Source organism: Nocardioides sp. (assembly GCF_014360585.1).
In the GTDB taxonomy this organism is placed as follows: Bacteria; Actinomycetota; Actinomycetes; order Propionibacteriales; family Nocardioidaceae; genus Nocardioides.
Window position 1 is genome coordinate 57672 of the sequence record NZ_JACIXG010000006.1, and the last position, 57205, is coordinate 114876.

The window sequence follows — 57205 nt, forward strand, 5'->3', positions numbered from 1 at the left end:
CGCCGCCGGCCTATCCGCCCTCGGCCCGCCTGCGCGCCAACGCCCCCGAGCCCGACGCGGGTTCTTTCGACGGCCCGGGCAAGAACAAGAAGGGCCCGACCGGTCGCCCCTGGCCGAACCTCCCCGAGCCCGGACCCGCCACCGGCGGCCCCGCGCGCACGGTCGCGATGGTCAACCAGAAGGGTGGCGTCGGCAAAACCACGACCACCATCAACCTCGGGGCGGCGCTGGCTGAGCACGGCCGCAAGGTCCTGATGGTCGACTTCGACCCGCAGGGGTCGCTCTCGGTCGGTCTCGGGCTCCAGCCCAACGAGATCGAGCTGACCGTCTACAACCTGTTGATGGAGCGTGACATCACGCTCGCGGACGTGGTCGTCCCCTCCGGGATCGACGGCGTCGACCTGCTCCCGGCCAACATCGACCTCTCCGCCGCTGAGGTGCAACTCGTCCAGGAGGTCGCTCGCGAGCAGACCCTGGCCCGCGCCCTCGCTCCCGCGGTGGCCAACTACGACGTGATCCTCATCGACTGCCAGCCGAGCCTGGGGCTGCTGACGGTCAACGCGCTGACCGCCTCCGACTCGGTGGTCGTGCCGCTGGAGTGCGAGTATTTCGCGCTGCGCGGCGTCGCCCTGCTCAAGGACACCATCGACAAGGTTCAGGAGCGGCTCAACCCGCGCCTGAGGATCGACGGAATACTGGGCACGATGTACGACGGCCGCACCATGCACAGCCGAGAGGTCATGGAGACCCTCGTCAACGGGTGGGGCGACCGCGTCTTCCACAGCGTCATCCGGCGGACCGTGAAGTTCGCCGACTCCACCGTGGTCGGCGAGCCGATCACCGAGTACGCCTCCAGCTCGACCGGCGCCGACTCCTACCGGATGCTCGCCAAGGAGGTGCTGGCCCGATGGCAACGCGACGCGTGAGGGTCCCGGCCGCCGACGACCTCTTCCGGCGTACCGCCGATGCCGCGGCGGCCGAGGCGAAGGCACGCCCGGTCCACGCCGTGCCCGAGCCGGCCGAGGAGACCCCGGCTGCCAAGAAGCGCTCCAGCGGCCGCGTACGTCATGACGAGAAGATGACGGTCTACATCACCTCCGAGGAGCTGCTCGAGCTCGAGCACGCTCGGCTCAACCTCCGGGCCAAGCACGGCATCGCGGTCGACCGTGGCCGGCTGGTGCGCGAGGCGCTGGCGATCGTGCTGGCCGACCTGGAGGAGCACGGGGACGACAGCGCCCTCGTGCACCGGCTCGCCGAGTGACGGTGCTCGATGGTCGGACGGCCGCACAGATGATGGATGGCCCGGACGGGGCCGACGAGCAGGAGTCGAGCGGCGCCGGGGGCTTCGAGGTCCACCTCGGCAACTTCGAGGGCCCCTTCGACCTGCTGCTCAGTCTGATCGCCAAGCACAAGCTCGACATCACCGAGGTCTCCCTGGCCACGGTGACCGACGAGTTCATCGCGTACGTCAAGAAGGGCGCCGCGGACAGGTCCGAGGATGGCGGCAAGGGCATCTGGGACCTGGAGCAGACCTCCAACTTCCTGCTGGTGGCGAGCACGCTGCTCGACCTGAAGGCGGCTCGGCTGCTTCCGCAGGGCGATGTCGAGGACGAGGAGGACCTGGCGCTGCTCGAGGCGCGCGACCTCCTCTTCGCGCGGCTGCTGCAGTACAAGGCGTTCAAGCAGGTCGCGGCCGTCTTCGCCGATCGGCTCGCGAAGGAGTCCAAGCGCCACCCTCGCTCGGTCCAGCTCGAACCGCGCTACGCCGGCCTGCTGCCGGAGGTGCTGATCGGGATCGGGCTGGAGCAGTTCGCCCAGCTCGCGGCTGCCGCGATGGCGCCCAAGCCCGGACCGCCGGAGATCGGGCTGTCCCACATCCACGGGTCGAAGGTCTCGGTCAAGGAGCAGGCGGCCCTGGTCATCGAGCGGCTGCGCGCCGGGGGACAGGTCACCTTTCGCAGCCTGTGCTTCGACTCGCCGGACACACTGACCACGGTCGCCCGGTTCCTCTCGCTGCTGGAGCTCTTCCGCGAGGGTGCGGTCGCGTTCGACCAGGTCACCGCCCTGGGCGAGCTGACCGTACGTTGGACCGGGGACGAGGCGCTCGATGTCGACGAGCTGATCCAGGACGAGTTCGAAGGGCAGCCGCCTGCGGAGGGCGGCGCCGATGACGGAGAGAAGGACGATGACTGAGGCTGCGGCAGCGGAGACCGAGGAGACGCTGGCGATCGACTTCGCCGACCTGCGCCCGGCGCTCGAGGCGGTGCTGATGGTCGCCGACGAGCCGCTCGTGGCGGCGTCGCTGGCGTCTGCGGTCGGCCATCCCACCGCAGAGGTGGTCGCCGCGCTCGAGGGCCTCGCCGCCGAGTACACCGAGCAGGGGCGCGGCTTCGATCTGCGCAACGTCGCAGGTGGATGGCGGTTCTACACGCGTGCGGAGTACGCCGGTGTGGTCGAGGGCTTCGTGCTCGAGGGCCAGCAGGCCCGGCTGACGCAGGCGGCCTTGGAGACCCTGGCCGTGGTCGCCTACAAGCAGCCGGTCTCCCGGGCCCGGGTCTCCGCGATCCGTGGTGTCAACGTCGACGGCGTGATGCGCACGCTGCTCACCCGAGGCCTCGTCGAGGAGGCCGGTCAGGACCACGAGACCGGCGCCAACCTCTACCGCACCACCGGCTATTTCCTGGAGCGGATCGGCATCACCGACCTGGGCGAGCTGCCCGAGCTGGCGCCCTACCTGCCCGACCTCGCCGACATGGAGGAGGAGCTGACCGAGCAGGTCGGCCCCGCGGCGCTGGCGGCGCAGCCCGAGGAGTCGGCGAATGGGGATGCCCCCTCGGATGCGGCAGAATCGCAGGCGTGAGTAGCCTTCCTGAGCGAGACGATCTGCCGCTGGACGACGAGGGCCTGATCCGGCTCCAGAAGCTGCTGGCCCTGGCCGGCGTCGCGTCACGGCGCGGCAGCGAGATCCTGATGCTCAACGGCGAGGTCGAGGTCAACGGCGAGGTCGTCACCAGGCTGGGCACCAAGGTGGACCCCGGCAAGGATGTCGTTCGCTTCGGCGGCAAGCGTCTCCCGCCGATCTCCGGCAAGGTCTACCTGGCGCTCAACAAGCCGCGCGGCGTGGTCTCGACGATGAGCGACCCGGAGGGTCGCCGCAACCTGTCGGACGTGGTCGCCGACCGCCCGGAGCGGCTCTTCCACGTCGGCCGCCTCGACACCGACACCGAGGGCCTGATCATCCTCACCAACGACGGTGACTTCGCCCACCGGCTGGCCCACCCCAGCTACGAGGTCGACAAGACCTACGTGGCCGAGGTCGAGGGCGAGATCTTCCCCAACGTACGCAAGCAGCTGCTCGCAGGCGTCACCCTCGAGGACGGCCCGGTCACCGTGACCAAGGCCCGGATCATGGAGACCCGCAAGGACAAGTCGATCATCGAGCTGGTCATCCACGAGGGCCGCAACCGGATCGTCCGCCGTCTCCTCGATCACCTCGGCCACCCGGTCACCCGCCTCACCCGTACGCGGATTGGCCCGGTCCGCCTCGGCAGCATGAAGCCCGGCGAGATGCGTGACCTCTCCCGCGAGGAGCTCGGCGAGCTCCTCGACACCACCGAGCTCTGAGGGCCGGAAACCCCGATGCGTACGCCGTCGGGAGCCGTTAAGGTGAACGGTATGCAGCAGCGCGCGATGAGCACGACGACGCCGGACCCACTCCGGCGCTGACCTGCTGTCCACTTTCGCAGACCGCCCCGGAGCAGTGCTCCGGGGCGGTTCTCGTCTCTGGTGGTGGTGCTCCGGGGCCTGACCCAGGAGCACGTACCCATGAACCCCGACCCGGCCGACCGTCTCGACCATCGCGAGCTCAACCGTGACCTCGCCATCTTCGCCACCGACCCCCTCGCCGGTTCCGGGCTGCCGCTGTGGCTGCCCGACGGGGCGGTGATCTTCGGCGAGCTGGAGCGGCTGGCCGCCGACCTGGCCAAGGCTGACGGCTGCGTACCGGTGAAGACCCCGGTGCTCGGCAAGCGCGCGCTCTTCGAGCGCTCGGGTCACTGGGCGAAGTTCGCCGAGGACATGTTCCCGCCGATGTCGATGGGGGCTGGGCCGGCGGGATCGGAGGGATCGGCGGGTTCGGCGGGTTCGGCGGGGGAGAGTGGCGACGAGCTGGTGCTCCGTCCCGCCAACTGTCCGCACCACGCGCTGGTCTACAAGGCCCGGCAGCACTCCTACCGCGAGCTCCCGATCCGGCTGCACGAGCTCGCCCCGATGTTCCGTGCGGAGCGCTCCGGGGTGCTCTCCGGGCTGAGCCGGGTGCGCCAGATCAACCTCGACGACACCCATGTCTTCTGCCGCCCCGACCAGGTGGCCGACGAGGCCGGGAAGGCGCTGGTCTCGGCCCTGAGAGCCCAGGAGATCCTCGGCCTGCGGGTCGACTACGTACGTCTCTCGCTCCGCGACGACTCACCGTCCTACCTCGGCTCCGCCGAGCAGTGGGACGGCGCCGAGGTGGCGCTGCAGAAGGCAGCGTCCGCCGCCGGTGTCGCGACCGTCGAGGCGCCGGGCGAGGCCGCCTTCTACGGTCCCAAGCTCGACCTGCAGGTGATCGATTCAGCAGGCCGCGAGGAGACCATCGCCACCGTTCAGATCGACTTCAACCAGCCCGAGCGCTTCGACCTGAGCTACGACGCCGCTGACGGCTCCCGGCGGCGGGTCGTGATGGTCCATCGCGGCACCGTCGGCTCCATGGAACGTGTCACCGCGGCGGTGCTGGAGCGTTACCAGGGCCGCCTCCCGCTGTGGCTGGCGCCCACCCAGGTCGCCGTCCTCCCGGTCTCCCCGGCTCAGGACCAGGCTGCCCGAGGCCTCGTCGACGCTCTCCTGGCCGAAGGCCTCCGTCCGCGTCTGGACCCCGACGGCTCCCTCGGCGCGCGGATCCGTGAGTCCCGGCGCCGCCGTGAGCCGCTCATCGCGGTCATCGGATCTGCCGAGGCGGATGCGGGCGAGGTTCAGGTACGCGATGTTGCGGCGGGGGTCGAGGGGCGGATTCTGGTTGCTGATCTCGTGGCGGCGATGAAGGGTGCGTACGTTTCGCGGGCGGCTGGGGTCGCGTGGTGAGGTTTCGGCTCCTGGTGGTCGAGCTTGTCGAGACCCCGCCCCGCTGGTCGAGCTTGTCGAGACCCCGCCCCGCTGGTCGAGCTTGTCGAGACCATGCCCCGCTGGTCGAGCCGCCGGAGCCGCTAGGCGGAGGCGTGTCGAGACCAACACAGTCGCTTCGGTGGTCGAGCTTGTCGAGACCTCCCTGCCGGAACGTCCCACCCGAAGGCCGGTCAGGGCCGCCGACCCGACTTCGAGGATGTTCTCGACATGCCCCGGAGTCAAGGACGGCCTTCGGCCGCCGGCTTCGCCGGTCGCCTTTGGCGATCCTTGACACCGGACCATGTCGAGAAAAAAGATGGCTGGCTATCGGGGCGGCGGCCCGGGTGTGGCGCAGCGGATTCGTTCCTGGGAACGGTGATGCGCGTGGGGTGTGAGGGTGGCCCTTCGGGCCACTTACCATCCACAGGTATGAGGCCGTTCGCTGACCGAGGAAAGGCGGTTGACCTGCGCATATAAGTAGATTCACGGAGTCGGAAGGAGTAGAATCAGACCCATCACGACACGCCTCTGAACACGCCGGAAAGGAGGGGCGGCGGATGAGCCTCGAACCCGAGATCAACCACTGGGGAACCAACCCCGAGGACCCGATCGACGCAGAGCTCGCCGCCCTGGAGTCCTCCCTCGACACCCTGCTCACCAGGGACCCTGCCTATTGGCGCACCGGTCAGAAGAAGGACCGGTTGAAGCGGCTGGAGATCATTCAGGCCAAGCAAGCCGCGTTGAAGCTGCGGGTCCTTGCTGTCTCGGGTGACATCGCTGAGGAGACCGGTGCGAAGGATGTCTCGGGGTGGATGTGGACCGAGCTGTTGGTCGACAAGAAGGTCGGGCGTGCCGAGGTGAAGCTCGCCACCGGGGTTGCGAGGTACGAGCTCGTCGCCGCCGGCCTTGCTGAGGGTGTGGTGTCCCCCGACAAGGCGAGGGTGATCGTCAAAGCGGGGGGTGTCAGATGGTCTGTGTAAGCGGTCGGTCTCAGCAAAGGAACGATGATGACTGCTGTGACCGAAGGGACCGGGCGACCGGACTACAAGAAGGCGGCCGCTGCTCGGCGTGCTGATCGGGCAGACCTGCCAGGGGCGAGGGCTGCTGCGGAGTTCGCTGCGTCGGGGGCGATGGATGAGTTGTTCGCCAAGATCGATGCCGGTGAGATCGAGCTGACCGGCGATGGAGGGTTCATCCCCGGCTTGATCAAGGCCGCCCTAGAACGCGGGCTGCAGGCTGAGCTCACGAGCCATCTGGGCTATGAGAAGGGCGACCCGGCCGCTTCAGCGGTGTCGAACTCGAGGAACGGCACGAGTCCGAAGAAGGTCGCCACGCAGACCGGTGACGTCGAGCTCGCGGTCCCACGCGACCGCGACGGCACGTTCACGCCCGTGCTGGTCCCGAAGGGCTCACGTCGCCTGTCCGGGCTGGACGAGATGATCATCTCGCTTTACGCCGGCGGCATGACGGTGCGCGACATCGCCCATCACCTCGCTTCCACGATCGGGACCGAGTTGTCGCACGAGACGATCTCGAACATCACCGACGCGATCGCCGAGGAGATCCTCGAGTGGCAGGCCCGGCCGCTGGATGCGTTCTACCCGGTGGTCTACCTCGACGCGATCGTGGTCAAGGTCCGCGACGGCGCGCACGTGATCAACAAGTCTGCCCACATCGCTGTCGGGGTCGACATGGACGGCGTCAAGCACGTCTTGGGGATCTGGATCCAGACGTCCGAGGGCGCGAAGTTCTGGGCCGGTGTGTGTGCCGAGCTCGCGAACCGTGGCGTCCGCGACGTGCTCATCGTGTGCTGCGACGGCCTGAGCGGCCTGCCCGAGGCGATCGAGGCGACCTGGCAGCACGCGACCGTTCAGACGTGCGTGGTGCACCTGATCCGGGCATCGATGCGGTTCGTGAACTACAAGGACCGCAAGGCGGTCGCGAAGGCGTTGAAGCCGATCTACACCGCATCCTCGGACAAGTCCGCCAGGGACGCATTCGCGGCGTTCCAGGACTCGATCTGGGGCAAGAAGTACCCCCACGCCGTCGCAACCTGGCAAGCAGCCTGGGAGCGGTTCATCCCGTTCCTGGCCTTCCCGCCCGAGCTGCGGCGGGTGATCTACACGACCAACAGCATCGAGTCGCTGAACTACCAGCTGCGCAAGGTCACCAAGAACCGCGGGCACTTCCCCAACGACGAGGCCGTGGTGAAGCTGCTGTGGCTGGCGATCTGCAACATCGAGGACAAGCGAGCCCGCGAACGCGCGAAGGAACGCGGCAAGCCAGCCGCCGACCGCAAGGCTCCCGGACGGCTCGTCGAGGGCCAGGTCGTGACGAACTGGAAGCAGGCCCTGGGCCAACTCGCGATCGCCTACCCCGACCGCATCAACCCCTACCTGTAAGGCAAATCAACCAACAAGGGACCGATCGTTTACACAGAAATCTTGACAAGCTCTCAAAGCGCTCGAGGCGGTCGAGGCCGACCCCGAAGCCAGTGCCGAGAACCTGGTGCTCGCGGAGAAGCTGTTGGTGGAGTACGCCACCGAGATGACCGCGAACAAGCTCGAGATCATCGGGAAGCGGATCTTGTTCGAGGTCGATCCCGAACGGTTCGAGGCCGCCGAGGCCAAAGCGTTGCAGCGGGAAGAGGAACGCGCCCAACGCCGCACGTTCTTGACCTCCCGTGCGAACGGTGACGGGACGGTGGACATCCATGCCCGGGTCTCGTACGCGGTCGGTCACCGTCTCCGGACCATCCTGGACTCGTTGGCGCAGCCGAGGAAGCTCTCCGCGGAGGACCGGGGCCGCAAAGCCCCCTATGACCGGCTGCTGGGCCAGGCCTTCACCCGGATCATCGAGACCTACGACGTCGACCAGCTCCCCCGGCACGGTGGTCACGCGACCACGGTGTTCATCACCATGAGCGTCGAGGACCTCCGCAACGACCTCGGCACCGCCGCGTTGGGGTTCGATGGGGAGCAGATCAGCGCCGCTGAGGCCCGCCGGATGGCCTGCAACGCCGACCTCATCCCCGTCGTACTCGGCACAGGCTCCGAGATCCTCGACTTCGGCCGCAGCATCCGCCTGGCCCACCCGGTCCAACACCGGGCGCTGCGGTTACGGGACAAGTGCTGCCAGGCCGAAGACTGTGATGCGCCAGCGGCCTGGACCGAGGCGCATCATCTGAAACCCTGGTCGGCAGGCGGCCTCACAAATCTCGCGAACATGGTGTTGTTGTGTTCGAGCGATCATCGCCGGATCCACGACCCCAACTACGACTATGAACGCCTCCCGGACGGACGGATCCGGTTCACCCGCCGCGTCTGACCGCGCTGCGGCCTGCTCCGGCCCACGGATCCGACCTTGTGAAGGGCTTCACGAACTCGGACCCTCTGTCCTAGCCGACGACCTAGTGGCCTCTGACAAGACACGGGAGCGCCCCTTGTGAACGATTCACAAGGTGTCATCGTCTAGTACAGCGCCCGCGCAGACCTCACCTGCCAGGACCGACCACCCCGGTCCCCAAGCCCGTACGCGACCCAAACTCGCTGCGCCAGACCCCGCCGCCGACCCGATAACCAGCCAAAATTCTCGACGGATCACGGTGTCAAGGATCGCCGCAGGCGACCGGCGAAGCCGGCGGCCGAAGGCCGTCCTTGACTCCGGGGTCCGGCGTGAACACCATCCATAACGGGTCGGCGGCCCCAACCCAACAAAGACGACCAGCCCCAGGCCCTGGCCCCACGCCGAACCTAGTCCCCGTCCAAACCCTGCTCGATCGCGTAGCGCGTGAGCTCGACACGGTTGTGCATCTGGAGCTTGCGCAGGATGTTCTGTACGTGGTTCTGCACCGTGCGGTGGGAGAGGACGAGGCGGTCGGCGATCTGGCGGTAGCTCAGGCCCTTGGCGACGAGCTTGAGGATCTCGGTCTCGCGGTCTGTGAGCGTGGGTTTGTCTCCGCGTACTTCGGTGGCGGCGCTGTGCTGGAACTCGCCCAGGACCAGGCCGGCCAGGCCGGGGGTGAAGACGGGGTCGCCGGCGGCGACGCGGTGTACGGCCTCCAGGAGCTCGTCGCGGGAGGCCGACTTGATCAGGTAGCCGGTGGCTCCGGCCTTGACTGCTGCAAGGACGTCGTTCTGCTCGCCGGAGGCGGAGAGGATGAGGACCTTGGTCGTCGGGTGCAGGGCGATGATCTCGGTGGTGACCTGGACACCGTCGGGCTCGGGGATGTGCAGGTCGAGCACCACGACCTCCGGCCGCGTCGCGGCGAACCTGGTGATCGCTTCCCGGCCGGTGCTGGCGGTGGCGACGACATCGAAGCCCGCGGCGGCGAGGTCGCGCTCGACCGCGTCACGCCACATCGGATGATCGTCGACGACCATCAACCTGACCGCGGTCACCGGTGGTCGAGCTGTCATCGGTGGTCGAGCTGTCATCGGTGGTCGAGCTGTCATCGGTGGTCGAGCCTGTCGAGACCCATGCGAGGAACGACCATTTCCCATTCCGTTCCCGTCCTTCCTGTGATGAGTTCGGCCGTACCCCCGAGATCGAGGATCCGGCCCTTGATCGAGCCGGCGATGCCCAGCCTGCCGTCCTTCTCGGCCGTGGCGACGCGACCATCGGGGATACCCGGGCCCTCGTCGCGCACCGAGATCTCGACATGGTCGGGGAACGCCTGCAGGAGCACCCAGGCGCGGGCGTCCTCACCGACATGGCGGCGTACGTTGTCCAGCGCTGCCCGGGTCGCCGCGACGATCTCCTCGGCGGGGTGTGCGGGCATCTCGACGGCGGTCGCGGGTCCGGACACGGTCACGGTGGCGGTCTCCAGCTCGGCCAGCGCCGCAGCCAGGTCGACCATCCCGGCAGCCGGGCCACGGCCGGGCTGCTCGCCACGGACCAACGCTCGCAGCTCCCGCTCCTGCTCCCCCGCCAGCCTGCCCAGCTCGGCACCGTCGCCACCGAGGTCGCCGCCGCGGCGCTGGACGAGTGCGAGCACCTGGAGCACGCCGTCGTGGACCGCCCGGGCGAGCCGCGCCCGCTCCTCGGCCCGGGCCGCCGCGCGCTCGGCCTCGTCCCGCTCCAGCGCCATCCGCTGCACCGACTCACACATGTAGCCGACCACCGGGCCACCGATGACCAGCAGGAACGCGTTGCCGTAGATCGACTGGTCGATCTCCTGACGCAGTCCGAGGTCGACGGCCGCCAGCGCCACACCGGCCAGCAGACCGCCGATCCAGCGATAGTGGATCGCGCACGCGAGCAGCGCGCCGCTCACCCAGAAGCCCGGCACGCTCGCCTGGAACCCCGGGCCCTTCACCAGCGGCGTCACGAGCAGGAGCCCGAGCGCGATCGCCAGGTCGGCGCCGACGAGCACCGCCGTGCGTCGGCTGGGTGCCGCGTACGCCCAGACGGCGAAGGCGGTCCAGCTCACCATGACGAGCGCGCAGACCAGCGCCGCCGACGGTGGATCGAAGTTGCCTGCCCGGTAGACGGTCAGGCCGACGGCATTGACGAGAACGACCACGCGCAGCACCGCGAGAGCCCGGAAGAGCCGGTTCTCGACCTCGATCGCCGCCGGCGACGTCCACGCACTCACAGTCGGAAGTGTCGCACTACACGATGCGGCGTACGTCCTGGATATGAGTATCCGTGCGGATGCCGGAGCGCTGCACGAGATCCAGAATCGAGGCATGGATCGAGGCGAACTGATGCCACAGCCAAGCTGTTGTACCCCCTACCGGATTCGAACCGGCGCTACCGCCGTGAAAGGGCGGGGTCCTGGGCCGCTAGACGAAGGGGGCCTGCCGGGACATCCTAGAGGCCTGCGTCCTGGGCCGCCAAAGCGAGGGCGTACAGACATGCACGGACCCCGATTCGGAAGGCCGCAGGCATTTCCGGTAATGTTTCACCTCGCTTGGGCAGGTAGCTCAGTTGGTACGAGCGATCGCCTGAAAAGTGATAGGTCGGCGGTTCGACCCCGCCCCTGCCCACAAGCAACAACCGGCTTCGACCCGCAGCTATGGGTCGGAGCCGGTTGCCATTTCGGGACTCGGTCCGGACCCTCTGCGTTTCCCGCACACGCATCGGCGGAACTACGCAAGGATGGTGGGCTGTGAAGTACGCCGATCCTGGTCGCTGCCCCGACTGCCGGGAGGCCCTCGAGCCCGGCACCAGCCCCTGCCCGAACTGCGGGCTGCCCTTGGAGAACGCGGTAGCCCAAGAGCTCTACGGGACGCTGCTGCGAGCCGACGTACTCATGACCCGGTTGCGCTCGATCCGGGACGAGGCCAGCCGAGCCGTGCGGCCGACCCCGCCGCCCGCTGCCGCACCGCCCGCCGCACCGCCTTCGGCACCCCCGCTGATCCAACCCGAACCCGTCGCCGAGCCTGTCTCCGCGACGGCGGCCACACCTGCAGCGGCGACAGCCGTCGCCGGACCGTCGCCGTTCCCCGGCGCCCCGCTCGAGGCCGCCCGCCGCGCGCCGATCACGGTGCCGCTGATCCTGGTCGGCGTCGGCGTTCTCTTCCTGCTGGTCGCGGGGGTCATCTTCCTCGCGGTCGCCTGGGCCGCGATGGGCGTCGGTGGCCGCACGACGATGCTGCTCGTCTTCACCGCCCTCTTCACGATCGGTGGCGCGGTGCTGATGCATCTCGAGCTGCGCGCCGGCACCGAAGGCGTCTGGACCCTCGCGCTGGGACTGCTCGCCCTGGACATAGCCGGGATGGAGTACGCCGGCTGGCTCGGTGGAGCCGACTGGGACCGTGGCTTCCTGGTCATCGTCGGCGTCGCCGTCTTCATAGCCGGCACCGCGATGTCCCTGGTCGGCGAGCGCAGCGAGAAGCTCACCGCGGTGATCGGGCCACAGGTGGCGGCCGCCGCTGGCGTACTCACCGCGCTGATCGGTCTCGAGCTCATCTCCGACCTCATCTGGTTCCCGCTGGTCGCTGCGGTGATCGCTCTCGTCGTGGTGATCGTGGCGAGCAAGCTCGAGCTCCGGGCCCTGACTCTCGGCTCGATGGTCGTGCTGGCGGGCTTCTGGTTGATGCTGCTCGTCCGCGGTCTGGCCGACCCCGCACTGACCGGCTCCGAGCTCCTGACCGGCGGCACCCTGCCCCTGCTGCTCGGCGCGGCCGCGGTGCTGGCGATCGTGGCGCTGCTGTTCCCGCTGCCCAAGGACGCCAAGGTCGCCATGGTCGGGGTGTCGCTGCTGATCGCCGCCTACACCTTCACCCAGCCGGCTCTCGACGACGGCCCGGTCACCCTGACCGTCGTGGCCATCGTGGTCACTCTGGTCGCCGCCGGCGCACTGATGACACTCCCCCGGCCCTGGCGCTGGGCCGCTACCGCGTTGACGCCGTACGCCGCAGCACTGGGCATCACGGTCCTCATCCTGACCGTCTCGGCCGCCGTCCGGCTCGCGGCCGTTCCCTGGACCGAGTCGGCGTTCTCGCCGGTCACCGGCCCGGATCCGCTGCTGCCGGGCTGGCTGGCGCTGCCGGCGCTGCTCGCGATCCTCGCCCTCGGCACCGCCTGGTTCTACCAGTCCAACCCGCCGGCTTTCCGCACCTACCGACCCACGGTCCGTTGGATCGTCTTCTCCGGCGGTCTCTCCGGGTTCGCGGTCACGGCCGCCTGCTACGCCGCCCCGCTGCTGGTCCCGGCGCTGCTGCTGCTCGGCGTCGCCGTCGCGCTGGCCTGGTGGGCACAGCGGCGGCCGCGGCTCGTCGCCGCCGGCATCTTCGGCCTGGTCGCCCTCGCCGCCGCGCTGCCCAGCGACCTGCTCACCGTGGTCGTCGCGCTCGCGCTGGCGGGGGTCGCTGCGTACGCGGTTCGGGGTCTGGCCGGCGCCGACCGCGAGGTCACCGCCAGCTACTCGGTCGTGACGCTCAGCCTCGGCCTGTGGTCGCTCGCCCCGCTGATCGACGTGGAGCGGCAGTGGGCCGCATGCGTGATCGTCACGGTCCTCGGGCTGATCACGCTCTTCCGCTTCCGGGCGTCGGGCTGGTGGGCCGCTATGGCCAGCGCCGCGATCTCGATCGGGATCGGCTCTGTCGACGTCACCTGGGCGGCGGTCCTGCTGACCATCGCCACCATCCTCGCCGCGGCCATCGGCCTGCACCACCGCCAGCCTCCCGCGCTGGCCGTGGCGGGCACCGTCGGGATCGGGGCGGCCACGGCCGCGGTCCTCTCGAACGACGTGCTCGCCCTGGCCGTGACCGTCATCCTCACCGCGCTCGCCTTCACCGTCGACCGCGTCCAGTCCGGCCATGCCAAGGAGGTCGCGACCGCCTACTGGATCCTCGCCCTGACGGCCGCCGTCTGGCAGGCGGCCCGGATGGCCGACGTCGATCGTCCCTACACCGCGGTGGTGGTCGTTGTCGCGATGGGCGCCATCGTGCTGGTACGCCGCAGTCCCGCCACCGAGGCCGCGGCCGCCACCGGCGCGGCCGTGTCGATCGTGCTGGGTGCCTTCGACGAGGGCGGTTCGCTGGACACCGACTGGCTGGCGATCCTGCTGCTCATCGCCGGCGTCATGTGCATCGCGACGATCCTGCGCCACGAGCCGGAGCAGTCCGGAGCGCGCCTCGCGATCGCCGGCGTGCTCGGCCTGGGATCGCTCGGCGCCGCGTTCGGCAACGACCTGCTGGCGCTGGTGGTGGCCGGGGTGCTAACCGCCGCCGCGATCGCGGTCGACCGGCTCACCCGGGAACAGCAGACCAAGGCCGTCACCGCTCCCTACTGGATCATCACGCTGACGGCGTTCTGCTGGATGTTCGCCAACCTCAGCGAGGTCGCGGCACCGCACGCCGCGGCCGGGATCATCGTCGTACTGGCCGTCGTCACCATCTTCCGGCTGCTGCCCTCCGCCGAGATCACCGCCGCGGTGGCCGCTGCGGTCACGATCTTCTTCGGCACGGTCAGCCTCGGTCCCTCGATCGTCCTGACGCCGGACGGCCCGGTCGCGGTCGGATCGAGCGGGGTCGACCTTCCCTGGCTGAGCATCCTGCTGACGGTGGCCGGCGCCGCCGTCTCCGCGCACGCGATCGCTCACGACGAGCGTCGCCGGCTGGGCTGGGCCGGCGCCACGCTGATGACGATCGCCCTGTGGATCCGGTTGGGCGACACCTCGGTCACGACCTGGGAGCATTACACCCTGCCGCCGGCGATCGCGCTGGTCGCCTACGGCGTGATCAAGCTTCGCCTCGACAGGGGGATCGCCTCGCTGCCGGTGCTCGGCCCCGGCGTCTTCCTCGCCCTCGTCCCGTCCATCCCCGCGGCGCTCCAGGACCCGATCTCGATGCGGAGCGTCGTGCTCGGCATCGCCTGTCTCGCCTTCATCATCGGCGGTGCCTGGCTGCGCTGGGCCGCGCCGCTGGTCGGTGGCGCCCTGGTCGCCTCGGTCCTGGCTCTGGCGCAGATGCCGTCGGCGGCGATGCTGCAGCAGTGGTGGGCGCTCGGTGCGGCCGGCCTCCTGCTGCTCTTCCTCGGCATCACCTGGGAGGCGCGCCTCCACGACCTCCGGCGGGCCACCGCCTACGTCCGAGGGCTGCGTTAGCCCGGAGCGGAACGCACGGAAGACTGGAACCGATGTTCCCAGAGTTCGAGATCGTACGTCGCCAGCGCCCCGTCACGATCGCTGTCGATTCCACCAGCTCCTCCCGGCCCGCAGCCAACGCCGCGATCGAGGTCGCTTGCGACGGCCCGGTCTCGCTGACCTTCACCTCGGGCGGCGACGTGCTCACCGGGAGGTACGACGGGCGGCGGGTGTGGCTGGAGACGACCAGCGGGTCGCGGCGTACGACTCACGCGAGCCGGCGCCACGCCAGGGTCCGCCTCGGCGCCGGCCGATTCGCGCTGACGTTGACCGGGACCATGCTGACCGCGCTGACCCAGGAGACGGACGGCGCGTGGGCGGCGCGGGCGCGGGTAGACCTCTCCGAGCTCGGGATCGAGCCGCGTGACGAGGCCTGGCTCGCCGACCTGACCGCGGACCACGAGGGCGCGGCCGGAGACGCGCGCATTGGCGCCTTCGGACAGCTCGGCCTGCGCGACATCCGCGCGGTGACGTACGCCGACGGCTCACCGTTCCGGGATGACGGCGGCACCGTGCTGCTCACCGCCACCAGCGCCGGACCGGGCTTCTTCCCCACCGCGCACACCTCGGTGTGGGCGCTGGACCCGACGACGTACGAGCTCGTCCATCGCGGCGCGCTCTACTTCCGCCGGGAAGGGCTGGTCTACGGCGACCACGCCACCCACCTCATGCGCGATGGGGACGAGTGGGTCGTCACGACGAGCACGTGGGCCGGTTTCAAGGCGCCCGACGAGAAGGACCCAGGCAAGCCGTGGAGCCCGGTCGGAGTCACGATCGCCCGATCACGGGAGGACGTGACCCGAGGCGAGCACGTCCTCGACGCGACCCCGCTCGCCCTGCCGACGGACGGCCTGACGTCAGTCGGCGTCTGGGACCCGCAGCTGGTGCGCCGCGACGACGAATGGCTGGTCGGCTACGTCAGCGCCGAGAAGTACTTCGCCTTCCATCCGGTCATCGCCAGCGGGCCGAGCCTGGACGCGCTCAGCCTGCGGGCAGCACGATCCGACCGGACAGCCACCGAGGGCACCACTCTTGTCCCGCTGGGCGGCACAGTCGTGGTCGGCGCCAGCGACGGACGCGACAACCCGCGTCGCGTCCGTGCTCGCTACCCGATCTTCGACCTGGACCTCAACGAGGTCGCAGAGCTCCGTTCGGCGTACGTCTCGAACCTGCCGTGGCCCACTCTGATCCCGGTCGGGGACGAGTGGCTGCATGTGGCCTTCGACGGCACGCCTCACGGCGGACCGCTACCCGGCTACGGCACCCACGGGGAGGTCGTGATCAGCCGATCGACCCAGAGCCGATCGACCCAGAGCCGATCGGTCTGAGGGGATGCCGACCAAGGCGTTGCCGCTTTGACCGGCCGCCCCTTAAGCGCGTCTCTGAGAGACACGGCCTAAGGGCGCGAGGGCCCCGCGTCGTAGTCCGGCCAGTCGTCATAGTCGTCCGGTATCGGATCGGCCTTCTGACTGGTGTCTTCATCACCATGAAGTTCGCGCGCAAGGGCCCCGAAGTCCGTCTCATAGGTCCGGTACTTCAGGTCGCGTGCGACCTTCGTCTGCTTGGCTTTCGCTCGGCCGCGCCCCATAGGGTCCAGCCCCCTCGTCGCACTTGGCCGGGATAGTCCCGGGCTGTTCACAGGTTTCTCGTAAGGGCAACGCTACCGGTTAATGCCAAGAATCCGCACGCCGGGGTGTCGAAAATCCGTTCGCTAGGAGCGAATGTTACCGAGGTCACATGATTTCCGAGCCTGACGACTCGTCATTCCCCGTTCACCTCGACGACAGACTGAGGGGCCGATAGGTTGTCTCGCCGCGCATAGCCTCCCTTCCGATTCTTGGGATACTGACACAACGCGTCTTGAACGGAAATGCAGTGACCGAACTGAGCAACATCCAGACCGACACCGCCTGTCCCTCGTGCAGCGACCCGGGCGCCCCTGCCACGGACGGCCGCCGCACCATGCTGTCCTTGCTCCCCATGGCGGGCCACACGCGCGGCAAGCGGAGCGCCGTGACCTGCGCACTCAAGTGCGACAGCGCGTGCGCCAAGCCCGCCCCCAACACCTCCGACAACGGCTACTTCCGCGACATCGCCGGCAACGCGCTCAGCCGTCGCCATGCGCTGGGTCTCGCCGGCGCCGGTGCCGTCGCCCTCGCGGTCGGCAGCAGCGGCCTGGCAGCCGCGGCCAGCCCTCAGGCCGGCCTCGCCGCGGGTCGCGGCCACGGTCACGGCGGACGTACCAACCTGCCGTTCAAGCCGATCACCCCGGTCGCGGCGACCGAGGACACCTTCGTGGTGCCGCAGGGCTACACCTGGGAGCCGATCATCCGTTGGGGCGACCCGATCCTTCCCGGCGGCGTCCCCTTCGACGTCAACAACCAGTCCGCCGAGAAGCAGGCGCTCGCCTGGGGCTACAACAACGACTACACCGACGTCATCGTGACCAACAAGGCCGGCACCAAGGCCCTGCTGTGCTGCAACAACGAGTACGTCAACGCCGGCATCATGTTCCCGCCCGACCTCGACGCCAACGAGCAGCTCAGGATCTCCATGGCCGCTCACGGCTTCGGGATCGTGGAGCTCGAGCGCTCCGCACCGGGTGAGAAGTGGAGCTACGTCCCGTCTGCTCCGAAGAACCGCCGCATCACGGCCTCGACACCGTTCGAGATCACCGGCCCCGCGGCCGGCAGCGACCTGCTCAAGACCGCGGCCGACCCGACCGGCACCGTGGCGTTGGGCACGATCGGCAACTGCGCCGGCGGCACCACGCCGTGGGGCACGATCCTGTCGGGCGAGGAGAACTTCAACGGCTACTTCCGCGCCAGCAGCGCCACCCCCGAGAACAAGCGCTACGGCCTGAACGAGAATCCCTCGTCGTACGGCTGGGAGGCCATCGAGCCGCGCTTCGACGCACGCTCGGCCGACTACGCGAACGAGCCCAACCGGTTCGGCTACATCGTCGAGATCGACCCGACCGACCCGACCTCGACCCCGCGCAAGCACACCATGCTCGGCCGCCTCAAGCACGAGGGCGCGAACGTCATCATCGCCAAGAACCGCAAGGTCGTGGCCTACACCGGTGACGACGAGCGGTTCGACTACCTCTACAAGTTCGTCTCCAAGGGGAAGTACAACCCCAACAACCGGAAGAAGAACCTCGACCTGCTGACCGAGGGCAGCCTCTACGTCGCCCGCTTCCACGGCGACTCCCCTGCCACCGAGATCGACGGCACCGGCACGCTGCCCAGCGACGGCAAGTTCGACGGCTACGGCCAGTGGGTCCCGCTCGTGGTCGACGGCCGCAGCAGGGTCGCCGGGATGAGCGTCGACGAGGTGCTCGTCTACACCCGTCTGGCCGCAGACAAGGCCGGCGCCACCAAGATGGACCGCTGCGAGGACGTCGAGCCTTCGCCGAAGACCGGCAAGGTCTACGTCGCCTGCACCAACAACTCCCAGCGCGGCACCACGGGCAAGGCCGGGGTGGACGAGGCCAACCCGCGCAACTCCAACCGCGACGGCCACATCATCGAGATCACCGAGGACGACGGCGACCACACCTCGCGCATCTTCCGGTGGAACATCGTCATCGTCGCCGGCGACCCGTCGGTGAACGAGTCGACCTACTTCGCGGGCTACCCGCAGGACAAGGTCTCGCCGATCTCGTGCCCGGACAACCTGGCCTTCGACTCCGAGGGCAACCTGTGGATCTCCACCGACGGCCAGCCCAGCTCGATCCAGAAGTCCGACGGGCTGTTCAAGGTTCCGCTGGAGGGTCGCGAGCGCGGCCACGTCCAGCAGTTCCTCGCCGTGCCCCGTGACGCCGAGACCTGCGGTCCGGTCATCCACGACCGCGACGGCTCGGTCTTCGTCGCCGTCCAGCACCCGGGCGAGGACGGGACCTGGGAAGCCCAGAACTCCCTCTTCCCCGACTACGTCGACGGCACCGCCGGCGAGGGCGAGTTCGCCGGCCCGCGGCCTTCGGTCGTGCAGGTGCTGAAGGCCTGAGAGACGCCGGAGAGACGGCGAAGGGCGCCGGAGCGATCGCTCCGGCGCCCTTCGGCTGTCGTGGGACCTGGGACGAGGCCTCAGGCGGTCCAGCCCGCGTACGCCCCGCTGAGCTCGACCTTGCCGCCAGGCGTCGCGGTGACCTCACCGGCGGCCCAGGCTCGGATGTCGTAGCCGGCGAGGATGCGTACGGCCTCGTCGACATCCTCGGGGTCGATCAGGGCGACCATCCCGACACCGCAGTTGAGGGTCATCTCCAGGTCCTGCAGGGCGACGGAGCCGGTGCGGCGGACGAGGTCGAAGACCGGTGCGGGTGTCCAGGTGGTGCGGTCGATACGCGCGGAGAGCTCCGGCGGCATGACCCGCTCCAGGTTGGCGGCGAGGCCGCCGCCGGTGACGTGGGACATGGCGTGGGTCTTCGTCCCACGGGCCAGGTCCAGGCAGGCCTTGGCGTAGACGCGGGTCGGGGTGAGCAGTGCCTCGCCGAGCGTGCTGCCGAGCTCGTCGACCTGCTGGTCGAGCGTGTAGGCGCCGGAGTTGAGCAGCACGTGGCGCACCAGGGAGAAGCCGTTGGAGTGCAGGCCCGAGGCCTCCATGGCGAGGACGACGTCGCCCGCCTTCACCAGATTGGCACCGAGGAGGTTGTCGGCCTCGACCACGCCGGTGGCCGCGCCGGCCACGTCGTACTCGTCGGCGGCCAGCAGGCCCGGGTGCTCGGCGGTCTCGCCGCCGACCAGCGCGCAGCCGGCCTCGACACAGGCCTCGGCGATGCCCTTGACGATCGCCGCGACCCGCTCCGGGACGACCTTGCCGGTGGCGATGTAGTCGGTCATGAACAGCGGCTCGGCGCCGCAGACGACCAGGTCGTCGACGACCATGCCGACCAGGTCGAAGCCGATCGTGTCGTGCTTGTCGAGCGCCTGGGCGATCGCGACCTTGGTGCCGACACCGTCGGTGGAGGTGGCCAGCAGCGGGCGCTCGTACGCCTTCAGGGCGCTCGCGTCGAAGAGCCCGGCGAAGCCACCGACGCCACCGAGGACCTCGGGACGCCGGGACTTCTCGATCCAGACCTTCATCAGGTCCACGGCGCGGTCGCCGGCGTGGATGTCGACGCCGGCTGCGGCGTAGGCGTTGGTCGGGGTCTGGCTCACTGGTGGATCTCCGATCACGGGTTGTTCAGGACCGGCAGGGCCTTGCCCTCGGTCGGGGACTGCAGCGAGACCTCGAGGAGGTGCTTGCCGAGCATGCTCTCGTCGGGCAGCTCCACGGGGTATTCGCCGGTGAAGCAGGCGGTGCACAGCGTGGAGGCGTCCTGGCGGGTCGCCGAGACCATCCCGTCGAGCGAGATGTAGCCCAGCGAGTCGGCGCCGACCGAGGAGGCGATCTCGTCGACGTCGAGCCCGTTGGCGATCAGCTCGGCGCGGGTCGCGAAGTCGATGCCGTAGAAGCACGGCCACTTCACCGGCGGGCTCGAGATCCGGACGTGGACCTCCAGCGCACCTGCCTCGCGCAGCATCCGCACCTGGGCGCGCTGGGTGTTGCCGCGCACGATCGAGTCGTCGACGACGACGACCTTCTTGCCGCGAACCATGTGCTCGAGCACGTTGAGCTTGAGCCGGATCCCGAGCTGGCGCAGCGTCTGGGAGGGCTGGATGAAGGTGCGGCCGACGTAGGAGTTCTTCACGAACGCCTGACCGAACGGCAGTCCGCTCTCCAGCGCATAGCCGGTGGCGGCGGGGATGCCGGACTCGGGCACCGGGATGACCAGGTCGGCGTCGACCGGGAACTCGCGGGCCAGCTCGCGGCCCATCTCCACACGCGACTCGTGGACGTTGCGTCCGGCGATGGTGGCGTCGGGGCGGGCCAGGTAGACGTACTCGAAGACGCAGCCCTTGCGGTCGACCTCGGCGAATCGTACGGAGCGGAGACCGGACTCGTCGATGATGATCATCTCGCCCGGCTCGACCTCGCGGACCACGCTCGCGCCGACGGTGGCCAGCGCCGAGTCCTCCGACGCGATCACCCAGCCGCGGTCGAGGCGACCGAGGACCAGCGGGCGGATCCCCTGCGGGTCACGCGCCGCGAACAGGGTGTCCTCGTTCATCCACACCAGCGAGAAGGCGCCGCGGATCGTCGGCAGCACCTCCAGCGCGCGCGCCTCCAGCGAGGAGTCGGGGTGGTAGGCGAGCAGCTCGGTGAGCAGCGAGGTGTCGTTGGTCGACACCGGCGCGTGCCGGCCCTCGGAGTGCTCGGGCAGCGCCTCGACGGACGCACGCATCTCGGCGACGTTGATCAGGTTGCCGTTGTGGCCCAGGGCGACCGAGCCGTCCGGGGTCGGCTTGAAGATCGGCTGCGCGTTCTCCCACACCGAGGCACCGGTGGTGGAGTAACGGGCGTGGCCGATGGCGATGTGTCCCTTGAGGGACTCGAGGGTCGGCTCGTCGAAGACCTGGCTGACCAGACCCATGTCCTTGTAGACCAGGATCTGCCGACCGTTGCTGACCGCGATACCCGCAGACTCCTGGCCCCGGTGCTGCAGGGCGTACAGGCCGAAGTACGTCAGCTTGGCGACGTCCTCGCCCGGCGCCCACACGCCGAAGACTCCGCAGTGGTCCTGAGGACCCTGATCGTGGGGGTCGAGGGCTGCGGTGAGCCGGCCGTCGCCACCCTTGCGTCGGGACACGTGCCTACCTGAGCTGGTGAGGTTGACCACGGCATCGAGTGTAAGGCCGTACTCCGACGATCAGCGAACCCTTGACAGTCCTGTAAGGGTGGTCACATGAACGTCTCGGATTCATGAATGCAAAGAACTGTCCACGTCCGCCCTACCGCCCGGGACCGTCTTCCCGGATAATCGATCCGATGACTTCTTCAGCGCCCAAGCCCGCCGGCGGCCACCGTCTCACGGTGCCCCCGGGATTCGCGCCACCCCCGTTGGGCGGGAACCGCGCCAGAAGCGACCTCACGACGACGATGACGACGATCACCACCGATCTGGCCGAGATCGGTGGTCTGCTCACCCCCGGTGAGGATCTCTCCGACCTCCAGCTGATCGCCGACAGCCTGACCGCTCTGGCCGGTTTCGAGATGGCCACGATCAGTGTCGCGCGCCCTGACGGCGACCTCCACATGGTCCTGGTCTCGGGCCAGGAGTCGGCCCGCGCCGACCTGCTCGGGATCGTCACGCCGATCGAGCGCCTCGAGGCCGAGCTCGCCCGCGCCGACGACTGGGGCATCTTCAAGTTCGTGCCGGCCGAGCGGCTGGATCCCTCCGCCGACGTGTACGGCTGGATCCCGACGATGACGACGGTCGACGCCGCCGGCGCCTGGAACCCGCTGGACCTGCTGGTCGCTCCGCTGCGCGACGACGACGGCAAGCTCCGCGGGACCCTGATCGTCGACATCCCGACCGACGGTCTCCGTCCCAGCCCGGAGAAGCGCGCCGTGCTCAACCGGCACGCGGTGCAGGCGCAGCGCGCGATCCTGCTCGCCCTGGAGCGCGAGGAGCTGTCCGAGCAGGTACGCCTCGCGGAGGCCGCCCGCGACGTCATCCGCCGAGCCGGACGCGAGCTGGACCCCGACGAGATCCTCAACTCGCTGAGCACGGGGCTGGTCGACGTGCTCGACCTGACCGACTTCTGGCTCCACATGTCCAAGCCGGGCGGCCGCGGCATCCGCACCAAGGTCTACCGGGAGGACTTCAAGCTCCCGATCGAGGACCTGACCAGCCCGTTCATGGTCGACTACGGGCAATACCTCTGGGACCAGCGCAGCATCACCGTGCAGACCCCCGACGGCGCCGAGCGGCTGCCCCACCCCGACCCGGAGACGCAGCAGCTGATCACCGAGTGGATCCGCCACTACAAGGTCGGCTCGATCGTCGGGGTCCCGATCGGCTCGGGCCAGACCTGGTACGGCGCGATGCTCCTCGCCCGCGGCCCCGACAAGCCCCACTGGAGCGAGCTCGAGCTGATCACCGCCGCCGACCTCGGCCGCGACTTCGGCCGCGTGGTCCACAACTCCAGGGCCTACCTGCGCCAGCGGGCGGCGGTCGACTCCCTGCGTGAGCTCGAGGCGCACAAGAGCCGGTTGATCGCGACGGTCGCCCACGAGCTGAAGAACCCGCTCTCCGCGTTCCGGTGGAACATCGAGTCGCTGCCCTACGCGGAGTCCGAGGACGAGTACGCCGAGGTGCTGACCGCGCTCACGCGCAACCGCGACCGCACCGAGAAGATCGTGGCGGACCTGGCGATGCTGTCGAAGGTCTCCGACCCCGACCATCTGCCACCCACGGTGCCGATCCAGGTCGCCCAGGTGCTCGAGGAGGTCCACAGCCAGCTCAGCGCCGAGATGCCCACCAGCGACGTCCACGAGCTCGTCTTCGAGATGCCGTCCGACGACGTCTACGTGACCCTGGCCCCCGGCGACCTGGACCGGGTGGTGATCAACCTGGTCACCAACGCGATCAAGTACAGCCCCGAGGGCGGTCAGGTGATCGTGAGCACGCGGACCAGCCCGGGCTGGTTCGAGCTCCGGGTGACCGACCACGGCCTCGGGATCTCGCCGGAGGACCAGGACCGGCTCTTCACCGAGTTCTTCCGTTCGACCAACCCCACCGCCCTCAAACAGCCAGGCACCGGGCTCGGCCTGACCATCGTGTCTCGGATCGTCAGCCGCCGCGGCGGACTCATCTCGGTCGACTCGACCCCTGGCGCAGGAAGCACATTCCGTGTGACGCTGCCCATTGTTTAACCTTACGCACAGGTGACGGGGATGCGGATTTCATCCCGGCGGAGAACTCATGACCAGTACGCCCTCAGAGGGTCCGGACGTGCCAGACGGTGCCTCCGAGGCGTACCCGACCCCGGACCCGGGTCTGCAGCTGATCGCGGAGGGCGTCAGCGAGCTCGTCGGCTTCGGCGCCGCCGTCATCAACATCCGCCGAGGTGACGAGTTCGAGATCGTCGCCGCGTACGGGGACGAGACCGGCCAGACCGTCGACGGCGAGATGACCGTGGCCGAGATGCTGGGCACCCGGTTCCCGGTCTCGGTGGTCACGGACCTGCTGGACATGTCCGTCGACTGGGGCGACATCAAGTTCGTCCCGCACGAGCAGAACACCATCGGGCAGGTGGAGGGCTACTGGGTCCCCGACACCGACGAGAACGTCCTGAAGGACGCTCAGGACTGGCACCGTCTCGACGAGCTCCTGGCGCCCTTCTACGACGAGAACGGCGAGCTCGTCGGCGTACTCTCGATCGATCGCCCGACCAACGGTCGCCGGCCAGGTCGCAGGCAGCAGCGGATCCTCAACCGGTTCGCCCGCCAGGCCAGGCGCGCGGTGCTGCTCACCCTGCAGCGCGAATACCTCGAGGAGCGGGCCAACAACCTGATCGAGGCGCAGAGCTTCCTGCGCGAGGCCAACTCCCAGCTCGGTCTCACCGAGGTGCTCGAGGCCACCCAGGAGGCGATGAGTCGAGGTCTCGACGCCGACGGTCTCTACGTGCAGGCCAAGGACGGCGACGGCGGGACCGTCGCGTACGCCTCCCCCGGCGTCCGATGGAACCGCAAGGAGCACGCGCTCGCGGGCGCGCAGTCCTACCAGAGCACCCGGCTGTGGGACGAGGGCGAGCACGCCATCGTCGACCGCGACCTGCTCCAGCAGCGGATCCGCGGCGGCGACCCGGAGCGGAGGAAATACGCCAAGATCGGTCTCGAGTTCCTGGACGCGGTCGGGGCCGACTCGCTTCTCATCGTACCGATCGGTGTGGAGACCACGGCCCTCGGCCACCTCGTCCTGCTGCGCGGGGCAGGACGCCCCCAGTGGACCAACACCGAGGGACGACTCGCGATGGAGTTCGGCCGCGACTTCGGCCGCATCGTCCTCACCTCAAACGCCTACACCCAGGAGCGTGACCTCGCCCAGCGGCTCGCAACCGCCGACCGGGTCCACAGCCGGCTCATCGAGTCCGTCGCGCAGGAGCTGCACAACCCGCTCATCGCCCTCACCACCGGCATCGACGCCCTGCGTCACGAGGACCGCGGATCGTCGACCTGGTTCCAGCAGGTCGGCAACCTGATCAGCCGATCCGACCAGCTGGTCGCCATGGTGGACGATCTCCTCCTGTTCTCGCGTTTCTCCGACCCCTCGTCCCGGCCGACCCTGACCTACGTCGATCTGGCGCCTCTCCTGCGAGAGATCTTCGAGCAGAGGACGTACGAATCCGAGAAGCGCGGCATCGAGGTGAGCATCGACGTCCCCGCCCACAGCATCCAGGTGCTGGGCGATCGCAGCGAGATAAAGGCGGCGGTCCTCCGCCTGGTCGACAACGCTCTCGTCTACACCCATCGCGGCGGACACGTACGGCTCTACATCGTGGAGAGTGCGAGCGAGGCCGCGATCTCCGTGACCGACAACGGCGTCGGCATCCCGTCCGCCGAGCAGCTCCAGGTCTTCACCGAGTTCTACCGCGGCACGAGCCAGGCGATCGGCGGCCGGAAGGGTGTCGGCCTCGGGCTCAGCATCGTCGACCGGGTCGCACGCCGCCACAACGGCCGCGTCACGCTGCGCTCGGAGCCCGGCACCGGCACCCGCGTCTCGCTGGTCCTTCCGTTGGCCAACGACACCTCGATCTAGAGAGCGCGCACCAGGTGGCCATACCCGCGCCGTCTATTGTTAACCGAACGTCACAATCTGGTCGAGACGTCGCCCTACCCCTGCACAGGATGGGCAATTCATGCAACACTCCGTGGTGCCAAGGTCCTCAGGACTGCCACGCAGTTGCAACACCTGCCCTGACCGACCTACCCGAGAGCAAGGATGCCCCCACCACAGTCAGCCGAAGCCCTCGACGTGCCGCAGCGTACGCCGAGCAGGCAGTCGTCGTCTGTGTCCCTCTCGGCCGTCGACCCTGCTCTGCAGATGATCGCCGAGGGCATCTGCGAGCTGCTCGGCTTCGGCATCGCGGCGATCAACGTCGCCCGGGGTGACGAGCTCGAGGTGGTCGCGGTCCACGGTTTCACCAGCGGCCTGAACGCGCACGGCGAACGGGAGTCGGCCGAGGAGATCCTCGGCACTCGATGGGCCCTGGCCGACCTGCGCGGCAACCTCTCCCGCGGTGAGAACTGGGGCGCGTGGCGGTTCGTCCCGCACGAGCGGGTGAGCCTTCACGAGGGCAGCTGGGTCTCCACCACCAACATGATCGACGCCCCCGACGCGTGGCACCCCCACGACATGCTGATCGCGCCGATCATCGGCGACGACGGCTCCATCCAGGGCTGTCTCTCGGTGGATATGCCGGTCAGCGGACGACGGCCGGACTTCACCCAGCGCCGGGTGCTCAACCGGTTTGCGAAGCGAGCCCAGCGGGTCGTGCTCGGCTACCTCGATCGCGAACGACTCTACGAGCGCGCCGCGAACCTCGAGACCGCCAAGGAGTTCCTGCGCGACGCCAGCTCCAAGCTCAGCCTCGCCGACGTGCTCGACGCCAGCCATGACGCGCTGGTCCGCGGCCTGGGGGCCGACGGGATCTGGATGGCGACCAAGGGTCCTGGCCACCAGATGGTCGTGCACGCGACCCCCGGCCTCGACTGGGAGCCGGAGCCCGACCTGGCCGCGCTCACCGCGAAGAACACGTCTCGCTACTGGGCGGAGGGCAGCTACTCGATCCTGTCCCGTCAGCAGATCAACGGCCCCTCGGACTGGTACGAGGAGGCCGCTGTCGTCGACAGGTTCTTCCGGACCCTGGGAGCGGACAGCGCCCTGGTGGTCCCGGTCGGGGCCGACCACGAGTGGCTGGGCCACATCGTCCTGCTCCGCTCGCCCGGGCGGCCCGTCTGGAGCGATGCCGAGGGTCGGCTGGCGCTGGAGCTGGGCCGCGACTTCGGACGTATCGTTCTCACCGCCGACGCCTACACGCAGGAGCGCGACCTCGCCCGGCGGCTCGCCGAGGCCGACCGCGAACGCAACCTGCTGATCGAGGCCGTCGCCCGCGAGCTCAGGATCCCGGTGAACGCCCTCGGCACGTCGCTGAACGCGCTGCGCGCCGAGAAGGTGAACACCTTGCCGTGGATCGTCCAGGTGGAGACGCTCACCGTACGCAGCGCCCAGATCGAGGGCATCGTCAGCGACCTCCTGCTCCTCTCTCGGATCCGTGACCCAGCCAACGCTCCCGGCGAGACCACGATCGAGGTCTCCGAGATGCTCGACGACGTGCTCGACGAGCTCGATCCCGACGCCGCCCAGAAGGACATCGAGTGCGTTCTGACGACACCGACCGGACCTGCGTACGTCGTCGGTGACCCGCGGGAGCTGCGCGCGGCCTTCCAGCATCTGGTGAAGAACGCGCTGACCTACAGCCATCGGGGCTCGCGGGTGCACGTGATGCTCTACAGCGCCGGCAACGAGGTCACGATCATCGTCGCCGACGCCGGTGTCGGCATCTCCGACGAGGAGCAGTCGAAGGTCTTCGAACCGTTCTACCGAGGCACCAACTCCGCGCTGGGCGGTTCGCGCGGAGCTGGGCTCGGGCTGACGCTGGTCGACCTGATCACCAGGCGTCACCACGGGTTGGTCGAGCTCGACTCGCGCCCCGGTGAGGGCACCCGGGTCGCGCTGACGCTGCCTGGCGTCTAGCAGCACGTGCGGATGTTCACCGAGGTACCTCGGTGAGCACACACTGACTTCGGGGACTCCGCGAAGGCAGTGTCACTGCACCGAGGTGGCTCGGTGAACGATCAGCTCCCCAGCTTCTGGAGCAGCAGCGCCTCGGCGACGACGACGCGTCGGAACTCGGCGAGGTGGAGGCCCTCGTTGGCGCCGTGGGCGCGGGTGTCGGGGTCCTCGACGCCGGTGACCAGCACGCTGGCGTGCGGGAACGCCTCGAGGAACTCCGCGATGAACGGGATCGAGCCGCCCACGCCCATGTCGATCGGAGCGGTGCCGTCCCAGGCCTCGGTGAAGGCGGAACGGGCCGCGTCGTAGGCCGGCCCGGTCGCGTCCAGGGCGATCGGCTCACCGGTGTCGACGACCTTGGTGGTCAGCTCGGCACCCCACGGGACGTGCTTCTCGAGGTGCTTCTGCAGGGCGGCGACGGCACTCTCGCCGGAGTCGCCGGGCGCGATCCGGATGGTGACCTTGGCGCGGGCGCTGGCAGCCAGCGTGTTCGAGGCACCGTCGACCTTGGGAGCGTCCAGACCGGTGATGGTGATCGCCGGCTGCGTCCACATCCGCTCGACGGCGCTGCCCTTGCCGACCCACTGCAGGCCGGCGATGGCGCCGGACTCGGCACGGAGCCGCTCCTCGGGGTAGTCGACGTCCGCAGCCGGGCCGGAGACGAGCCCCTCGACCGCCGGCGCGCCGTCCTCGTCCCAGAGGGTGTTGAGGAGGCGGACGAGAGCCATGATCGCGTCGGGGGCCAGACCGCCCCACATGCCGGAGTGGACCGCGTGTCCCAGAGTCCGGAGCTCGACGTCGACCCGGATGAGGCCACGCAGCGACGTGGTCAGCGCGGGAACCCCGATGTCCCAGTTGCCGGAGTCGGCGATGACGATGACGTCGGCCCGCAGCTTGTCCTGGTACTTCCCGAGCAGCTCGGGCAGGGTCGCGGAGGCCACCTCCTCCTCGCCCTCGATGAAGAGACGAACGGTGACCGGCAGGTCGCCGTTCTCATCGAGGCTGGCCAGAGCACGGACCGCTCCGATGTGGGCGGCGATGCCGGCCTTGTCGTCGGCCGCGCCGCGGCCGTAGAGGCGGTCACCGACCTCGGTGGGCTCGTAGGGCGGGGTGTTCCAGTCGGCGTGGTCGTTCTCCGGCTGGACGTCGTGGTGGGCGTAGAGCAGCACCGTCGGGGCCCCTTCGGGGCCCTTCTTCTCGCCGACGATGGCCGGCGGGGCGCCGTCGAAGGCGCGCACGATCTCCACCTCGAACCCCTCGGCCGCGAAGAGGTCGCGAGTCATCTCCGCGCTCTTCTCGACCTCGCTCAGGCGCGCGGGGTCCGCGCTCACGGACTCGATCCGCACCAGATCCTCGAGGTCCTTGCGGATGCCGGGGAACAGGTCGTCTACCCGGGCCTTGATGTCTTCGGTGGAGTGGGTCATGAGGCGAGGTTATCTGGGAGGGGGCCGGCGGGGTAGTTCGGTAGCGAACTGCCTATTACCGGCGCGTATATGGGCAGTTCGCTACCGGACTAACCCAACGCTCAACCATCACACCGCCCGATTCCCCAAGAACCGCTCCCGTTCTACGGCGCTCAGGGCGCGTCGCTGCTCAACGGTGTGGGTGGGGGTCCACCATCTCGGCGGGTCGATCGTCCAGCGGCGATCGGCCACCGGGGTGCGGTGCGCCCGGGAGCGTGCCTCGACGGTTCGGCGGAGGAAGCCGCTCGGGTCATGGAGATCGCGGGAGACCATGGTGACGTACTCGAGGCCTGCTGCACGGAACAGACCTTCACGTCGGAGGTCGACGGCACGCCGCTTACCTTCCAGATGAAGCTTGCCGTCGTACTCACCAACGACGCCGGCTTCGAGGTCGAGTACGTCCGGAGTGCCGATGTGGCGGCCTTCGAGATCGAAGACCGGACGATTGCACACAAGTGCGGTGAGCCCGAGATCGATCCGCCAGAGGAGCCGCAGGTCGACCTCTGTTGGCGACCAGACATTCTCGTCCGCCAGCGCGATCGCCTCCCGAGCCATCCCGACACCGGTCCAGCCGCTCAGGGTCGCTACGTATGCCGCCACCTCGACCGTACTGACCTGATCGCTCGCCAACGCCAGGTCCAGCCACCGCACCGCCTCGCGCACGTCTGGGGCGTACCGCATCTCGAAGACGATCGACCTGGCGGGGTTCGTGATCGGAAGCCCATCGACCCAGCAGCGTTCTTGAGGCGGCATCCGTTCGGCCGAGATGGCCAGACCGGGCTGGGCGAGAATCTTGTGACCGTACGTCGCCAATGTCACCGGCCGGCCCTCCCCCATCCCCGCGAACCACTTCACACCGACCCACGCGTACGCCGCCCATCCGGTAACGGCACCCAGGTTGGGCAACAGAACAGCCGCCTCCAGCACCCGCTGCTGTGCATCGAATGGGTCGACACTCGCCGGGACGTACAGCCCGCGCCAGACCCGCCTCCATCTGCGACCGCGACTCTGCCTCGTCGTCGGCCCTGCCCTCCCGCTGGGGTCAAGAGCCACCGGCATCACAACGTGTGGCCGCTCGCCTGACCATTGCCGTGGCACGAAATGCTCCGCACGCTTTCCCATGCCCCCAGCATGCGCGGAAGGGGGCCCCAGAGCATCTCGTTATCCACAGCCCTGTGGATAACTTTCGGACGGGTCTGCGGGGTAGTCCGGTAGCGAACTGCCTATTACCCGCGCGTATATGGGCAGTTCGCTACCGGACTACCCAACCAAGGGCAGGTACGCCGACAGGTCGGTGCGTTCTCCCGAGGCCCGGACGCGGGCCTGGTCGACGGCCTCGGGCCAGGTCAGCGCGCCGGTGGCTAGGGCGATCCAGGTGTTCGCGTCGGTCTCGATCACCGCCGGCGGGGTGCCCCGGGTGTGCCTGACACCTTCGACGCACTGCACCGCGGCGTACGGCGGGACTCGGACCTCGACGCTCCTGCCCGGTGCGCGCTGCTCGAGCACGGCGAGGAAGTGCTTGGTGAGAAGTCGTAGATCGGCCTTCTCCGCCGACTGCGCCATGCGCTCCAGCGCTGCGGAGACCTCTGTGGACGAGGCGGGTTTGAGTCGTGCGGGCACAGCGGCGAGCCTACCGCCGCGGCCGTTGGGGACCGGGCGGTAGGCGATCGACATGCTCAGGCGCAGGTGCGCAGCGAAGAACGCCGGAAGTCGCGGACCTTCGTGGTGGATCGGTAGGTGTCGCGGCTGACCGTCCCGACCCAGACGCCGACCTTACGGCTGTCGAAGCTGGCCCTGGTGCTACCGAAGCTGAACCGCTTGACGGTGTTCGTCCGGGTGCCGTTGAGCGTGTGGAAGACGCCGCCGGCGAACCTGTACTCCCAGGCGGCGGTCTTGCCGGTGTTGTTCCACAGCGAGAAGTAGAGGTGGGTCGAGCTCCTCCGGCAGACGTAGAGGGTGGCACCGCGCACCCAGCCGATCGCGGTGCCGAAGCGGTTCAGCTTGGCCCAGGTCTTCCGGCCGACGACGCCGTCGGCCGAGAGCCCGGTGTCAGCCTGGAACGCGCGGACCCGGTTCCGGGTGCCGGCGCCGAAGACACCGTCGGCCTTCAGCCCGCCCAGGCGCTTCTGCAGTTCTTTGACGCAGGTCCCCCTGCTTCCGTACTTCACCGTGGTGGTCGAGCAGCTCGCCGCCTCCGCTTCGGGGGCAGTGGCGACGGTGACGGCGACGGTTGAGGAGACGGCGACGGCCAAGCCGGCCGCGACGACGGCGAGACGCCGGATGATCGACGTGCGCTTGGCAGTGGTCGTGGTGGGTTTCATGTTCGAGCTGCTTCCTGTCCTTGGTGCTTCGGCCGGTCGGCTCTGCGGCTGACCGCAGCACGGTAGCCGCGCCGGGCTTCACGCGACTCCCGTACCTTTCCCGTAGCCGCCCGATAGGGTCCGAGCGTGGGATCGGAGAGACTCGAGTCGATGGACCGTGCGGAGACCGACCGACGGACGGCGTGGTCCGTCCTCGCGGTCGAGACCGGCTCCGGTGAGGTGATCGTCGAGTCGTCCCCGGGTCTGCTGCTGCCGACGGCCAGCGTCGGGAAGCTCTTCCTGCTGCACCACCTCGCCGAGCTGCTAGACGAGGACCCGTCGCTGGGACGGCTGATGCTGCGCAAGGACGGTGTCGCGCCGGTGGCCGACAGCGGACTGTGGCAACACCTCGACGCCTCCGCGCTGACCGTGGCCGACTGCGCTCGCCTGGTCGGCGCGGTCTCGGACAACCTGGCCACCAACGTGCTGCTCGACCACGTCGGTCTCGACCCGCTCCAGGCCGTCGCGGGACGGCTGGCCCCGGGCGGGTCGATGCTGAACGACTCGGTCCGGGACGTACGGACGCCGGCCGACCCACCGGTGCTCTCCGTCGGCTGTGCCGCCGACTGGGTCGCCTACTTCCGTACGCCGCACCCGACCGTCCTGACCTGGCTGGCGCCGTCCGCGGACCTGTCGATGGTCTCCTCCGCATTCGGCCTGGACCCGCTGGCTCACTCCGAGCCGTCCCCCACCGATCTGGCCGACGAGCTCCAGGTGTGGAGCAAGACCGGCACCGATGACGGCGTCCGCGCCGAGGTCGGGCTGCTGGACGTCGGCGGCCGGCAGGCGGCGTATGCGGTCATCTGTCGCTTCGATGGCGAGGTCGTCCCGGTGCTGACCCGGATGCGGGCGTACGGAACGTTCATCCTCGACGCGCTGCGGGACGGCTGAGAGCGTACGATCCAACTCCCGGTCCGGCAGGGTAGGAGACCAGTTGTTCAGCATCGACCTCGGGAGCGGCGCGGAGATCGTCCTGCGTGACCGATCGACCGACTTCGCCATCCACAAGCTCATCAACGCCAACCTCGACCACCTCCGCGAGTGGGAGCCGTGGGCGCACGGCCAGCAGAGCATGCTCAGCGTCGCCGGGTTCGGCACCTACCTGCTCGATCAGTGGGTCAAGGGCGAGGCGATCCCGTGCGTCATCCGCCAGGACGGCCAGGTCGCCGGCGCCACCACCGCGCGGATCAACCTCTACGAGAAGTCGGCCACGATCGGCTATTGGCTGGGCGAGGCCCACGAGGGACGCGGCCTGGTCACCCGAGCCGTCTCGGCGCTGCTGGACATGCTCGTCGACGAGTACGAGATCGCCAGGGCGATCATCGACACCTCGGTCATGAACAAGCGCAGCCGGGCGGTCGCCGAGCGCCTCGGGTTCACCCACGAGGGCACCATGCGTGGCGCCCAGGCCTACCCGGGTGGTCGCCGAGACCTGGTGGTCTACGGGCTGCTGCGCGAGGAGTGGCTAGAAAGACGAGCCGGCTGAGCGGACGAACCGCTCCCCCGCCCGCTTGACCATCTCGGCCAGCTCGGCGGGCTGCTCGACCGTGAAATCGGCGTCGACGCCGGCGAGGATCATCATCGGCCAGCCCAGGTCGTCGGCCTGCATCCGCAGCCGGCAGCCGCCTTCGGCGGCCTCGACCTCGCCCCAGCGCCCCACGTGCCTCGCGACCACGTCGGCCTCGACCTGGAAGTGGACGCAGATGTCGTAGGCAGCTGACCGGGAGCGGATCCCGGCCTGGACGTATGCCGCCGCGTCCCCGCCGGGGATCTCCCGCGGGCGGAAGATCTGACCGGTGGTCGTCGGGTCGCTGATCCGATCGACCCGGAAGGAGCGCCAGTCCTGACGGACCCGGTCATAGGCGAGGAGATACCAGCGGTTGCCGAGCGTCACCAGCCGGTGCGGCTCGACGCGACGCCGGGTCGGCTCGGCCTCGGGCGCCTGGTAGGTGAAGGTAAGCGCCTCGTCGTCGCGGCAGGCCTGCGCCAGGAGACCGAGAACTCCGGCGTCCAGCGAGACCCGGCCACCCCACGGGATGGAGTCCGTCTGCGAGGTGACCGCGTCCATCCGGCGCCGCAGCCGCGGCGGCATCAGTGCGACGACCTTTCCCAGCGCCTGGGCCGAGGTCTCCCCCATCCCGGCCACCGGGCCGGCGGCGGCCGTACGCAGCCCGACCGCGATCGCGACGGCCTCCTCGTCGTCGAGCAGCAGTGGCGGAAGCGCGTTGCCGGCCCGGAGCTGGTATCCCCCAGCCACCCCGCGGGTGGCGTCCACGTCATAACCGAGATCTCGCAGCCGCTCGATGTCGCGGCGCAGCGTGCGCTCGCTGACCTCGAGGCGTACGGACAGGTCCGTACCGGGCCAGAAACGGTGGGTCTGCAGCAGCGAGAGAAGCTGCAGCATCCGGGCGCTCGTGCTCATGACACATGACCCTAGGCGCCAATGCGGTCAACTCATGACCTGATTGTCCGGCGACCCGAACCGAGCGCCGCGCGACGGCCGGCTCGCCCCCTCCTCGAGCCGCCCGCCGCCGCGCTATGTCTCTTACCCACTCGTCGGCCTTCTAAACCGGTTCATGGAAGAATTTTCGAAAGCGGTCAGAAACTGACCGGATGCCTTCAGATGCTTGAGCCATGACGAACCACACCCACCAGCAGCCGGTGATCCGCGCTCAAGGGCTGACGAAGCACTTCTCCAGGAGCAAGAAGACCGTCGAGGCGGTGCGCGGGCTCGACCTCGAGATCCATCGAGGTGAGCTCGTCGCCTTCCTCGGCCCCAACGGAGCCGGCAAGTCGACCACGCTGCGGATGCTGACCACCCTCATCCCTCCCACCGCCGGCACCGCCGAGGTCGCCGGACACGATGTCGTCCGCGACCGGGCCGCCGTCCGGCGCTCGATCGGCTATGTCGGCCAGGGCAACGCCGCCGCGTTCATCCAGCGCGGACGCGACGAGCTGATGTCCCAGGCTCGCGCCCACGGCATCCCGCGCGCTACCGCGAAGGCCCGCGTCGACGAGCTGCTCTCGGCCTTCGATCTGGCGGAGCACGCAGACCGCCAGGTCCAGACGCTCAGCGGGGGCCAGCGTCGCCGTCTCGACATCGCGATCGGCCTGCTCAACCACCCCGAGGTGCTGTTCCTCGACGAGCCGTCGACCGGTCTCGACCCGCAGAACCGCGCAAACCTGCAGGACCAGATCCGCCGGCTCCACGACGACGGCACCACGATCGTGCTCACCACGCACTATCTCGAGGAGGCGGATGCGCTCGCCGGCCGGGTGATCGTCATCGACCACGGCCTGGTGATCGCAGACGACACCGCCCCCAGGCTCAAGGCGAGGCTCGGCGACCTGGTGCTCCTCGCCTTCGGCACCGAGGCGGATGCGTCTGCGGCGGCCACGCGCGCCGAGTCGGGGCTGGCCAGCGCCGTTGTCGAGCGCACCGGCACGCAGGTGTCGATCCGGAGCCCGCGAGGCGCTGACACCGCCCCCGCGCTGGCCATCGACCTCGCTGCCCACGGGACGCCCGCGATCCGGATGGAGGTCCGCACCCCCACCCTCGACGACGTCTTCCTCGACCTGACCGGGCGCAGCCTGCGCGAGTCCACCGAGTCCACCGACACCACCCAGACCGAAGGAGCAGCAGCATGACCACCCTCACCGTCCCGACCGCCCAGGTCCAGCGCACCACTCACACGCTCAGCAGGCCGACGGGGTTCCTCACGGACACCTGGACCGTGCTGGTCCGCGAGCTGACCCCGAAGCTGCGTCAGCCCGCCTCGATGCTCTTCGCGATGATGCAGCCGCTGGTCTTCCTGGCACTCTTCGCACCGCTCCTGCCCGACGTCGAGGGCGGCAGCGCGCTGCAGTGGTTCGTGCCGGGCATCGTCGTCATGACCGCGCTGATGGGCGCCTCGATGACCGGCGCGGACCTGACCGCGGAGATCCGGTCCGGCTCCCACGAGCGACTGCTGGTCTCGCCCCTCTCCCGGCCGTCATTGCTGGTGGGACGGGCCCTGAAGGAGGTCGTGCCCGTGCTGTTCCAGACCGCGGTCATCCTCGCCGTGGTGACCCCGTTCAGCTTCGACCTCCACCTCGGCGGGGCTCTCGTCGGATCGGTCATCGTCTCGCTCTTCGCGATCGGCCTCGGCGCGCTCAGCTTCGCCCTCGCCACCGCCGCGAAGGAGCAGGACTGGGTCTTCTGGACCGTCCAGCAGATGCTGATCTTCCCGCTGCTGCTCCTCTCCGGCGTTCTCCTCCCCCTCGACGGCGCTCCCGGCTGGCTGCGGTTCCTCAGCGACATCAACCCGATGACGTACGTCGTGGAGGCAGCGCGAGCGCTCTTCGCCGGCCAGTTCCCGGCCGATGTCGTCGTCAGCGGCTTCATCGCGGCGACGGCCGTCGCCGCGGTCGGAGTGCTCGTCGGCGTACGGACCATGGAAAGGTCGAACTGAACCGGTCGAGACCCCTTGACCTCAAGTTCACTTTAGCTTCCAGACTGGGGCGCATGACTCCCAGACCCCGCACGGCCCCGAGCCCGACAACGATCGTGCTCACCGTCATCGCCGGCACGGTGATGATCCCGATCGACATCACGATCGTCGCGGTCGCGATCGCCCGTCTCTCCCAGGAGACGGGCGCTTCGCTGCCGGTGATCCAATGGGTGGCCACCGGCTACACGCTCGCCCTGGCCACGGTAATCCCGGCCGCGGCCTGGGCGATCAGCCGGTTCGGCGCCCGCCGCGTGTTCTTGAGCGCGATCGGCGTCTTCACGATCGGCTCCGGCCTGGTCGCGGCGTCCTGGAACGTGGAGTCGCTGATCGCGTTCCGGGTCCTGCAGGGGCTCGGCGGCGGCTTCGTGATGCCGGCCGCGATGACCCTGACCCTACGTTCGTCGCCCCCGGCGGAGCGGGGTCGACTGATGGCCCTGATGGGCCTGCCGGTGCTGATCGGCCCGGTCTTCGGGCCGGTGCTGGGCGGCTGGCTGCTCGACACGATGTCGTGGCGCTGGATGTTCCTCATCAACCTGCCGCTCGGGCTGATCGGCATCATCCTCGGACTGCGCAACCTTCCTCGCCTGGACAGCGGACCGAGCGCCCGCCTGGACGTACGCGGCCTGCTCCTGCTTCCTCCCGCGATGGCGCTCCTCGTGCTGGGCACCTCGTACGCCGAAGGAACGCTGCTCTCCGCAGAGGTGCTGGTCCCGATCGGAGCCGGGATCGTCCTCGTGGCGCTCTTCGTCCGGCACGCACTCCGCACCACGGCACCGCTCCTGGACGTCAGGCTCCTCAAACGTCGCCTCACCGGCGGCAGCGCCGTACTGCTGTTCTGCTTCGCCGGCGGTTACTTCGGCTCGATGATCCTGGTGCCGCTCTACTGGCAGGTCGTCCGCGGCGAGTCCGCCACCACCGCCGGCCTGCTGATGGCTCCCGCCGGCATCGCGGCCGGGATCATGATCCAGGTCGCCGGCCGTCTCGTCGACCGGTTCCCGCCGCTGCCGGTGATCGGCTCGGGCATCGTGGTCTCCACCCTGGGCTTCGCGGCTCTGGCGCTCCAACTGAGCGCGGACGCGTCCATGCTGGCCCTGGCGACGACCCACGCCGTCGCGACCGCGGGCGCCGGGTTCGTGATGCTGCCGACCATGACCATCGCCACCCGCTACCTCGAGGACAGCGCCATCCCCGCCGGCTCGACGATGATCAACGTGATGAACCAGGTCGCCACCGCGTTGTGCACCGCCGGCGTCTCGGTACTCCTGGCCGCCGCGCTCTCCGCGCGCCTGCCCGGACTGGGCAGCGACGGCATCGGAGCGCTCAGCTCCGTGGCGCCCGCCGAGCTCGAGGCTGTCGCCCCGCTGGCCGCCGAGGCCCTGCAGGTCGCGTTCTGGCTCCCGGTCACGATGATGGCGATCTCGGCCGTGGTCGCGTTCGTCGTCTTCCGTCGCGCGCCTTCCGCCGGCTCCATGCCTGTCGACAGCCGTCAGCCCGTTGCCGCGGCCGTCGCCGACTAGTAGCGGGGGTTGCCCGGATACGGCTGGCCGAAGTCCGGGCGACCTGGCCGACGCTGGACGGGACGACCCTGGAGGGGACGGCCGGGGCTGGGTCTGCGGGGGTCGGGTCTGCCGGGGACGGGACGGGCGGCGGGATAGGCCTGGCCTCGTTGGACCGGGCCGCCGGGGTAGGGCCCGGCCGGCCGGACATGTCGAGCAGGGAGGGCGTCCTGCTCGTGCCGGCGTCGGCGTCGCGCCAGGAACAGGGCGGCGAGCAACCCCAGCCCGGAAAGCGCGAGCATTCCGACGGCCATCTCGACAAAACCGATCCCGAACAGCCCGCTCGCACCCGGCCCCGGGCCCTTCGAGACGTCGGTGAACGTCACCGGGCCCGCCGTCTCGGAGTCGCCCAACACCAAGGCGTCGGCCGACTCGGAGGTCGACGCCGAAGGCGACCCGGAGGGCGACGCCGACGACTGCGACGCGGACACCGAAGCCGAAGGCGTACGCGACGGGGCTGGCAACTCAGTCGCCGACTGCTCGGACCTCGGGGTCTGACGAGGAGTCGGCGACTTGGTCGGTGACTTGGTCGGCGCCTGGGCCGGTGCCTTGGTCGATGCCGGCGCGTTCGGCGACTGCGGGGAGGGCTTGGGCTTCGCGGTCGGCCGCACACCCGGCGGGTATTTGGCGAAGACCTGGACGCCCCAGCTGGTGCCGTCGACCACGACGAAGGCGATCCCGATGTGGGTGTAGTCGCCCAGGATGTTGGCCCGGTGCCCCTCGGAGTTCATCCAGCCCCGGTGCATCTGGGCACCGGTCGGGTAGCCCATGGCGACGTTCTCCCCGACCCCCTGCCACCCCTCCGGCACCTGCTCGGAGAGGTCGGGGTTGTGCGAGAGAGACCCGTCGGCGGCCATCTTGTGGGCCCACTTCCTCGCCAGCACGTCGAGGTCGGCGTCGCGCGCGAGCGGGCCGCGACCGGCGTCGGCACGCGCGGCGTTCGCCAGGCGCTTGATCGTGCCACCCTCCCCCGCGGACGCCGGGCCGGCGCCGAGCAGCAGCGCAGCTGCCGCGAGCAGCAGGGCGAGGAGACAGGACACGAGGCGATGCATGTGGGGGAACATCCCCGCCAGGGGATCGACCTTTACTCGGGTCCGCTGCACCCGGCATGGCGCTCGATGTGGGCCTCGATCCCGGCGATCAGCAGCCCCTGGCCGAAGGCCGAGGGGTTGTCCGCCTCGGAGCGCTCTCCGGGCGCGGCCGGGCTCCAGGTCGCCAGGGACGCCATCAGGCTCGGGAAACGCTCCGGATCGGCGTACGTCACGAGCATCTGCTCGAAGGAGGCGAACGGGTTGTCCTCCTCGGACAGCGCAGCCTCGACCTCGATCCTCGCCTCGCCCAGGGTGTACTGGGATAGGATGCCGACGATCGCCAGCTTCTCCTCGGCTGGCAGCGCCACATCGCGCAGGTAGTAGAAGGCCAGGTCGATCCAGGCGAGCCGGTTCGGTCCCGGGAGCGTGACAGCGAGCGGCAGGTCGAGGAACCAAGGCTTCCTCAGCGCCAGGTCGACCTGCGCACGCATCCACGCCGCCAGCCCTTCACGCCACCCCAGATCTCGCGAGGGCTCCGGCAGCTCCGCACAGAGCCGGTCGGAGAGCAGGATGAGCAGCTCGTCCTTGTTCTTCACGTGCCGGTAGAGCGCCATCGGCGAGCAGCCCACCTCCTCGGCGACCCGCGCCATCGAGACGGCGGAGAGGCCGTGCTCGTCTGCGAGGACGTAGGCGGCCTCGACGATCTGGGCGAGGCTCAGCGCCGGCTTGGGGCCGCGTCGGCCGGCCGGGGGCTTGCCCCACAGGCGAGGAATCAGGTCGGAGCTCATCACGCCCATCATGCCCTGATCCTCCACGAAAGCGGTTGACCGCCCGACTAATTTGCGTAACCTATAAACAGTTAACGACATACGCTATTAGATCGGATGGTTCATGAGCACATCGAAAAGACCTCTGGCACGCCAATGGTGGGTCTTCCCGCTCGTGGCCGCGACGGTGATCTTCCTGGTGACGGCCCTGCCTCGGTATGTCGGCCTGGACCCGTCCCAGTCGCTGTCCCCCGCCGACCGCGGGCCGGCTTTCTATCCCGCGCTGGTGACGCACATCTTCTTCGGCTCGGTGATGCTCTGCTGCGGCGTACTCCAGCTGTGGCCATGGCTGCGCAACACCCATCCGAAGGTGCACCGGTGGACCGGGCGGATCTATGTCGCCACCGCGATCCCGACGGGTGTGGCGGCGCTGGTCACCAGCCAGTTCCCCGCCGCCGGACCGTCGCAGCAGGTCGGCAACACGTTCCTCGCCGTGCTGTTCCTGCTGTGCACCGTGCTCGGCTTCCGCGCCGTCCGGCAGCGGCGCTTCAAGGACCACCGCGAATGGATGTACCGCAGCTACGCGTTGGCGTTCTCGATCGTCGCCAACCGCTTCTGGGGCGCCGTGCTGATCATGATCTACGTGCCGGAGGTCATGACCGGTGCCGACATCGGCACCGAGGACCCCACGCTCGCGAGCGCCGCCGCGGCCTCAGCCTGGGTCAGCTGGGTGGTGAACCTGCTTGTCGCCGAGTGGATCATCCACCGCAAGCCGCGCCGGCGAGCCGATCAGGCCGATCAGGCGAGCGCGTCCCGCAGGGTCGCGCGCCAGACGCCGGTGAGCTCCTCGAGCGGGATCTCGACGGTGCCGCCGTCATAGGAGATCGAGTACGCCGCACCGCCCGTCACACCGAGCTGCGTCGCCGCGACCCCGTGGCGCTCGGCCAGCGAGGTGAGCCGCTCGACGTCGGCGGTCTTCACGGTGACGACCGCGCGGGCCACCGACTCCGAGAAGAGGGCGACGAACGGGTCGCCGGCGAGCGTGACCGAGACGCCGATCCCTGAGGACATCGCCGGCTCGGCGAGCGCCTGCATCAGGCCACCGTCGGAGAGATCGTGGGCGGAGGTGATGAAGCGAGCCTCACCCAGCAGCTCGGCGAGCGCCTTCTCGGCAGCCAGGTTCACCTTCGGCGGCAGGCCGCCGAGGTGGCCGTGCACGACGTGGGCCCACTCCGAGCCGGAGAGCTCCTCGTGGGTCTCACCGAGCAGGACGACGACCTCGTCGGCCGCCTGGAAGTCCGAAGGCGTACGCGTGGTGACGTCCTCGATCACACCGAGCGTCGCGACCACCGGCGTGGGGTGGATGGCGGTCTCGCCGGTCTGGTTGTAGAGGGAGACGTTGCCGCCGGTGACCGGGATGCCGAGCTCGAGGCAGGCGTCCTTCAGGCCGCGGGTCGCCTCGGCGAACTGCCACATCACGTCGGGGTCCTCCGGGGACCCGAAGTTGAGGCAGTCGGAGATGGCCAGCGGCTTGGCGCCGACGGAGGCCACGTTGCGGTAGGACTCGGACAGCGCCAGCTGGGCGCCGGCGTACGGGTCCAGCTTCGCGAAGCGCCCGTTGGCGTCGGTCGCGAGCGCGACACCGAGGTTGGTCGACTCGTCGACGCGGATCATCCCGCCGTCGGCCGGCTGGGAGAGGACCGTGTTGCCGCGGACATAGCGGTCGTACTGCTCGGTGATCCAGGACTTGTCGCACAGGTTCTCCGAGGCGACCAGCTGGAGGATCGTCTCGCGGAGCTCGTCGGCCGAGGCCGCGCGCGGGAGCTTCTCGGCGACGTCGGCCTGCAGCGCGTCCTGCCACGACGGGCGGGCGTAGGGACGCTCGTAGACCGGGCCGTCGTGGGCCACGGTGGTCGGGTCGACGTCGACGATGGTCTCGCCGTGCCAGTCGACGCGCAGCCGGCCCTCGCCGGTCACGGTGCCGATCACGGCCGCCTCGACGTCCCACTTGGCGCAGATGTCCATGAAGGTCGCCTCGTCCTCGGGCGCGATGACCGCCATCATCCGCTCCTGGGACTCGCTCATCAGGATCTCCTCCGGAGCGAGCGTCGAGTCGCGCAGCGGCACCCGCTCGAGGTGGACGTGCATGCCGCCGTCACCGGCAGCGGCGAGCTCGGAGGTGGCGCACGAGATGCCGGCCGCGCCGAAGTCCTGGATGCCGCGCACGATGCCGGCGGAGAAGAGCTCGAGGGTGCACTCGATCAGCAGCTTCTCCATGAACGGGTCACCGACCTGCACGCTCGGCCGCTTGGCGGGGCCGTCCTCGTCGAACTCGACGCTCGCGAGGATCGAGGCACCGCCGATGCCGTCGCCGCCGGTGCGCGCGCCGTACATGATCACCAGGTTGCCGGCGCCGCTCGCCTTGGCGAGGTGCAGGTCCTCGTGGCGCAGCACGCCGACACAGAGGGCGTTGACCAGGGGGTTGCCGAGGTAGGAGGCGTCGAAGACGGCCTCACCACCGATGTTGGGCAGGCCCAGGCAGTTGCCGTAGTGGCCGATGCCGGACACGATCCCGGGCAGGACACGGTGGGTGTCCTCCTCGGCCAGCGGGCCGAACCGGAGCGGATCCATGACGGCAACCGGGCGAGCACCCATCGCGAGGATGTCGCGGACGATCCCGCCGATGCCGGTCGCGGCGCCCTGGTGCGGCTCGACGTAGGAGGGGTGGTTGTGCGACTCGACCTTGAAGGTCACCGCGTAGCCCTGGCCGACGTCGAGCACGCCCGCGTTCTCGCCGATGCCGGCGAGCAACTTGCCGGCCGGGGTCTCCTGCGGGATCTCGCCGAACTGCTTCAGGTGGACCTTGGAGGACTTGTAGGAGCAGTGCTCGGACCACATCACCGAGTACATCGCCAGCTCCGCACCGGTCGGCCGGCGGCCGAGGATGCGCTTGATCTCGGCGTACTCGTCCTCCTTCAGACCGAGCTCGGCCCAGGGCTGCTCTCGGTCTGGGTCACCGGCAGCGTGGTGCACGGTGTCCAGCAGCGGAAGATCGGACGCAACGGCAGCGGACGAAGTCTCGGTCACGGGCAGAAATCTACGTCAGAAGTGCCTGATCCCCCGAGTCGTCACCCCGGGTCTGGTCATCTGGGTAGCCCGCGCCACTCCCGCAGGTCGCGGATCTCACCGAACTCCTCGAGGGCCGCCCGGGCGACCTCGGCGTCCCCGGCGTACGCCGAGACGGTCCAGCCGTGGCCCTCGACCATCTCGGCGGTGATCCAGGTGGCTTCGCCGTGCGGGGTCGGCAGCCGGCGCGGACGCCAGGAGAGCGACATCGCCCCGTCGGTGCGCTGCTCGACCCTCGGGGTCGAGCCGGTGGCGGCGTACTTCTTCCGCCCGGCCTGCCACTCGCCCCAGTGGGCGTAGTGGAGGTGGACATGGTCGCCGCGCCAGGACATCGAGCACTCGACGAAGAGATCACGCCCGCCGGCCTCGCGGCGGGTGCACTCACCGCCTCGGGCAGCGTCTTCGTGGCCAGGGAAGACCCAGCTCAAGCCGCCCTCACCCCGCGGATCCGGACAGCGGGTCAGCGAGCCGGACCCGTTCCCGTCCCAGCAGACGTAGGGTGTGTTGGTCCGCTCGGTGGTCGAGCTGACCTGGTCGGCGGCGGCGAACGGACCGACCACCTCGCCGCCGTGGGCGACATGGATGATCCCCGCGACCGTGAGCGCGAGCATGACCGTGATCGCGAAGAGGACGGGCGTCACCCGGTCACGTCGCTCCTGCACAGGCCCCACCCCCTAGCAGCTCGTCCTTTACCAAGGTAACGCCGTAGCGCGGCTTTGGTTAGGGCCAATGAACCAGGGACCAAGGTCCTTTTGTGTCGGCTGCCGAGCTTCGACCACCGCCGGGCAAACCTGATGTCAGATCAACCAAACCTCGCCATCTAGGCGAGTCCTCTGGTGTCCATGTGACTGTTGTGACTACCGTGACGAAACTATGGGGGATTTCATCAGGATCAGGTACGTCAGACGGGCGCTCGGCGCCGGTTTGATGGCCGGCGTGGTGGGGGTCGCGGGGCTCGCCGCACCCAGCCCGGCGGCCGCGGCCAACCCGGTCACACCGGGCAGCTTCACCGGTTTCGGCTTCGACCAGTGCGAGGCGCCGTCGCAGACGGCGATGGACCGCTGGTGGAAGCACTCCAACTTCGGCGCGGTCGGCATCTACATCGCCGGCAACTCACGCGGCTGTCGCAAGCAGACGAACCTCAGCGCGACCTGGGTGCGCAAGCAGCAGGCCCGCGGCTGGCGGCTGCTGCCGGTCACGCTCGGGCCGCAGGCGTCCTGCAACCCGCACTTCCCGCGCTATCGCGACGACCCGCGGATCAGCGCCAACCCGACCAACCAGTACGCCGCGGCCAAGCGCCAGGGCCTCAGCCAGGCCAACGCGACCGTGGACGCCGCCAAGCGCTACGGCATCGCCGCCGGAAGCACGATGTTCTACGACCTCGAGGGCTTCAACACCGGCAACAAGCGCTGCCGTGAGTCGGCGATGTGGTTCGTCTCGGCGTGGAGCCACCGGGTCAAGAAGCTCGGCTACCGCCCCGCGATGTACTCGAGCGCGGCGTCCGGGGTCAAGGCGATGTACGCCGTCTGGAAGGCTCAGCCCCGCGGCTTCGTCTACCCCGCGGACCTGTGGATCGCCGACTGGGACGGCCGCGCCGACACCTCGACCAAGTACCTCCCTGACACCCCCTGGAACCCGCACCGCCGCGTCAAGCAGTACCGCGGCCCGCACAAGGAGACCCACGGCGGTGTGACCATCGAGATCGACTCGAACTACGTCGACCTCGGCCGCGGCTCATCCGCCCGTCCGGTCACCCACTGCGGCGGCGTGCCGGTCAGCTTCACCAGCTACCCCGACCTGAAGCCGCGGACCAGCTCGTACACGCCCTCACCGATCTACACGAAGGCGCTCGAGTGCATGCTCCGCGAGCGCGGGGGCTTCAACGGCGCCATCGACGGGACGTACGACGCGGGGCTGGTCAGGTCGGTCAACGCCTGGCAGCGCTCGCACGGCCTGGCGGTGAGCAAGACCTGGACCAGGGCCGCCTGGAAGACGCTGTGGGCGGCCAACAGCCGACCGCTGCTCAAGCGCGGATCCACCGGCGAACCGGTCCGCGACCTCCAGCGTGCCCTCAACGCCACCACCGCACCCGAGCGCGCGAAGATCACCGGCGTCCTCGACGAGAACACCCACGTCGCCCTCGTCGCCTATCAGAAGCGCCTCGGACGGACTCCGACCGGCACGGCCACCGAGGTCACCTGGTACGACCTCGCCCACGGCCGCTGACCCGCGCTCGGGGTTGTGAAGCCGAGAGTGACCTATAGACCACTCTCAGCTTCACAACCCCACAGGCGTGCGCTCAGGCGAACGGGTTGGGGAGAGCGCCGGGGAGACCGGCGAGGAGCTCGCGAGCCCGGGCCGCGACCTTGTGCTCGACCAGGACCTCATACTTCGTCGGCACGATGACCTTGACGCTCGAGAAGTCGCGGGTGCCGCGGGTGGCGGCGTAGCCGATCAGCGACCAGATGAGGCCGAAGACGACGCCGAGGAGCATCGTCGACAGCAGGATGAACAGGAAGTTGTCGTCACCGAAGAGCGACATGATCAGGCCGACGAAGACACCGAGCCAGGCTCCGGAGAGAACGCCGGCGAGGGCGACCTTGCTCCAGGTGAGGCGGCCGGTGATCCGCTCGATCTGCTTCAGCTCGGTGCCGACGATCATGCAGTTCTCGACCGGGAACTCGTGGTCGGCGAGGAAGTCGACCGTCTTCTGCGCGGCGGCGTAGTCGTCGTAGGTCGCGAGCGACTGGGGAAACTCCAGCTTCAGCGGGCTCTGCGGGTTGCGGACCGGCGAGTTGAAGGACATGCCCCCAGTGTGCCCCACGGCCGGCGAGTCAGGCCTTGAGCACGCCGTTGGCGATGACGTCGAGCATGGGACGTACGTCCTCGGGGGCGAGCGAGGAGTGGTCGGCCATGGTCGCGACGCCGCCGAGGAGGCGGCACACGTCGAGGTTGTCGACACCCTCACGCAGCACGCCGTGGTCGGCCATCTCTGCGAGAACACTCTCGTTGGCGTCGGCGTAGGTCTGGCACTTGGTGCGCAGCGGCGAGTCCTGACAGCCCAGCGAGGCCGTGATCTTGGCGGCGGCGCCCTGGTGGCGGGTCAGCAGAGCGACGTACTCCTCGAACCAGGCGAGCAGCTTCTCCCGGCACCCGCCCTCGGTCGCCATCGCCTTCTCGACCTGTCCGGCGACCTCCTCGATCCACGTCGCCATGATCGCCTCGTGGAGCGCCTCGCGAGTGGGGAAGTGACGGTAGAGGGTGCCTGGACCGACGCCGGCACGCCGAGCGACCTCGTCCAGGGGCGCGTCCAGACCGCGCTCCTTGAAGACCTCGTGAGCGACCTCGATCAGCCGCTCGCGGTTGCGCTGCGCGTCGGCTCTCATCCGGACCTCCTCAGTGGCTCCCGCAGGGATGCGGGCCCTCAAGTTAACAGCAGTCTTCGCCGCAGCATTCAAATCCGTTGCTAATCGGAGACTCTCTCCGCTAATCTCAATTAAGCGGAGCATGTCTCCGTTTCACTGTACTCCTCCTCCGTCTCCAACAGGAGCTCTTGAATGACATCCACCGTGGCACCACCCAAGCCACCCGCGGCCACCAAGGCCGCCGGCGCCGGGATCGCCCTGGTCCTGGTCGCCCAGCTGATGATCGTGCTCGACTCGGCCGTCGTGAACGTCGCACTCCCCCGGATCGCCGGCGATCTCGAGTTCACCCCGGCGGCCCTCACCTGGGTGCTCAACGGCTACTCCCTCGCCTTCGGCGGCCTGCTGCTGCTCGGCGGTCGCCTCGGCGACGTCTTCGGCAGGCGGCGTACGTTCGTGGCCGGCCTCGCCGTCTTCACCATCTTCTCCCTGGCCGGCGGGCTCGCACCGACCGACGACCTGCTGGTCATCGCCCGCGCGCTGCAGGGCTTCGGGGCCGCGATCGCCGCGCCTCAGGTGCTCGCCCTGCTGACCACCTCCGCGAAGGACGAGGCCGGTCGCGCCAAGGCGATCGCGCTCTTCGCGGCGGTCTCCTCCAGCGGTGCCTCGATCGGGCTGATCCTCGGCGGCATCCTCACCGACATCGCGTCGTGGCGCTGGACGCTGTTCATCAACGTACCGATCGGCCTCGTCGTGCTCGCCCTCGTCGGCCGTCTCGTCTCCGAGACCGCACCGCGACCTGGACGCTTCGACATCGTAGGCGCGGTGACCGCCACCGGCGGTGCGGCCGCGATCGTGTGGTCGCTGATCGGCGCCCCCGAGCACGGCTGGACCTCCGCGCGCACGATCGGCGGCATCGTCGTCGGCCTGCTCCTGCTGGTCGCCCTCGTGGTGACCGAGCGTCGCGTCGCTCACCCGCTGCTGCAGCTCCAGCTCTTCGACAGCCATCGCCGCGTCGCCGCCTTCATCGCCGCGGTCGGGCTGGTCGGTGCCCAGTTCGCGACGTTCTACCTCACCGTGATCTACCTGCAGGGCGCGCTGGGTCTGGGGCCGCTCGCCTCCGGTCTGGCGTTCCTGCCGCTCACCCTGATGATCTTCGCGATGTCCCGGGTGGCGCCTCGGATCGCGGCCCGGATCGGCATGCCCGGCGTGCTCGTCCTCGGTGCCACGGGCCTGACCGGCTCGTTCGTGTGGCTGAGCACGCTCACCGAGACCAGCACGTACGCCGGCGCCGTCCTGGCTCCGTTCCTCCTCAACGGCGCCTTCGCCTCCCTCGTCTTCACCTCCACCACGGCCCTCGGCCTGGAGGGAGTCGACGCCGCCCACGCCGGCGCGGCATCGGGCCTGGTGCAGACGATGCAGCAGCTCGGTGGCGCCATCGGTCTGGCCGTGATCGCCTCGGTCTACGTCGCCAACGGCACCCCCGGCGAGGTCGTCCCGGGTATGCGCGAGGCCTTCTACGCAGCTGCCGCTCTGGGTGCACTTGGCGTCATCGCCTCGCTGAGCGTGGTGCTCCGCCGACCCTCCGGGAGACGTTCGTACGTCGCCGGGCGAGCGGCCGTCGAGACCGACTGAGATCACCGCGCACGACATCGGGGACATAGGACCCAGGGCACGAGTCGTTCGGCCCCTGACGCCCGAGGCAGCGGGCCTGCTATTGACAAAGCATGGGGGTTTTCACTCGATTCAGGGGCACCCGGCGCATCCTCGCCGCCGGTGTCATGTCAGGCATCATGGCCGTCGCGGGGCTGGCTTCGGCCGGCCCCGCGACGGCCGCCAACCCGGTCACTCCGGGCAACTTCACCGGCTTCGGATTCGACCAGTGCCAGGCTCCGTCGCAGACCGCGATGGACCGATGGTGGAAGGACTCGAACTTCACCGGCGTGGGCATCTACATCTCCGGCAGGTCGCGCGCCTGCCGCACCCAGACGCATCTCTCGGCCACCTGGGTGCGCAACCAGCAGGCGCGCGGGTGGCGGCTGCTGTCGATCACGCTCGGCCCGCAGGCCTCGTGCAACCCTCGCTATCCGCGCTACGGCGACGATCCGAAGATCAACCCTGATCCGGCCGGCCAGTACGCCGCGGCCAGACGCCAGGCGATCAACGAGGCCAACGCGGCGGTCACCGCGGCCAAGGGCTACGGGATCGCAGCCGGCAGCACGATGTTCTACGACCTCGAGGCCTTCGACATCACCGACCGGGTCTGCCGCGAGTCGGCGATGTGGTTCATCTCGGCGTGGAGCTACCGGATCAAGGTGCTCGGCTACCGCTCGGCGATGTACTCCAGCGCGGCGTCTGGGATCAAGGCGATCTACGACGTCTGGCGAGCCCAGCCGAGCGGGTTCACCTATCCCGCCGACCTTTGGATCGCCGACTGGGACGGCCGCGCCAACACCTCGACGACGTACATCCCGGACTCGGTGTGGAGCGACCACGACCGGGTCAAACAGTATCGAGGTGGCCACGACGAGACCCACGGTGGCGTCACGATCAACATCGACTCCGACTATCTCGACGTCGGTCGCGGCTCCTACGCGCCGGCGGTGGTCCGGTGCGGTGGCGTACGCGTCGACTTCGCCTACTACCCCGACCTCAAGCCGGCTACGTCGACCTACACACCGCCGGCGTCGTACGTGAAGGCGCTCAAGTGCATACTCAAGACCCGCGGCACCTTCAACGGAGTGATGAGCGGCTACTACGGCTCCGCACTGCGCTCCGCGGTCCACAACTGGCAGCGCAGTCACGGCCTGGCAGTCCGCGACCTGTGGACCCGCGGCGCCTGGAAGACGCTGTGGGCCGCCAACCGGCACCCGATCCTGAAGCGCGGCTCCGCCGGCGACCAGGTCCGCGACCTCCAGCGTGCCCTCAACTCCACCACCCGCACTGGAGAAAGGGTCAAGGTCACCGGGGTGCTCGACTGGAACACCCACGTCGGCCTGGTCGCCTACCAGCGGCGCCTCGGGCGCACGACCAACGGCATGGCAACGGCCGTCACCTGGTACGACCTGTCGCGGGGCCGCTGAGCTGGCCCCCGTCAAGGTATGCAGCCGAAGGCTCACGCCCCTAGCGGAACTCCGCACGGGATGTGTGCCTTGACCTGCATACCTTGACGGAGGAACTGCCTCAGGCGAAGGCCTTCTCGGCCAGCGAGGTGAAGAAGCCGAGGCCGTCGGTGCCGGAGCCGGTGAGGGTCTCCACGGCGTGCTCGGGGTGGGGCATCAGGCCGACTACGTTGCCGGCCTCGTTGGTGATGCCGGCGATGTCGTTGACCGAGCCGTTGGGGTTGACGTCGAGGTAGCGCGCGACGACGCGGCCCTCGTCCTCGAGCCGCTTGATGGTATCGGCGTCGGCGACGTACTGACCCTCGCCGTTCTTCAGCGGCACCACGATCTCCTGGTTCTGCGTGAACGCAGAGGTCCAGGCGGTCGAGGTGTTCTCGATGCGCAGCTTCTGGTCACGGCAGATGAACTTGAGGTGGTCGTTGCGCAGCAGGCCGCCGGGGAGCAGGTGGGACTCGACGAGCATCTGGAAGCCGTTGCAGATGCCGAGCACCGGCAGACCCTTCTGCGCACCCTCGATGACCTCGGTCATGATCGGCGCGAAGCGGGAGATGGCGCCGCAGCGCAGGTAGTCACCGTAGGAGAAGCCGCCCGGCAGGATCACCGCGTCGACGCCCTGCAGGTCGTGGTCGCCGTGCCAGAGCGCGACGGCCTCGTTGCCGCCGACACGGACCGCGCGCTGCGCGTCGACGTCGTCGAGCGTGCCCGGGAAGGTGATGACGCCGATCTTCACTTGGCCGGCTCTTCCACGCGGACGACGAAGTTCTCGATCACCGTGTTGGCGAGGAAGGTCTCGGCGAGCTTCTCGATCTGGGCGAGCGCGTCGTCGGTGATCTCAGGGATCTCCAGCTCGAACCGCTTGCCCTGACGGACCTCGGTGACCCCGGTGAACCCGAGCCGCGGCAGGGCGCCGAGAACGGCCTTCCCCTGCGGGTCGAGAATCTCGGGCTTGGGCATGACGTCGACGACAACGCGAGGCATGGCTGCAGTGTATGTGGCAGCATGCCGCTCACCTAAACCGATCGCTATCGGCAGCTCCGGGATCTACTGTCGGTCCTCGTGCGCCATCTCCTGATCGACATCGCACCGCTGCGTACGTCTCGGACTTTCCGCCGGTTCTTCATCGGGCGGGCGGTGTCCGGCCTCGGCGGGCAGATCGCGATCGTCGCGGTGATGTATCAGGTCTGGGAGACGACCCACAGCCCCTTCTGGTCCGGCAGCGTCGCGCTCGCCCAGCTCGTGCCGATGCTGGTCGTCGGCCTCTGGGGCGGTGCGGTGGCGGACCGGGCGGACCGGCGCTCGATCCTGATCGTCACCACCATCGTCCAGATCGTGCTGGCGCTGCTGCTGACGGCCCAGGCGCTGTGGCTGGGCACCTCATCGTCCTCGCTCGCCCCTGTCCTCGTGCTGGTCGCGCTCATGGCCGCCGCCCGCTCGGTCGCCGCCCCCGCAGGCATGGGCGTGATCCCGCGACTGCTCCCCACCGACCAGGTGGCCGCCGGGCTCGCCCTCAACCGGCTGAGCTTCCAGGGGTCGATGCTCGTGGGCCCAGCGCTGGGTGGGCTGATCATCGGCTATGCGGGCCTGGAGGTCGCGTACGCCGTCGACTCGCTCTCCTTCGTCGCCGGTCTCCTCGGCGTCGTCGGACTCCCCCGCCTCGCCCCCGTGACCAGGACGAACGGCGGCGGAGTCCTCGAGGGACTGCGCTTCGCAGCCACCCAGCCGGTCGTCCGCGGCGTGCTCCTCGTCGATCTGGCAGCCACTGTCCTGGCGATGCCGGTGAGCCTGTTCCCGCTGATCAACGAGGAGCGGTTCGGCGGCGACCCACGTACGCTCGGGCTGTTCCTGACCGCGATCGCGGTCGGCGGTGTCGCGGCCTCGCTCATGTCCGGCTCCTTCACGAGGCGCAGCCGGCCCGGCCTGATCACGATCGGCGCCGCGGCCGTGTGGGGCGCCAGTCTCGGCGCCGTCGGACTGGCCACCTCGGCCTGGCTGTGTCTGGTCCTGCTCGCGATCGCCGGTGCCGCGGACTCGGTCAGCGTGGTCACCCGCGGGACCCTGATCCAGATCGCCGTGCCCGACGACCTGCGCGGCCGCACCGCCGCGGTCGAGATGATCGTCGGTGCCGGCGGCCCGGAGGTCGGCAACCTTCGCGGCGGCGGTGTCGCCGAGCTGACCTCGGGCTCGTTCGCCCTGGTCAGCGGTGGCATCGCCTGCCTCCTCGCACTGGCCGCCGTAGGCGCCACCTCGCGCCAGATGCTCACGTTTCGTACGGATCGGGACGCCGTTTAGCTCGACCTTGCCCCAGGGCGGCGGCCTCACGATCGTGGCAGTCATCGCAGTGCTCCGCGCGGCGCCAGACCTGTGGCACTACGTGGCCACAAGCTCGAAGATCGCAGCCACCAGATGACTGCGATCTTCGAGTTAGTCAGGGTCCGGTGAGCAGTCCGAGCACGGCGTCACCTCGCCCGGCCAACCGCCGCGACCGAGCAGCTCACCGATGCGGGTGGCAGTCCGGCACGGGGCGCCGAGAACCTGCCCGTAGGTGAGCCGGACCGTGCGCAGGTTGCGAGCGACCGCAGCGTCGAGGTCACGTGCGTGGTCGGCGTCCCAGGCGGCCGCGCTGCGGTGAAAGGCGCGGCCGTCGAGCTCGACGACCAAGCCGTACGCCGCATAGATGACATCACGCTCGACCGAGACTCCCGCGATCGAGTCGGCGGCCTGCCGCTCCCCCGGCGGCAGGCCATGGGCGCGCTCGACACGTCTCAGATATTCACGCTCGAGCACAGAGCACGCGCCTGCCTTCAGGTCCTCGAGCAACCCGACCATCAGCTGCCGATCAGGCATCCGCCTGCGATGGCCCAGGGCTTCGATGAGCGACGCGGGCCTGATCACCTTCCTCTGGACCAGATCGGCGAGCGTGGCGAACGCCTCCGGGACACCGCCGGCGTCGACAGCAGTGTCGATGGCCGCCTCCGCGAGGAGCTGCCTGGGCGGGAAGGCGGCCCAGTCGACGTACCCGTCGAAACGAGCGCGTCGCCGGACGATCACGCCGTCGGGTGCGCGCACGGTGCGACTCATCGGGACCATCACCTCGATCGGCCCCCGCTCCGGGGGCTTCGGCAGGGCAGAGCGCCCGGTCAGCGCGGCGGGCCAGCACGCCAGCACCGCCGCCCAGGCGCGCTGACCCCAGGTCGGGTTGCCGGTGTGATTGACGTAGACCCCTGGGTGGATCACCGCGAGCTCACGGTTTCGTACGAGGCGACGGATGTCGTGGTCCTCGGCGTGCAGCTCGCGCAGCTGTCTCCTGGAGATGACTCCGCCCTGGATCTCGTCGCGCAACCGTTCCATCCCGTCATGGTCGAACGGCTGCTTAGAGTCCCCGGAGTCCCTCATATGGCATTCATATCCCGAGGAACAGCTCCCCACGCACAAACTCGAAGATCGCAGCCACCAGGTGACTGCGATCTTCGAGCTACGGCTGCTGCCGGCGTACGAGATGTCCTACTTGAGCTCGCGCTTGAGGATCTTGCCGGTGGCGGTCATCGGCAGGGCGTCGACGATCTCGACGATGCGCGGGTACTTGTAGCTCGCCATCTGCTCCTTGGCCCAGGCGATGATCTCCTCGGGGGTCGCGGAGGCGCCAGGCTTGAGCACGAGGACGGCCTTGATCTCCTCGCCGTGGGAGTCGTGCGGGACGCCGATCACGGCCGCGAGCGAGATCGCCGGGTGGGTCAGCAGGACCTCTTCGATCTCGCGCGGGTAGACGTTGAAGCCGCCGCGGATGATGAGCTCCTTGGCGCGGTCGACGATGTAGTACCACCCGTCCTCGTCACGCTTGGCGAGGTCGCCGGAGCGGAACCAGCCGTCCTCGGTGAGCACCTCGGCGGTGGCCTCGGGGCGGTTGTAATAGCCCTTGAAGATGGCGTGGCCCTTGATCGCGATCTCACCGATGGTGTCGGGGGTCCACTCGACCTCGTCCCAGGACGCGGGGTCGATGAGCTTCATCTCGACGCCGGGGATCGGGACACCGATCGAGCCCGGACGCACCGGCTGGCCGAAGACCGAGAACGACGCCACCGGCGAGGTCTCGGAGAGGCCGTAGCCCTCGAGGATGGAGACTCCGAAGCGCTTCTCGAACTCCTTGTGGATCTCGACCGGGAGAGCGGAGCCACCGGCGACGGCGAGGCGGAGGTTCTTGGCGAGCGTGGCGACGTCGGTGTCCTCGGAGAGAGCGCCGAGGAGGCCCCAGTACATCGTCGGGACGCCGGCGAAGAAGGTCACGCTCTCCTTGAGCATCGTCGCCAGCGCGGCCGCGGCGTCGAAGCGCGGCAGCAGCACGACGGTGCCACCGAAGGCGAAGGCGCCGTTCTGCACGACGGACTGGCCGAACGCGTGGAAGAGCGGCAGCACGGCGAGGTAGGTGTCCGGGCGCTCGGCGTCGGCGCCGAAGAGGTCGGCCCCCGACATCGCGTTGTCGCGCATGTTGCGGTGGCGCAGCTCGGCGCCCTTGGGCTGCCCGGTGGTGCCCGAGGTGTAGAGGATGACCGCGGTGTCGTCCTCGTCGGTGGCCGCCGTGTCGAAGGTCGGCTGCTGGGCCGCGATCCCCTGGCCGAGCGTCGTGACGCCCTCGATCGGCGACGGGGCGGTCGGGTCGGCGGTGATCAGGAAGAAGTCCTCGACCCCGGCCTCCTGCGCACCGGCGTGCGCCTCGGCGCCGATGGCCAGCTCAGGAGTGCCCTGGAACGCGAAGAGAGCCTTCGCGTCGGAGTCCTTGAGGTGGTAGGCCACCTCGCGGCCCTTGAGGAGCACGTTGAGCGGTACGACGGTGGCGCCGGCCTTGAGGATACCGAAGTAGATCATCGGGAAGTAGGGCAGGTTCGGGCTCATCAGGGCAACCCGGTCGCCTGCGCCGATGCCCTTGCTCGCCAGCAGGTTCGCGACCTGGTTCGCGGCGCCGTTGATCTGGGCATAGCTCAGGCGGGTGTCGCCCAGGACGATCGCGGTGCGCTCGGGGTGGTTCGCCGCGGAGTCTTCCAGCAGCGAAGCAAGGTTGTACGTGGACACTTGGCCTCCAGTGGTGTGCGTGCTACGCGTCACAACCTACCCGCGCGTAGCCCCTCAGGGAACAACGTCTCGGTTTTAGTGCGACACGCGTCCCTGAAACTTTGCCTGGGCGCCTCAGAACCCGGGCGCCTCAGAAGCGGTGGCCGGTGAGCTTCTCGTACGCCTCCACGTACTTCGCCCGCGTGCGGGCGACGATCTCCTCGGGCAGCTCCGGCGGCGGACCGCCGGCGGCGCGGTCCCAGCCGGCCTCGGGCGAGAGCAGCCAGCGACGGATGACGTCCTTGTCGAAGCTCGGGATCGCGGAGCCGGGGTGCCACTGGCTCGCGTCCCAGTAGCGGGACGAGTCCGGCGTGAGCACCTCGTCGGCGAGCACGATGGTGCGGATGCCGAGGTCGTCCTGGCGTACGCCGAACTCGAACTTCGTGTCGGCCAGGATGAGGCCGCAGCCGCGGGCGATCTCGTCGGCGCGCTGATAGACCGCCAGGGTCAGTCGGCGCACCGCGGCGGCGTCGTCCTCGCCGATCAGCTTCGAGACGTACTCGTAGGTGACGTTCTCGTCGTGGTCGCCGAGCTCGGCCTTGGTCGCCGGGGTGAAGATCGGCGGGGTCAGCCGGGAGCCGTCGACCAGGCCGTCCGGCAGGCGGATGCCGCAGACCTCGCCGGTGGTCTCGTACTCGCGCAGGCCCGAACCGGTCAGGTAGCCACGCGCGACGCACTCGACGGGCAGCATGTGGAGCTTCTGGGCGACCACGGCGCGGCCGGCCACCGACTCCGGCACGTCGGTGGAGAGGACATGGGTCGGCACCAGGTCCTCGAACTGCTCGAACCACCACAGCGAGAGCTTGGTGAGGATCTCGCCCTTGTCCGGGATGACCGTGTCGAAGACGTGATCGAAGGCCGAGATGCGGTCGCTGGCGACCATCAGGAGCTGGCCCGCGTACGGACCCTCCTCGAGCTCGTAGAGGTCGCGCACCTTGCCGGAGTGAAGGTGCTTCGCGCCCGGGATCGCCGGCGCCGGCGGGATGTTGAGTTCAGCCACGGGATCAGCCTAAGAGATGGGCGGGCTTCGCCCACTGTGGCATCGTTCGAGCCATGGCCGAGACAGCTGAACAGATCTACGCCCGGGTCCAGGCCGCTGGGGAGCTGCCCGCACCGAGCGTGACCGAATGGGACGTCTTCCCGTGGGTCGTACGCGACGGGGAGATCTCGCCCAAGCCGCTCGCTCCCCCGGCCCCCGAGGAGCCGCGCCGCGGTGAGGGCGGGGTGGACTGCAACCTGTGCGGCACCGAGCTGCCGGGCGTGATCTGGCAGGACGAGAGCTGGCGGGTCAAGCACCTGGAGCAGTCCGGGCTGCCGCTGGTGCTGATCCTCGAGCCGCTCGAGCACTACGACCTGCCCGATCTCGACGAGCACCAGGCGGCCGAGTTCGGGGTCCTCACCGTGCGGATCGCCCGGATCGTGGAGAGCCTGCCGAACATCGCCCGCTGTCACGCGATGCGCATCGGCGACGGCGCCGAGCACCTGCACATGTGGTTCCTGGCCCGCCCGAAGGACCTGCCCTCCGTACGCGGCAGCTTCTCCCCCGACTGGGACGACATCCTGCCGCCCGGCCCCGAGGAGCTCTGGCGCGCCGACCTCGCCGAGGTCGCCCGCAAGCTCGCCACCCACGGCGGCGAGGCGCTGGCCTGAGCGTCAGCCGCGCCGCCAGGGCGCCGGGCGGCCGTGCAGGAACCACTCCATGTTGCGGGTGATCCACGGCAGCCCGAAGTAGGTCATGAACGGCACCGTCACGACCATCACGGAGAGCACCTTCAGCGGCAGCGACCAGTCGGTGGTGAGCGGCCCGATCAGCCAGTTGGCGAGCAGGCTGACCGGATAGAACATCAGGAAGATCGTGATCGTCTGCTTCCACCGCGCCGGCGCGGTCGCGACCCCGGAGACCTGCTCGACGTCGTAGGTGCTCGGCGGGTCGAACCACCCCTCGATGCCGGTACGCCGCTCGATCGTGGTCTCCTCGACGAACGGCTCGCCCGCACCCAGCCACCAGGCGCGCTGACGGCTGGTGTCCCAGCTGCCCAGGGTCTCGTGGGAGTCGAAGCGGTAGAGCAGGTGCCACTGGTCGGACGCCGGCGACGGCCGCACCCAGCCCGCGCCGAGGAAGCCGGGGAACTCGCTGGCCAGCCGGATGCCGGCCTGCATCCAGGCGACCATCTCGTCGCGACGCTCCACAGCGACTCGTCGGGCGATGGTCACGGTTACCGGATCGGACATGCCGTCATCGTCGCAGGCAGATCCGCCACTTTCCGATCCGTCGCGTGGGTTTGCGGCCCTTCTGTGGCGAAGATCAAACCGATCCGGCGGCTGAGGGGTCAGACGGCGACGTCGGAGACCCCGGGGATGCTGACGCCGCCGCGGCGTACCAGGGCCTGCTCGCCCCGCTGGACGACCTTGTAGAAGCGCTCGCTCCGCCCCCGCAGCAGCGGTGTCGGCCCGAGGAGCGAGAGCCGGCCGTGAGCCAGGCGGCTGGCGGTGCGTACGGCACGCCATCTAGTCTCCTGGGCGGGCGACCACGGGATGCCGTAGCGCTCCCGGACGAGCGGCGGGAGGCTCCCCTGGACGACGGTCCGGAGCGTCTCGGAGGTCAGCGACCCACCCGGGAGGTGGTAGCCGGCGGTGCCGGCGATGTGGCGCCCGACCAGGCGGGCCTCCTCGACCAGGTGCGGCTCGTCCGACGCGAGCCAGGAGTCGAAACGACGGCGGAAGTCGGGATAGGACGCCGGCGCGGCCGAGGCGGGCATGCCGAAGAGGCCGGCCCAGGTCACGAAGTCGTCGAAGAGCTCCTCACGCTCGGCCGGACGGAGCGGGCGGACCAGGGCGTCGTACATGAACTCTGTCGAGTCCAGCGCGAACGCCGCCGTCCACCACATCAGCCCGGGGTCTGCTGCGGAGTAGGGCGAACCCGCGGGATGGGTGGGGCCGCCGTCGACCGCCATCGCTCCTTCGACGGGTATGTGCCGCTTCGCCGTGAACGCGAGCGCCCGGTCGGCCTCCTCCTTGCTGCCGAGGAAGACCGTCTCCATCAGCCGAGCGGTCAGCGCGAGCCGGGTGTAGGGCGTCGTCCGGTGGGCCGTGTGCTGGGCGGTGCCGACGAAGAGTCGCGGGTGCAGCCCACCGAGCATCAGCGCCCGCTGACCCCAGGTCAGTCCGACGGCCCGCTGGCGCATCGCACGGACCACCATCGAGTCTGCGGCGAAGTACCCAGGCATACCGACAGTCTGCCACCGTCCGGGTCCGACGACCGGTGGTTCAGGCGGGCTCGAGCGCCGGAACGACGTACTCCCTGGTCAACGGCGCGAACTCCGCACCCTCGGTGATCTCGGCCAGGCTCGCCCATCGCAGCTCCGCGATCTCGGAGGCGGCGTCCGGCGTCACCTCGCCGGCCCAGGTG

General features: G+C 69.3%; 50 protein-coding genes and 2 tRNA genes (2 of these 52 only partly in view). 27 read left to right on the top strand and 25 right to left on the bottom strand.

The annotated features are described in order from the left end of the window. The 9 genes from H5T77_RS03610 to H5T77_RS03650 form a co-directional block, all read left to right on the top strand. Nucleotides 1-926 carry the 3' portion of a ParA family protein gene (locus tag H5T77_RS03610; protein WP_292645146.1) on the top strand. The gene continues 70 nt to the left of window position 1, outside the view, so the window shows 926 of its 996 coding nt (coding positions 71-996); its start codon lies off the left edge, out of view; the stop codon is at nucleotides 924-926. After that, nucleotides 908-1261 carry a hypothetical protein gene (locus H5T77_RS03615; RefSeq protein WP_292645147.1) on the top strand — a complete coding sequence of 118 codons (354 nt, stop codon included), beginning with the start codon at nucleotides 908-910 and terminating at the stop codon, nucleotides 1259-1261. The genes H5T77_RS03610 and H5T77_RS03615 overlap by 19 nt, the downstream gene beginning before the upstream one ends. A gap of 32 nt (nucleotides 1262-1293) precedes the next feature. Continuing rightward, the gene (locus tag H5T77_RS03620; protein ID WP_472850329.1) at nucleotides 1294-2193 is read left to right on the top strand and encodes a segregation and condensation protein A; all 900 of its coding nucleotides are present in this window, start codon (nucleotides 1294-1296) and stop codon (nucleotides 2191-2193) included. Further along, a complete protein-coding gene (gene scpB, locus H5T77_RS03625) occupies nucleotides 2186-2860 on the top strand; it encodes an SMC-Scp complex subunit ScpB (RefSeq protein WP_292645149.1) in 675 nt (224 codons plus the stop codon). Before H5T77_RS03620 ends, scpB begins: the two co-directional genes overlap by 8 nt. Beyond that, nucleotides 2857-3624, top strand: coding sequence for a pseudouridine synthase (locus H5T77_RS03630; RefSeq protein ID WP_292645151.1), 768 nt, complete (start codon nucleotides 2857-2859; stop codon nucleotides 3622-3624). Before scpB ends, H5T77_RS03630 begins: the two co-directional genes overlap by 4 nt. 165 nt (nucleotides 3625-3789) lie before the next feature. Beyond that, the gene (gene thrS / locus H5T77_RS03635) at nucleotides 3790-5118 is read left to right on the top strand and encodes a threonine--tRNA ligase (protein ID WP_292645154.1); all 1329 of its coding nucleotides are present in this window, start codon (nucleotides 3790-3792) and stop codon (nucleotides 5116-5118) included. A 578-nt stretch (nucleotides 5119-5696) separates the two neighbouring features. Beyond that, nucleotides 5697-6119 (top strand): hypothetical protein, encoded by a 423-nt coding sequence (locus tag H5T77_RS03640; RefSeq protein ID WP_292645157.1) that lies wholly within the window; start codon nucleotides 5697-5699, stop codon nucleotides 6117-6119. A gap of 150 nt (nucleotides 6120-6269) precedes the next feature. Then, nucleotides 6270-7541: an IS256 family transposase gene (locus tag H5T77_RS03645; protein WP_472850330.1), complete on the top strand. Its 1272-nt coding sequence runs from the start codon at nucleotides 6270-6272 to the stop codon at nucleotides 7539-7541. 106 nt (nucleotides 7542-7647) lie between these two features. Then, a complete protein-coding gene (locus H5T77_RS03650) occupies nucleotides 7648-8466 on the top strand; it encodes an HNH endonuclease signature motif containing protein (protein ID WP_292645163.1) in 819 nt (272 codons plus the stop codon). Nucleotides 8467-8891: 425 nt separating this feature from the next. On the opposite strand, the gene H5T77_RS03655 is transcribed toward H5T77_RS03650, so the two are convergent. From H5T77_RS03655 to H5T77_RS03665, 3 genes are all read right to left on the bottom strand, one after another. Next, nucleotides 8892-9557, bottom strand: a complete 666-nt coding sequence (locus H5T77_RS03655) for a response regulator (RefSeq protein WP_292645166.1) — start codon at nucleotides 9555-9557, stop codon at nucleotides 8892-8894. 32 nt (nucleotides 9558-9589) lie between these two features. Then, complete coding sequence (macS, locus tag H5T77_RS03660; protein WP_292645169.1) at nucleotides 9590-10735, bottom strand: MacS family sensor histidine kinase; 1146 nt, start codon at nucleotides 10733-10735, stop codon at nucleotides 9590-9592. 132 nt (nucleotides 10736-10867) lie between these two features. Further along, a tRNA-Glu gene (locus H5T77_RS03665) sits at nucleotides 10868-10940 on the bottom strand. Nucleotides 10941-11055: 115 nt separating this feature from the next. Here H5T77_RS03665 and H5T77_RS03670 point away from each other — a divergent pair. From H5T77_RS03670 to H5T77_RS03680, 3 genes are all read left to right on the top strand, one after another. Then, nucleotides 11056-11129: transfer RNA gene (locus tag H5T77_RS03670), tRNA-Phe, on the top strand. A gap of 122 nt (nucleotides 11130-11251) precedes the next feature. Then, the gene (locus H5T77_RS03675) at nucleotides 11252-14695 is read left to right on the top strand and encodes an SCO7613 C-terminal domain-containing membrane protein (protein ID WP_292645172.1); all 3444 of its coding nucleotides are present in this window, start codon (nucleotides 11252-11254) and stop codon (nucleotides 14693-14695) included. Nucleotides 14696-14727: 32 nt separating this feature from the next. Further along, a complete protein-coding gene (locus H5T77_RS03680) occupies nucleotides 14728-16062 on the top strand; it encodes a hypothetical protein (RefSeq protein WP_292645175.1) in 1335 nt (444 codons plus the stop codon). A 68-nt stretch (nucleotides 16063-16130) separates the two neighbouring features. Here H5T77_RS03680 and H5T77_RS03685 read toward each other — a convergent pair whose 3' ends face one another. Beyond that, nucleotides 16131-16322, bottom strand: coding sequence for a DUF3073 domain-containing protein (locus H5T77_RS03685; protein WP_292645179.1), 192 nt, complete (start codon nucleotides 16320-16322; stop codon nucleotides 16131-16133). Nucleotides 16323-16609: 287 nt separating this feature from the next. On the opposite strand from H5T77_RS03685, the gene H5T77_RS03690 reads away from it, so the two are divergent. After that, the gene (locus H5T77_RS03690) at nucleotides 16610-18742 is read left to right on the top strand and encodes a PhoX family protein (RefSeq protein WP_292645182.1); all 2133 of its coding nucleotides are present in this window, start codon (nucleotides 16610-16612) and stop codon (nucleotides 18740-18742) included. Nucleotides 18743-18822: 80 nt separating this feature from the next. On the opposite strand, the gene purM is transcribed toward H5T77_RS03690, so the two are convergent. Further along, the gene (gene purM / locus H5T77_RS03695; protein WP_292645184.1) at nucleotides 18823-19893 is read right to left on the bottom strand and encodes a phosphoribosylformylglycinamidine cyclo-ligase; all 1071 of its coding nucleotides are present in this window, start codon (nucleotides 19891-19893) and stop codon (nucleotides 18823-18825) included. Between the two features lie 14 nt (nucleotides 19894-19907). Next, nucleotides 19908-21425, bottom strand: a complete 1518-nt coding sequence (gene purF / locus H5T77_RS03700; protein ID WP_292645187.1) for an amidophosphoribosyltransferase — start codon at nucleotides 21423-21425, stop codon at nucleotides 19908-19910. Nucleotides 21426-21604: 179 nt separating this feature from the next. Between purF and H5T77_RS03705 the strand changes: the two genes are divergently transcribed. The 3 genes from H5T77_RS03705 to H5T77_RS03715 all read left to right on the top strand — a co-directional run bounded on the left by H5T77_RS03705 (nucleotide 21605) and on the right by H5T77_RS03715 (nucleotide 27377). Then, nucleotides 21605-23494: a sensor histidine kinase gene (locus tag H5T77_RS03705; protein ID WP_292645190.1), complete on the top strand. Its 1890-nt coding sequence runs from the start codon at nucleotides 21605-21607 to the stop codon at nucleotides 23492-23494. Nucleotides 23495-23573: 79 nt separating this feature from the next. Next, nucleotides 23574-25379 carry a sensor histidine kinase gene (locus H5T77_RS03710; protein WP_292645193.1) on the top strand — a complete coding sequence of 602 codons (1806 nt, stop codon included), beginning with the start codon at nucleotides 23574-23576 and terminating at the stop codon, nucleotides 25377-25379. A gap of 183 nt (nucleotides 25380-25562) precedes the next feature. After that, nucleotides 25563-27377: a sensor histidine kinase gene (locus tag H5T77_RS03715; protein WP_292645195.1), complete on the top strand. Its 1815-nt coding sequence runs from the start codon at nucleotides 25563-25565 to the stop codon at nucleotides 27375-27377. A 101-nt stretch (nucleotides 27378-27478) separates the two neighbouring features. On the opposite strand, the gene H5T77_RS03720 is transcribed toward H5T77_RS03715, so the two are convergent. The 4 genes from H5T77_RS03720 to H5T77_RS03735 form a co-directional block, all read right to left on the bottom strand. Next, a complete protein-coding gene (locus tag H5T77_RS03720; RefSeq protein WP_292645198.1) occupies nucleotides 27479-28840 on the bottom strand; it encodes a dipeptidase in 1362 nt (453 codons plus the stop codon). 108 nt (nucleotides 28841-28948) lie between these two features. Beyond that, complete coding sequence (locus H5T77_RS03725) at nucleotides 28949-29785, bottom strand: hypothetical protein (RefSeq protein WP_292645201.1); 837 nt, start codon at nucleotides 29783-29785, stop codon at nucleotides 28949-28951. A 354-nt stretch (nucleotides 29786-30139) separates the two neighbouring features. Beyond that, nucleotides 30140-30499 carry a sterol carrier family protein gene (locus H5T77_RS03730; RefSeq protein ID WP_292645203.1) on the bottom strand — a complete coding sequence of 120 codons (360 nt, stop codon included), beginning with the start codon at nucleotides 30497-30499 and terminating at the stop codon, nucleotides 30140-30142. 56 nt (nucleotides 30500-30555) lie between these two features. Continuing rightward, nucleotides 30556-31200 (bottom strand): peptidoglycan-binding domain-containing protein, encoded by a 645-nt coding sequence (locus H5T77_RS03735; RefSeq protein ID WP_292645206.1) that lies wholly within the window; start codon nucleotides 31198-31200, stop codon nucleotides 30556-30558. Between the two features lie 126 nt (nucleotides 31201-31326). Between H5T77_RS03735 and H5T77_RS03740 the strand changes: the two genes are divergently transcribed. Together H5T77_RS03740 and H5T77_RS03745 are read left to right on the top strand one after the other, a co-directional pair. After that, entirely contained in the window at nucleotides 31327-32130 is an 804-nt protein-coding gene (locus H5T77_RS03740; RefSeq protein WP_292645209.1) for a serine hydrolase, read from the top strand. Nucleotides 32131-32173: 43 nt separating this feature from the next. Next, the gene (locus H5T77_RS03745; protein WP_292645211.1) at nucleotides 32174-32725 is read left to right on the top strand and encodes a GNAT family N-acetyltransferase; all 552 of its coding nucleotides are present in this window, start codon (nucleotides 32174-32176) and stop codon (nucleotides 32723-32725) included. Here H5T77_RS03745 and H5T77_RS03750 read toward each other — a convergent pair. Next, entirely contained in the window at nucleotides 32705-33661 is a 957-nt protein-coding gene (locus tag H5T77_RS03750; RefSeq protein ID WP_292645214.1) for a helix-turn-helix transcriptional regulator, read from the bottom strand. The two genes, H5T77_RS03745 and H5T77_RS03750, sit on opposite strands and share 21 nt — an antisense overlap. Before the next feature lie 212 nt (nucleotides 33662-33873). On the opposite strand from H5T77_RS03750, the gene H5T77_RS03755 reads away from it, so the two are divergent. Genes H5T77_RS03755 through H5T77_RS03765 form a run of 3 tightly spaced genes read left to right on the top strand, consistent with a single transcriptional unit; the run spans nucleotide 33874 to nucleotide 37246 of the window. After that, nucleotides 33874-34887: an ATP-binding cassette domain-containing protein gene (locus H5T77_RS03755; protein ID WP_292645217.1), complete on the top strand. Its 1014-nt coding sequence runs from the start codon at nucleotides 33874-33876 to the stop codon at nucleotides 34885-34887. Then, a complete protein-coding gene (locus tag H5T77_RS03760) occupies nucleotides 34884-35690 on the top strand; it encodes an ABC transporter permease (RefSeq protein WP_292645220.1) in 807 nt (268 codons plus the stop codon). Before H5T77_RS03755 ends, H5T77_RS03760 begins: the two co-directional genes overlap by 4 nt. 53 nt (nucleotides 35691-35743) lie before the next feature. After that, entirely contained in the window at nucleotides 35744-37246 is a 1503-nt protein-coding gene (locus tag H5T77_RS03765) for a DHA2 family efflux MFS transporter permease subunit (RefSeq protein ID WP_292645223.1), read from the top strand. Here the strand turns inward: H5T77_RS03765 and H5T77_RS03770 are convergent. After that, on the bottom strand, nucleotides 37243-38337 hold the full coding sequence (locus tag H5T77_RS03770; protein ID WP_292645226.1) for a CAP domain-containing protein: 1095 nt from the start codon (nucleotides 38335-38337) through the stop codon (nucleotides 37243-37245). The genes H5T77_RS03765 and H5T77_RS03770 overlap by 4 nt on opposite strands. Before the next feature lie 32 nt (nucleotides 38338-38369). After that, nucleotides 38370-39104: a TetR/AcrR family transcriptional regulator gene (locus H5T77_RS03775; RefSeq protein WP_292645229.1), complete on the bottom strand. Its 735-nt coding sequence runs from the start codon at nucleotides 39102-39104 to the stop codon at nucleotides 38370-38372. Between the two features lie 103 nt (nucleotides 39105-39207). Here H5T77_RS03775 and H5T77_RS03780 point away from each other — a divergent pair, with 103 nt between their 5' ends. Then, nucleotides 39208-39963 (top strand): DUF2306 domain-containing protein, encoded by a 756-nt coding sequence (locus H5T77_RS03780; RefSeq protein ID WP_292645232.1) that lies wholly within the window; start codon nucleotides 39208-39210, stop codon nucleotides 39961-39963. Here H5T77_RS03780 and purL read toward each other — a convergent pair. Both purL and H5T77_RS03790 read right to left on the bottom strand, forming a co-directional pair. Next, nucleotides 39882-42170 (bottom strand): phosphoribosylformylglycinamidine synthase subunit PurL, encoded by a 2289-nt coding sequence (purL, locus tag H5T77_RS03785; RefSeq protein WP_292645235.1) that lies wholly within the window; start codon nucleotides 42168-42170, stop codon nucleotides 39882-39884. The genes H5T77_RS03780 and purL overlap by 82 nt on opposite strands. 56 nt (nucleotides 42171-42226) lie before the next feature. After that, the gene (locus tag H5T77_RS03790; protein WP_292645238.1) at nucleotides 42227-42871 is read right to left on the bottom strand and encodes a hypothetical protein; all 645 of its coding nucleotides are present in this window, start codon (nucleotides 42869-42871) and stop codon (nucleotides 42227-42229) included. A 211-nt stretch (nucleotides 42872-43082) separates the two neighbouring features. Between H5T77_RS03790 and H5T77_RS03795 the strand changes: the two genes are divergently transcribed. Beyond that, a complete protein-coding gene (locus tag H5T77_RS03795; RefSeq protein ID WP_292645241.1) occupies nucleotides 43083-44435 on the top strand; it encodes a glycoside hydrolase domain-containing protein in 1353 nt (450 codons plus the stop codon). Between the two features lie 73 nt (nucleotides 44436-44508). On the opposite strand, the gene H5T77_RS03800 is transcribed toward H5T77_RS03795, so the two are convergent. Together H5T77_RS03800 and H5T77_RS03805 are read right to left on the bottom strand one after the other, a co-directional pair. Further along, the gene (locus H5T77_RS03800) at nucleotides 44509-45015 is read right to left on the bottom strand and encodes a YflT domain-containing protein (RefSeq protein ID WP_292645243.1); all 507 of its coding nucleotides are present in this window, start codon (nucleotides 45013-45015) and stop codon (nucleotides 44509-44511) included. Between the two features lie 28 nt (nucleotides 45016-45043). Then, nucleotides 45044-45595, bottom strand: a complete 552-nt coding sequence (locus tag H5T77_RS03805) for a TetR/AcrR family transcriptional regulator (protein WP_292645245.1) — start codon at nucleotides 45593-45595, stop codon at nucleotides 45044-45046. A gap of 171 nt (nucleotides 45596-45766) precedes the next feature. On the opposite strand from H5T77_RS03805, the gene H5T77_RS03810 reads away from it, so the two are divergent. Both H5T77_RS03810 and H5T77_RS03815 read left to right on the top strand, forming a co-directional pair. Further along, nucleotides 45767-47206: an MFS transporter gene (locus tag H5T77_RS03810; protein ID WP_292645247.1), complete on the top strand. Its 1440-nt coding sequence runs from the start codon at nucleotides 45767-45769 to the stop codon at nucleotides 47204-47206. A 92-nt stretch (nucleotides 47207-47298) separates the two neighbouring features. After that, the gene (locus H5T77_RS03815) at nucleotides 47299-48654 is read left to right on the top strand and encodes a glycoside hydrolase domain-containing protein (RefSeq protein ID WP_292645249.1); all 1356 of its coding nucleotides are present in this window, start codon (nucleotides 47299-47301) and stop codon (nucleotides 48652-48654) included. 100 nt (nucleotides 48655-48754) lie between these two features. Here H5T77_RS03815 and purQ read toward each other — a convergent pair whose 3' ends face one another. Together purQ and purS are read right to left on the bottom strand one after the other, a co-directional pair. After that, nucleotides 48755-49423, bottom strand: coding sequence for a phosphoribosylformylglycinamidine synthase subunit PurQ (gene purQ, locus H5T77_RS03820; protein ID WP_292645251.1), 669 nt, complete (start codon nucleotides 49421-49423; stop codon nucleotides 48755-48757). Next, nucleotides 49420-49671 (bottom strand): phosphoribosylformylglycinamidine synthase subunit PurS, encoded by a 252-nt coding sequence (gene purS, locus H5T77_RS03825; protein WP_183547970.1) that lies wholly within the window; start codon nucleotides 49669-49671, stop codon nucleotides 49420-49422. The genes purQ and purS overlap by 4 nt, the downstream gene beginning before the upstream one ends. 78 nt (nucleotides 49672-49749) lie before the next feature. Between purS and H5T77_RS03830 the strand changes: the two genes are divergently transcribed. Continuing rightward, the gene (locus H5T77_RS03830; protein ID WP_292645258.1) at nucleotides 49750-50982 is read left to right on the top strand and encodes an MFS transporter; all 1233 of its coding nucleotides are present in this window, start codon (nucleotides 49750-49752) and stop codon (nucleotides 50980-50982) included. A 132-nt stretch (nucleotides 50983-51114) separates the two neighbouring features. Here the strand turns inward: H5T77_RS03830 and H5T77_RS03835 are convergent, their stop codons facing one another. From H5T77_RS03835 to H5T77_RS03845, 3 genes are all read right to left on the bottom strand, one after another. After that, on the bottom strand, nucleotides 51115-52041 hold the full coding sequence (locus H5T77_RS03835) for a type IV toxin-antitoxin system AbiEi family antitoxin domain-containing protein (protein ID WP_292645261.1): 927 nt from the start codon (nucleotides 52039-52041) through the stop codon (nucleotides 51115-51117). Between the two features lie 153 nt (nucleotides 52042-52194). Next, nucleotides 52195-53757 carry a long-chain-fatty-acid--CoA ligase gene (locus H5T77_RS03840; protein ID WP_292645262.1) on the bottom strand — a complete coding sequence of 521 codons (1563 nt, stop codon included), beginning with the start codon at nucleotides 53755-53757 and terminating at the stop codon, nucleotides 52195-52197. 130 nt (nucleotides 53758-53887) lie between these two features. Further along, entirely contained in the window at nucleotides 53888-54796 is a 909-nt protein-coding gene (locus H5T77_RS03845; RefSeq protein ID WP_292645264.1) for a phosphoribosylaminoimidazolesuccinocarboxamide synthase, read from the bottom strand. A gap of 53 nt (nucleotides 54797-54849) precedes the next feature. Between H5T77_RS03845 and H5T77_RS03850 the strand changes: the two genes are divergently transcribed. Beyond that, the gene (locus H5T77_RS03850) at nucleotides 54850-55446 is read left to right on the top strand and encodes a hypothetical protein (RefSeq protein ID WP_292645266.1); all 597 of its coding nucleotides are present in this window, start codon (nucleotides 54850-54852) and stop codon (nucleotides 55444-55446) included. Between the two features lie 3 nt (nucleotides 55447-55449). On the opposite strand, the gene H5T77_RS03855 is transcribed toward H5T77_RS03850, so the two are convergent. The 3 genes from H5T77_RS03855 to H5T77_RS03865 all read right to left on the bottom strand — a co-directional run. Then, nucleotides 55450-56028 carry a putative antibiotic biosynthesis monooxygenase gene (locus H5T77_RS03855; RefSeq protein ID WP_292645268.1) on the bottom strand — a complete coding sequence of 193 codons (579 nt, stop codon included), beginning with the start codon at nucleotides 56026-56028 and terminating at the stop codon, nucleotides 55450-55452. A gap of 98 nt (nucleotides 56029-56126) precedes the next feature. Then, nucleotides 56127-57023: an oxygenase MpaB family protein gene (locus tag H5T77_RS03860; RefSeq protein ID WP_292645270.1), complete on the bottom strand. Its 897-nt coding sequence runs from the start codon at nucleotides 57021-57023 to the stop codon at nucleotides 56127-56129. A 40-nt stretch (nucleotides 57024-57063) separates the two neighbouring features. Further along, nucleotides 57064-57205, bottom strand: the 3' portion of a protein-coding gene (locus H5T77_RS03865; RefSeq protein ID WP_292645291.1) for an NUDIX hydrolase. 260 nt of this gene lie beyond the right edge of the window; only the last 142 of its 402 coding nucleotides appear in the window; its start codon lies beyond the right edge, outside the window; its stop codon occupies nucleotides 57064-57066.

Bases quoted from the DNA above. Each gene is read 5' to 3' on its own strand.
- H5T77_RS03805 (WP_292645245.1), bottom strand. From the start codon at position 45,595: ATGAGAGCCGACGCGCAGCGCAACCGCGAGCGGCTGATCGAGGTCGCT.
- H5T77_RS03795 (WP_292645241.1), top strand. From the start codon at position 43,083: ATGGGGGATTTCATCAGGATCAGGTACGTCAGACGGGCGCTCGGCGCC.
- H5T77_RS03750 (WP_292645214.1), bottom strand. From the start codon at position 33,661: ATGAGCACGAGCGCCCGGATGCTGCAGCTTCTCTCGCTGCTGCAGACC.
- H5T77_RS03680 (WP_292645175.1), top strand. From the start codon at position 14,728: ATGTTCCCAGAGTTCGAGATCGTACGTCGCCAGCGCCCCGTCACGATC.
- H5T77_RS03720 (WP_292645198.1), bottom strand. From the start codon at position 28,840: ATGACCCACTCCACCGAAGACATCAAGGCCCGGGTAGACGACCTGTTC.
- H5T77_RS03645 (WP_472850330.1), top strand. From the start codon at position 6,270: ATGGATGAGTTGTTCGCCAAGATCGATGCCGGTGAGATCGAGCTGACC.
- H5T77_RS03755 (WP_292645217.1), top strand. From the start codon at position 33,874: ATGACGAACCACACCCACCAGCAGCCGGTGATCCGCGCTCAAGGGCTG.
- H5T77_RS03855 (WP_292645268.1), bottom strand. From the start codon at position 56,028: ATGTCCGATCCGGTAACCGTGACCATCGCCCGACGAGTCGCTGTGGAG.
- H5T77_RS03800 (WP_292645243.1), bottom strand. From the start codon at position 45,015: ATGTCCTTCAACTCGCCGGTCCGCAACCCGCAGAGCCCGCTGAAGCTG.
- H5T77_RS03775 (WP_292645229.1), bottom strand. From the start codon at position 39,104: ATGAGCTCCGACCTGATTCCTCGCCTGTGGGGCAAGCCCCCGGCCGGC.
- H5T77_RS03810 (WP_292645247.1), top strand. From the start codon at position 45,767: ATGACATCCACCGTGGCACCACCCAAGCCACCCGCGGCCACCAAGGCC.
- scpB (WP_292645149.1), top strand. From the start codon at position 2,186: ATGACTGAGGCTGCGGCAGCGGAGACCGAGGAGACGCTGGCGATCGAC.
- H5T77_RS03850 (WP_292645266.1), top strand. From the start codon at position 54,850: ATGGCCGAGACAGCTGAACAGATCTACGCCCGGGTCCAGGCCGCTGGG.
- H5T77_RS03815 (WP_292645249.1), top strand. From the start codon at position 47,299: ATGGGGGTTTTCACTCGATTCAGGGGCACCCGGCGCATCCTCGCCGCC.
- H5T77_RS03735 (WP_292645206.1), bottom strand. From the start codon at position 31,200: ATGAAACCCACCACGACCACTGCCAAGCGCACGTCGATCATCCGGCGT.
- H5T77_RS03835 (WP_292645261.1), bottom strand. From the start codon at position 52,041: ATGGAACGGTTGCGCGACGAGATCCAGGGCGGAGTCATCTCCAGGAGA.
- H5T77_RS03655 (WP_292645166.1), bottom strand. From the start codon at position 9,557: ATGACAGCTCGACCACCGGTGACCGCGGTCAGGTTGATGGTCGTCGAC.
- H5T77_RS03715 (WP_292645195.1), top strand. From the start codon at position 25,563: ATGCCCCCACCACAGTCAGCCGAAGCCCTCGACGTGCCGCAGCGTACG.
- H5T77_RS03770 (WP_292645226.1), bottom strand. From the start codon at position 38,337: ATGCATCGCCTCGTGTCCTGTCTCCTCGCCCTGCTGCTCGCGGCAGCT.
- H5T77_RS03780 (WP_292645232.1), top strand. From the start codon at position 39,208: ATGAGCACATCGAAAAGACCTCTGGCACGCCAATGGTGGGTCTTCCCG.
- H5T77_RS03620 (WP_472850329.1), top strand. From the start codon at position 1,294: ATGGATGGCCCGGACGGGGCCGACGAGCAGGAGTCGAGCGGCGCCGGG.
- H5T77_RS03705 (WP_292645190.1), top strand. From the start codon at position 21,605: ATGACTTCTTCAGCGCCCAAGCCCGCCGGCGGCCACCGTCTCACGGTG.
- H5T77_RS03640 (WP_292645157.1), top strand. From the start codon at position 5,697: ATGAGCCTCGAACCCGAGATCAACCACTGGGGAACCAACCCCGAGGAC.
- H5T77_RS03765 (WP_292645223.1), top strand. From the start codon at position 35,744: ATGACTCCCAGACCCCGCACGGCCCCGAGCCCGACAACGATCGTGCTC.
- H5T77_RS03615 (WP_292645147.1), top strand. From the start codon at position 908: ATGGCAACGCGACGCGTGAGGGTCCCGGCCGCCGACGACCTCTTCCGG.
- purS (WP_183547970.1), bottom strand. From the start codon at position 49,671: ATGCCTCGCGTTGTCGTCGACGTCATGCCCAAGCCCGAGATTCTCGAC.
- H5T77_RS03685 (WP_292645179.1), bottom strand. From the start codon at position 16,322: ATGGGGCGCGGCCGAGCGAAAGCCAAGCAGACGAAGGTCGCACGCGAC.
- H5T77_RS03760 (WP_292645220.1), top strand. From the start codon at position 34,884: ATGACCACCCTCACCGTCCCGACCGCCCAGGTCCAGCGCACCACTCAC.
- H5T77_RS03860 (WP_292645270.1), bottom strand. From the start codon at position 57,023: ATGCCTGGGTACTTCGCCGCAGACTCGATGGTGGTCCGTGCGATGCGC.